Origin of the sequence: Collinsella sp. AM09-41 (genome assembly GCF_003473245.1) — a bacterium.
Taxonomy (GTDB): domain Bacteria; phylum Actinomycetota; class Coriobacteriia; order Coriobacteriales; family Coriobacteriaceae; genus Collinsella.
The window spans coordinates 136281-193951 of sequence record NZ_QRMJ01000002.1; the positions used below are offsets into that span (position 1 = coordinate 136281).

Annotated in this window: 42 protein-coding genes and 1 other RNA gene (1 of these 43 only partly in view); 4 read left to right on the top strand and 39 right to left on the bottom strand. The window is 59.9% G+C overall.

The window, feature by feature from the left end; genetic code table 11:
* Positions 1-63: 63 nt before the first annotated feature.
* The 6 genes from DW112_RS03655 to ssrA all read right to left on the bottom strand — a co-directional run bounded on the left by DW112_RS03655 (position 64) and on the right by ssrA (position 4990).
* Positions 64-531: a PTS glucose transporter subunit IIA gene (locus DW112_RS03655; RefSeq protein ID WP_369834923.1), complete on the bottom strand. Its 468-nt coding sequence runs from the start codon at positions 529-531 to the stop codon at positions 64-66.
* Between the two features lie 101 nt (positions 532-632).
* A complete protein-coding gene (gene glmM / locus DW112_RS03660) occupies positions 633-1970 on the bottom strand; it encodes a phosphoglucosamine mutase (protein WP_117628896.1) in 1338 nt (445 codons plus the stop codon).
* A 123-nt stretch (positions 1971-2093) separates the two neighbouring features.
* On the bottom strand, positions 2094-2489 hold the full coding sequence (gene rpsI / locus DW112_RS03665) for a 30S ribosomal protein S9 (protein WP_022094634.1): 396 nt from the start codon (positions 2487-2489) through the stop codon (positions 2094-2096).
* Between the two features lie 2 nt (positions 2490-2491).
* On the bottom strand, positions 2492-2935 hold the full coding sequence (gene rplM, locus DW112_RS03670) for a 50S ribosomal protein L13 (RefSeq protein WP_022094635.1): 444 nt from the start codon (positions 2933-2935) through the stop codon (positions 2492-2494).
* Positions 2936-3129: 194 nt separating this feature from the next.
* Positions 3130-4008 (bottom strand): patatin family protein, encoded by an 879-nt coding sequence (locus DW112_RS03675; RefSeq protein WP_118328348.1) that lies wholly within the window; start codon positions 4006-4008, stop codon positions 3130-3132.
* A gap of 618 nt (positions 4009-4626) precedes the next feature.
* Positions 4627-4990: a transfer-messenger RNA gene (gene ssrA, locus DW112_RS03680) on the bottom strand.
* A gap of 239 nt (positions 4991-5229) precedes the next feature.
* On the opposite strand from ssrA, the gene DW112_RS03685 reads away from it, so the two are divergent.
* Positions 5230-5664, top strand: a complete 435-nt coding sequence (locus DW112_RS03685) for a hypothetical protein (RefSeq protein ID WP_118328349.1) — start codon at positions 5230-5232, stop codon at positions 5662-5664.
* Between the two features lie 58 nt (positions 5665-5722).
* Here DW112_RS03685 and DW112_RS03690 read toward each other — a convergent pair whose 3' ends face one another.
* From DW112_RS03690 to DW112_RS03710, 5 genes are all read right to left on the bottom strand, one after another.
* On the bottom strand, positions 5723-6211 hold the full coding sequence (locus DW112_RS03690; protein ID WP_158571725.1) for a PIN domain-containing protein: 489 nt from the start codon (positions 6209-6211) through the stop codon (positions 5723-5725).
* A gap of 74 nt (positions 6212-6285) precedes the next feature.
* A complete protein-coding gene (locus tag DW112_RS03695) occupies positions 6286-8301 on the bottom strand; it encodes a heavy metal translocating P-type ATPase (RefSeq protein WP_233545855.1) in 2016 nt (671 codons plus the stop codon).
* Positions 8302-8379: 78 nt separating this feature from the next.
* Positions 8380-8625, bottom strand: coding sequence for a DUF6110 family protein (locus DW112_RS03700; protein ID WP_055250999.1), 246 nt, complete (start codon positions 8623-8625; stop codon positions 8380-8382).
* Between the two features lie 195 nt (positions 8626-8820).
* Positions 8821-10578, bottom strand: coding sequence for an ABC transporter ATP-binding protein (locus tag DW112_RS03705; protein WP_118328352.1), 1758 nt, complete (start codon positions 10576-10578; stop codon positions 8821-8823).
* Positions 10579-12405 carry an ABC transporter ATP-binding protein gene (locus tag DW112_RS03710; protein ID WP_199585316.1) on the bottom strand — a complete coding sequence of 609 codons (1827 nt, stop codon included), beginning with the start codon at positions 12403-12405 and terminating at the stop codon, positions 10579-10581. It abuts the gene before it with no gap.
* 120 nt (positions 12406-12525) lie between these two features.
* On the opposite strand from DW112_RS03710, the gene DW112_RS03715 reads away from it, so the two are divergent.
* Complete coding sequence (locus tag DW112_RS03715) at positions 12526-13524, top strand: AraC family transcriptional regulator (protein WP_118328353.1); 999 nt, start codon at positions 12526-12528, stop codon at positions 13522-13524.
* Positions 13525-13836: 312 nt separating this feature from the next.
* On the opposite strand, the gene gatB is transcribed toward DW112_RS03715, so the two are convergent.
* The 13 genes from gatB to DW112_RS03780 form a co-directional block, all read right to left on the bottom strand.
* A complete protein-coding gene (gene gatB, locus DW112_RS03720) occupies positions 13837-15513 on the bottom strand; it encodes an Asp-tRNA(Asn)/Glu-tRNA(Gln) amidotransferase subunit GatB (protein WP_118328354.1) in 1677 nt (558 codons plus the stop codon).
* Positions 15513-17006, bottom strand: coding sequence for an Asp-tRNA(Asn)/Glu-tRNA(Gln) amidotransferase subunit GatA (gatA, locus tag DW112_RS03725; protein WP_118328355.1), 1494 nt, complete (start codon positions 17004-17006; stop codon positions 15513-15515). Before gatA ends, gatB begins: the two co-directional genes overlap by 1 nt.
* Entirely contained in the window at positions 17006-17317 is a 312-nt protein-coding gene (gatC, locus tag DW112_RS03730; RefSeq protein WP_055250987.1) for an Asp-tRNA(Asn)/Glu-tRNA(Gln) amidotransferase subunit GatC, read from the bottom strand. The genes gatA and gatC overlap by 1 nt, the downstream gene beginning before the upstream one ends.
* A gap of 303 nt (positions 17318-17620) precedes the next feature.
* Positions 17621-18538 (bottom strand): class C sortase, encoded by a 918-nt coding sequence (locus DW112_RS03735; RefSeq protein ID WP_158571726.1) that lies wholly within the window; start codon positions 18536-18538, stop codon positions 17621-17623.
* Between the two features lie 566 nt (positions 18539-19104).
* Positions 19105-20805 (bottom strand): isopeptide-forming domain-containing fimbrial protein, encoded by a 1701-nt coding sequence (locus DW112_RS03740; protein WP_117637989.1) that lies wholly within the window; start codon positions 20803-20805, stop codon positions 19105-19107.
* Between the two features lie 121 nt (positions 20806-20926).
* A complete protein-coding gene (locus DW112_RS03745) occupies positions 20927-22582 on the bottom strand; it encodes a SpaA isopeptide-forming pilin-related protein (protein WP_117637988.1) in 1656 nt (551 codons plus the stop codon).
* Positions 22575-26024 carry a Spy0128 family protein gene (locus tag DW112_RS03750; RefSeq protein WP_118328357.1) on the bottom strand — a complete coding sequence of 1150 codons (3450 nt, stop codon included), beginning with the start codon at positions 26022-26024 and terminating at the stop codon, positions 22575-22577. Before DW112_RS03750 ends, DW112_RS03745 begins: the two co-directional genes overlap by 8 nt.
* Positions 26025-26562: 538 nt before the next feature.
* The gene (locus DW112_RS03755) at positions 26563-27384 is read right to left on the bottom strand and encodes an HAD family hydrolase (protein ID WP_118328358.1); all 822 of its coding nucleotides are present in this window, start codon (positions 27382-27384) and stop codon (positions 26563-26565) included.
* 220 nt (positions 27385-27604) lie between these two features.
* Positions 27605-28891, bottom strand: coding sequence for an MFS transporter (locus tag DW112_RS03760; RefSeq protein ID WP_158571727.1), 1287 nt, complete (start codon positions 28889-28891; stop codon positions 27605-27607).
* A gap of 265 nt (positions 28892-29156) precedes the next feature.
* Positions 29157-30458: a molybdopterin-guanine dinucleotide biosynthesis protein B gene (gene mobB / locus DW112_RS10145; protein ID WP_118328360.1), complete on the bottom strand. Its 1302-nt coding sequence runs from the start codon at positions 30456-30458 to the stop codon at positions 29157-29159.
* A gap of 4 nt (positions 30459-30462) precedes the next feature.
* The gene (moaA, locus tag DW112_RS03770; RefSeq protein WP_233545856.1) at positions 30463-31518 is read right to left on the bottom strand and encodes a GTP 3',8-cyclase MoaA; all 1056 of its coding nucleotides are present in this window, start codon (positions 31516-31518) and stop codon (positions 30463-30465) included.
* Positions 31519-31751: 233 nt separating this feature from the next.
* Positions 31752-31949, bottom strand: coding sequence for a hypothetical protein (locus DW112_RS03775; RefSeq protein WP_118328361.1), 198 nt, complete (start codon positions 31947-31949; stop codon positions 31752-31754).
* Positions 31950-32132: 183 nt separating this feature from the next.
* Positions 32133-32789, bottom strand: coding sequence for a hypothetical protein (locus tag DW112_RS03780; protein WP_118328362.1), 657 nt, complete (start codon positions 32787-32789; stop codon positions 32133-32135).
* A gap of 316 nt (positions 32790-33105) precedes the next feature.
* Between DW112_RS03780 and DW112_RS03785 the strand changes: the two genes are divergently transcribed.
* Positions 33106-34452, top strand: a complete 1347-nt coding sequence (locus tag DW112_RS03785) for an MATE family efflux transporter (RefSeq protein ID WP_117583356.1) — start codon at positions 33106-33108, stop codon at positions 34450-34452.
* Between the two features lie 155 nt (positions 34453-34607).
* Here DW112_RS03785 and ligA read toward each other — a convergent pair whose 3' ends face one another.
* The 15 genes from ligA to kdpA all read right to left on the bottom strand — a co-directional run bounded on the left by ligA (position 34608) and on the right by kdpA (position 54698).
* Positions 34608-36836, bottom strand: a complete 2229-nt coding sequence (ligA, locus tag DW112_RS03790; protein WP_117583357.1) for an NAD-dependent DNA ligase LigA — start codon at positions 36834-36836, stop codon at positions 34608-34610.
* Between the two features lie 246 nt (positions 36837-37082).
* Complete coding sequence (locus DW112_RS03795; protein WP_117628959.1) at positions 37083-38546, bottom strand: S1C family serine protease; 1464 nt, start codon at positions 38544-38546, stop codon at positions 37083-37085.
* A 172-nt stretch (positions 38547-38718) separates the two neighbouring features.
* The gene (locus DW112_RS03800; protein WP_117628960.1) at positions 38719-39303 is read right to left on the bottom strand and encodes a hypothetical protein; all 585 of its coding nucleotides are present in this window, start codon (positions 39301-39303) and stop codon (positions 38719-38721) included.
* 3 nt (positions 39304-39306) lie between these two features.
* On the bottom strand, positions 39307-39663 hold the full coding sequence (locus DW112_RS09870) for a hypothetical protein (protein WP_117648531.1): 357 nt from the start codon (positions 39661-39663) through the stop codon (positions 39307-39309).
* A gap of 8 nt (positions 39664-39671) precedes the next feature.
* Positions 39672-40799, bottom strand: a complete 1128-nt coding sequence (locus DW112_RS03805; protein ID WP_117583360.1) for a hypothetical protein — start codon at positions 40797-40799, stop codon at positions 39672-39674.
* Positions 40800-40983: 184 nt separating this feature from the next.
* Positions 40984-41646 carry a response regulator transcription factor gene (locus DW112_RS03810; protein ID WP_118328363.1) on the bottom strand — a complete coding sequence of 221 codons (663 nt, stop codon included), beginning with the start codon at positions 41644-41646 and terminating at the stop codon, positions 40984-40986.
* A gap of 50 nt (positions 41647-41696) precedes the next feature.
* Entirely contained in the window at positions 41697-43034 is a 1338-nt protein-coding gene (locus DW112_RS03815; protein WP_118328364.1) for a glutamine synthetase family protein, read from the bottom strand.
* A gap of 126 nt (positions 43035-43160) precedes the next feature.
* Positions 43161-43655, bottom strand: coding sequence for a type II toxin-antitoxin system RelB/DinJ family antitoxin (locus DW112_RS03820; protein WP_117797077.1), 495 nt, complete (start codon positions 43653-43655; stop codon positions 43161-43163).
* Between the two features lie 42 nt (positions 43656-43697).
* Positions 43698-44720, bottom strand: coding sequence for a LacI family DNA-binding transcriptional regulator (locus DW112_RS03825; RefSeq protein WP_158549297.1), 1023 nt, complete (start codon positions 44718-44720; stop codon positions 43698-43700).
* Positions 44721-44844: 124 nt separating this feature from the next.
* Positions 44845-45537, bottom strand: coding sequence for a GntR family transcriptional regulator (locus DW112_RS03830; protein WP_117583366.1), 693 nt, complete (start codon positions 45535-45537; stop codon positions 44845-44847).
* A gap of 542 nt (positions 45538-46079) precedes the next feature.
* Positions 46080-47333 (bottom strand): ATP-binding protein, encoded by a 1254-nt coding sequence (locus DW112_RS03835; RefSeq protein ID WP_117583367.1) that lies wholly within the window; start codon positions 47331-47333, stop codon positions 46080-46082.
* A gap of 663 nt (positions 47334-47996) precedes the next feature.
* On the bottom strand, positions 47997-49946 hold the full coding sequence (locus DW112_RS03840) for an NAD(P)/FAD-dependent oxidoreductase (RefSeq protein WP_117583368.1): 1950 nt from the start codon (positions 49944-49946) through the stop codon (positions 47997-47999).
* Positions 49947-50194: 248 nt separating this feature from the next.
* On the bottom strand, positions 50195-50785 hold the full coding sequence (gene kdpC, locus DW112_RS03845; RefSeq protein ID WP_117583369.1) for a potassium-transporting ATPase subunit KdpC: 591 nt from the start codon (positions 50783-50785) through the stop codon (positions 50195-50197).
* A 12-nt stretch (positions 50786-50797) separates the two neighbouring features.
* Positions 50798-52858 (bottom strand): potassium-transporting ATPase subunit KdpB, encoded by a 2061-nt coding sequence (gene kdpB, locus DW112_RS03850; protein WP_118328365.1) that lies wholly within the window; start codon positions 52856-52858, stop codon positions 50798-50800.
* Between the two features lie 16 nt (positions 52859-52874).
* On the bottom strand, positions 52875-54698 hold the full coding sequence (gene kdpA, locus DW112_RS03855) for a potassium-transporting ATPase subunit KdpA (RefSeq protein WP_118328366.1): 1824 nt from the start codon (positions 54696-54698) through the stop codon (positions 52875-52877).
* 333 nt (positions 54699-55031) lie between these two features.
* Here kdpA and DW112_RS03860 point away from each other — a divergent pair, with 333 nt between their 5' ends.
* On the top strand, positions 55032-57671 hold the 5' portion of the coding sequence (locus DW112_RS03860; RefSeq protein ID WP_118328367.1) for a sensor histidine kinase KdpD. 96 nt of this gene lie beyond the right edge of the window; the window shows 2640 of its 2736 coding nt (coding positions 1-2640); it begins with the start codon at positions 55032-55034; its stop codon lies off the right edge, out of view.

Genomic DNA, 57671 nt, shown 5'->3' on the forward strand with positions numbered 1-57671 from the left:
CCTCTTTCAAGGGCGCCCTCCATAAACGTGTTTGAATTGTAGGCTAATGGCCACGTGCACTTGCTAGCGTTCGCGAGCAACGATGAGCTGGTCCATCTCCTCGACATGCTCGCCAACGGAGCCTTTGATGCTCGAGAACTCAACGGAGTTGCACACCAAGATGGGAACCGTCACATCGTAGCCCTCGGCAGCAATTGCCTCGCGATCGAACTCGATGAGCACGTCACCCTTATGGACGACATCGCCCACCTGTGCATGCACGCTAAAATGCTTGCCCTCAAGCTGAACAGTGTCCAAACCAACGTGGATGAGCACGTCTAGGCCATCGACCGTGTTGAGCGCAACGGCGTGACCCGTGGGAAAAATGGCCTCGACCTTGGCGTCTGCCGGCGCAATCACACGCGTGCCGGTAGGCTGAATCGCCACGCCCTGGCCCAAAAGGCCGGTGGCAAATGTCTGGTCATTGACCTCGGACAACGGAATGACGTCGCCCGAGATGGGAGCATCCAGCGTAAGAACTCGTCCACGCATACCAAAAGACCTTAGGACTTTAGTGAACATGCTCCCCCTCGGACATACCAATCAATCAAAATAGCTTTAACAGTTTACCACTTGGCACCCGTTTTTGACCATTAGGGAAGTTCGCGCTTGACAACCTCGACGATGTCGTCGACAACACGCTGAGTGAGCTCGTGCGTCTCCGCCTCGGCCATAACACGGACCAGCGGCTCGGTACCGCTCGGGCGCACCAGAATGCGGCCGCGGCCGTCAAGCTCCTTCTCGGCGGCAGCGACGGCGTCCCAAATGGGCTGGCAATCGTCCAGGCCGGCCTTGTTGTCGGAATGCACGTTGACGAGTACCTGCGGGTACTTCTTCATGATGCCGGCAAGATCGGTGAGGGTACGACCGGTGCGCTTGAGCACGGCCAGCAGCTGCAGAGCCGTCACCAGGCCGTCACCGGTGGTGTTGTGCTCCAGGAAGATGATGTGGCCGGACTGTTCGCCGCCGATGACGGCGCCATCCGCGAGCATGCGCTCCAAAACGTAGCGGTCACCCACGGCGGTCTGAACCATCTCGAAGCCCTGCTCCTTCATAGCGATGGAGAAGCCAAGGTTGCACATGACGGTCGAGACGATCTCGGAGTTGGCGAGCTTGCCGCGGGCGGCGAGGTCAGAACCGCAGATAGCCAGGATGTAGTCACCGTCGATCTCATTGCCCTCGCCGTCGACGAACAGCACGCGGTCGGCGTCGCCGTCGTGGGCCAGGCCGATATCGGCGTGGGTGCGCAGCACGAGCTCGCGCAGGGGCTCAAGGTGAGTGGAGCCGCACTCAACGTTAATGTCAGTGCCGCAGTAATCGGTGTTGATGGCATGGACCGTGGCGCCCAGGCGCTGCAGCGCGGCAGGCGTGGTCTGGCAAGAAGCGCCATGACCGCAGTCGACGGCAACGACTAGGCCATCGAGCCTCAGGCCATCAAGTGTATCGATGGCGTGGTCGACGTATGCCTTGCGAGCGTCCTTCATCTTGATAATGTGGCCCACGCCGGCGCCAGTCGGCAGCGTATCGGCAGCCATGGCTTCCTCGGACATGACCCAGGCGCTGATCTCTTCCTCGACAGCATCGGGAAGCTTCATACCCTTGCGGCTAAAGAACTTGATGCCGTTGAACTCCGGCGGATTATGCGAAGCAGAGATGACGATGCCGCCGTCGAGCTCGTTTTGGACGGTGAGCAGCGCCACGGCCGGCGTAGGGATAACGCCGCAGCAATGCGGACGGCCGCCCTCTGCCATAATGCCAGCGGTCAGAGCACTCTCGAGCATGGTACCCGAAAGACGCGTGTCGCGGCCGATGCAGATGTCCGGGCCAAGGAACTTGGTCGCCGCGCGGCCCAGGCGAAACGCGAGGTCGCACGAGAGGTCGGCATTGGCGACGCCACGGACGCCGTCGGTACCGAAGATGTTCTGGGGCATAGGATCGCTCCTTCCCTAGCAGGCGATATACAACCGCCCACCCTAGTCGAAAAAGAAAAGCGGGACCCGCCGAGGAATCGGCAGGCCCCGCTTGTACATTGTATCTCGAAAGGAGATAAAACCTTAGCGCTTGGAGAACTGGGGAGCGCGGCGGGCCTTCTTGAGGCCGTACTTCTTGCGCTCGACCACGCGAGCATCGCGCGTAAGGAAACCGGCCTTCTTGAGGTCAGCACGGTAGTCGCCAGCGTTCAGAAGAGCGCGAGCGATGCCCAGACGCAGAGCGCCGGACTGACCGGAGATGCCGCCGCCATCGCACAGAGCGATAACGTCGAACTGACCGGCGGTGTCGGTCACCTTGAAGGGAGCAAGGGCGTTCTCAACGAGCTGATGACGGCCGAAATACTGCTCGGCGTCACGCTTGTTGATGGTCACCTTGCCGGTGCCGGGGACGAGACGGACGCGGGCGACGGCGTTCTTACGACGGCCGGTACCCTGGTAGACAACGGTGTTCTCAGCCATCTTTAAGCCTCCAGCTCAATCTTCGTGGGGTTCTGGGCAGCATGCGGATGCTCGGCACCAGCGTAGACCTTAAGCTTGGTCATCTGGGCACGGCCGAGGGTGGTCTTGGGCAGCATACCGCGAACGGCGCGCTCGATGACCTTCTCCGGGTGCTTCTCCATAGCCTGGCGGAAGCTCTCAGCCTTGAGGCCGCCGTTGTAGCCGCTGTGGCGATAATAGGTCTTCGTGTCGGCCTTGTTACCGGTAAGCTGGACCTTATCGGCGTTGATGACGACAACGAAGTCGCCGCAGTCGCTGTTGGGCGTGAACTGGGGCTTGTTCTTACCGCGCAGGATCATTGCGATCTGGGTGGCAAGACGGCCCAGGACAGCACCATCGGCGTCGACGAGAACCCAGTTGCGCTGGACCTCGCCCTGCTTGGCGTAGTGAGTCGATTTCGAAATCACTTAGACTCCTCCATGTACAGTACGTGTTGTTACAGAGATTCACGGGGCTCTGCAAGTAACCCGTCCATATTACCCCGCTCGCCGTACGAGTCAACAGGTATTTTGGCTCCGACCAGAGTTTCTGCACATGTCATCCACGAGCCGTGATTTTTCCAACTCTTTAGCTGTTGTCATTTTTTGAGGGTTCGCCGTCGCTAGCGCTCAACGAACTCTTGGATTTCCGCGAGCAGGCGCTTTGCCTCCTGACGGCCCTGGATATACAGGTCCAAAAGCTTTGCCGGATCGTGCTCGACATGGCCGACCTCGACCGGCTTTTGCGGAGCGATGACCAGCGCGCAGCCCTCGCGCTCATACTTCCACAGGTGCATGCGCTGGAGGTTATAGCGGTCGTGGCGCGTCTCGATAGCCTCGAGCAGGTAGGGGTAGTCGGCATAGCGGGCGCGCGCGGCAGGCATAAACTCGTAGGGCTTTTTCTCGTACGAGCGGTCCTGGGTGACGATGACGACCGCACGGTCGAAGCCCGCCTCCTCGAGCACATGCTCGATAGGAACCGAATCGGCCACGCCGCCGTCGACGTATTTGTGCCCGTCGATCTCGACCGGCGGCGTCACCAGCGGCAGCGAGGTGGAGGCGCGCACAGCATCGAGGTCGAGCACGGCGCTTTTGACCGGCAGGTAGGCAGCGGTTCCAAACAGCATGTCCGTCGCGACGGCGTACATCTCGATGGGGCTCGCGTCGAACGCCTCGTTGTCAAAGGGATCCAGGCGGTCCTGGATATCGTTGAAGATAAAGTCGTAACCCACGATGGAGCCCGTGGATGCGAAGGATGCGGCACCCATGTAGCGGTTGTCATTGCAGAAGGTCAGGTTGATGCGATTGACGCGACCGATCTGGTGTGACTTGTAGTTGACGCCGTTGAGCGCACCGGCCGATACGCCATATACCGCCGGAATTTCGACACCGGCCTCCATGAGAACGTCGAGCACGCCGGCGGTAAACTGCCCACGAAAACTGCCACCCTCCAAGACGAGCGCGACCTTGCCGGCGTTCTTTGCCTTATCTTCTGCAGTCATATTGACCTCCTGCGATTGCGTTTTGACTTTCTTCTACCCAGTTTTGGGATGGAGGGCGCATGGGTTTTGGAGTTGAGGGGGCGGCTGGCGGAAAGCACGTCCCGTTCTGAGGGGCGATTCCGGGATGCGCTTTCCGCCTGGGTTGCCATGGGGAAAGCATGTCCCACTCTACGGCTCGATTCCGGGTCGCAGCTTCCACTTGAGGCGTCATCCGGAAAATGTATCCCATTCCGAGCTTAGATTCCGGGATGCGGTTTCCGCCTGGGCAGTCATTGGGAAAACGCGTCCCACTCTGCGTCACTGAGGCGTTTTCTTTACGCCCGCGCCCTGCACAGAGTTCGATTCTCCGCGGTACGGGGGATCCGTTGATGCTGGGCGAGGCCAGCTGAAATTCGATAAACATCGCATCTATATTGGGCTGAGGCTTTGCGCGAAGAATCCGCGTATTTGCTTCGCAAATACGCACCGGCTTCGGCCGGCTGCCGCCGCCCTCGCCCGCGGGCTACAAACGCTTCGCGTTTGCTTAACGCCCGCGCCCTGCACAGAGTTCGATTCTCCGCGGTACGGACTAGAAATAAAAAGACAGGTAGATACGAATATCTACCTGCCTGTTACTTATGGTGGAGGCGCGGAGAATCGAACTCCGGTCCACGAAAGCCCCCTGATTGGCATCTCCAAGCTCAATCGCTGGTTTAGTCTCGGACGCTTTGCGCGCAGCGACACGCTCGCAGCATCCCAACCGGTTCGATCTTAGCCTGCGCCATACCGATTACGTGCGCAGAAGCATTCCCCTAACATGACGTCGCACCGGTGTCGGGGAAATCACCGGGTTGACGCGCCGCTATAAATTAAGCAGCGAGAGCCATAGGCTCAAAAGAAGAGTTGTTGTCAATTCAATTTGACGGTACCCCTGTTTAACGAGGCGAGGAGACCTCGGCTTGCTTCCTCTCTCAGAGCTATCGTGTCGAAACCAGTCGCCCCCGAATGTTGGGAAAGTCTGGATGGTATCGGGCCTGCAAACACCCGATAACCGTCGACTTTTCAAGGAACATACGGGGCGAGCCCCGCTTGTGGAGTGTTATCTTACCACGTTCTGAGAGCGGACAGCTGTTCTATGCACGAGCTGTGAAGACCCCAATGTGCGCCGCACTTCGCACTTTTGTTACCGATCGCGTCACGTATATTTTCGCCAAGCAAAATTGACCCGTCGAAAGGACCGTTATGGATACCAAGCAGCAACTCGTCAATGCCCTCGCAGGCCTGGGCTCAACCATTACCGAAGCTATGGATGTCATCGAGGGCTTTGTCCCCTGCGGACATCCCGCCCTCACGGTATCGAACGCACTCGTCGCGCTGGACGTTGACGATGATGCAGCTCTCGCCCAGCAGCTTGAGACCGTCGAGGGCTTTATCGACCACGTGAGTGAGAACCGCGGCGTGGCCGCCTACCACGGTATCGAGGTCGAGCTCGCGGGTCCCAAGGCCGATCTGTTCGCAGCAATCCGCGAGGTAGGCGCCCTTATGCAGACCGCAGGCGTCAAGAACACCCAGGTCAACGAGTGGGTCTACCGCAGTCTGGCAGCACTCGACAGCTCCAACGAAAAGGCAGCCGAGCAGCTCGCAGAAAGTCCCACCATCAAGGCCGAGCTTTTGTAAATAGCAGACGCGGGCCCCTTGGCGCATCGTCGTCCAAGGGGCCCGCGAACAGCTCGCGTCAACCGATAGCCGTGCCGCCGCGTTTGGCCAAAGCAAGAATCGGCATCATTTGACGAGGTGTCTTTGCTGCAAGATCGGCATGTTCGAGCAGTTTTCGATCGTTGGTCACCAAGTAATCAACCTGGGCGCGTTTGCATGCGGCGAGTACCAAGTTGTCCTCGTAATCGCGATGGAGCGCTAAGTATTTGTCGGCCAGCCAAAGGTCCGACGCATCTGCACCCACGGCCGTGGCGTTTTCGGTCATGTTCCGAACAAACGCCAACGCCGCATCGCCAATCGCGCGGGCAGATGCCTCATCGAGCGCTCCCCCGCTGGCAAGAACGCTATGCTTCAGTTCGTGCTGTACAACATACAGTACGTCCTTGGCGATATGCACCGGAAAGAGCAACGTTGCGCCCGATTCCGCCGCCTGCCCAATAAACGCACGCGCGGCAAGCGACTCGGCATGGTCGACGCAAAACGAATCAACCCATACGTTAGCATCCAAATGCAAAAGACCTGCGCCCAGACGACACCGATGCCGTCTGGGCGCAGGCCAGATAACGTGGGTGAACACGTCTGCTAACGCAGATATGCCTTGGCGTTGCTCAGACTGTAGGCAATCGTCGAGCCGTTGTGCAGCAGCGACGACGCCTGCGGGGTAATCGCGCCGGTAATGCCGAGCGCCAGGAGCGCCGAGTTGGTGAGCATCACCTTAGAGTAGGAGCTCGTCAGACGATCAATGAGGCCCTGGCTCATGCGGCGCAGGCGCACGATCGCGGCAAGATCCGTGTCGGTCAGGATGATGTCGGCGACCTCCTTGGCGATGTCGCTTCCGCCACCCATCGCCAAGCCCACGTCGGCCAAACCGAGCGCCGGCGAATCGTTGACGCCGTCGCCCACCATGGCAACGTGGCGCCCCTCGCGCTTAATCCGCTCCACATAGGCGTACTTGTCCTCGGGCAGCAGTTCGGCCTTAAACTCGTCGACGCCCGCCTCGCGCGCGATGCGCTCGGCCGTGCGCTCGGAGTCGCCCGTAAGCATAACGACATGCTTGACGCCCAGCGCATGCAGGTCGGCGATGGCCTCACGGACCCCGGGCTTGAGCGGATCCTCGATACCGAGCACGCCGACGACCTTGCCATCGACCGCCAGATACAGCGGTGACAGGCCCTGCATCTGAGACTCAATGCGCTCCTTAATGTCGGAATCGAGCTGCGCGCTCTCGTCCTCAAACACAAAGTGTGCCGAGCCGATAATCGCGCGACGCCCTTCAATGGACGAAGCGATGCCGTGCGCCACGATGTACTCGACGGCAGCATGGCGCTCGCGGTGCTCGAGCCCGCGCTCGCGTGCCGCATTGACCACGGCACGCGCCACCGGATGCGGAAAATGCTCCTCCAAGCAAGCGGAAAGGCGCAGGACCTCGTCCTCGCTCCAGCCATCGGTGGTGAGCACGCAGGCAAGACGCGGCTGCGCCTCGGTAAGCGTGCCGGTCTTGTCAAACACAATGGTGTCGGCCTTGGCAAACGACTCAAAGTACTTCGCGCCCTTGACCATGACGCCCATCTTGGCAGCATCGCTCATAGCGGTCATGACGGCAACGGAACCCGTGAGCTTGAGTGCGCACGAGTAGTCGACCATCAGTGCCGCCGAGGTCTTGATGAGGCTGCGGGTAGTAAGCGCAACCAGGCCCGCGAGCAGGAAGTTCCACGGGACGATCTTGTTGGCAAGGTCCTCCATATGCGACTGGCCCTCGGACTTGAGCGAGTCGGCCGTCTGCACGAGCGAGACGATTGAGCGCAGTTTGGTTTGCGCCGTATTGGCGCGCACGCGCACCAAGATGCTGCCGTCTTCCACGACGGTGCCGGCGAACACGTCGTCGCCTGCGCTACGCTCGACGGCCAGCGGCTCGCCGGTCAGGGTCGCTTGGTTGACCATAGCGCTCCCCTGCTCGACAACACCGTCGATGCAAATGGACATGCCAGTGCGCACGGCTACCAAGTCGCCGGGCTCGAGCTCGGTGGCGGCAACGCTTACCTCGGTGTCACCGACCACTTTTTGTGCCTTATCGGGCACGTCGAGCAGCGAGTTGATGAGCTCGTTTTCGCTCATGGCGCGCGTGTAGTCCTCGAGCAATTCGCCCACGTTGAGCAGGAACATCGTCTGGCCGGCGGTATCGACGTCGCGTTTGACAAACGAGATACCAATGGCCGAAGCATCGAGCACGGGAACGGTCAGGCGCGGCTGCGCGAGCTCACGGAGGGCGGCGCGCAAAAATGCCATGTAACCGGCCACGACAAACACAGCACGCAGAGGCGTCGGCAAGAACCAGCGGCGCGCGTAGTGGGCGCCGATAAGTGTGGCAAGATCCATGACGAGCTTGTGCTTGCGCGGCTCAAGCTGCATCACGTAACCCGTCTTTGCGTCGGCGATGGCCTGAGCGTCGAGCGCACCGACGGCGGCCAGCACGGCATCGCGGCGCGACTCGTCGTATTCGAGTGCCATCTGGCCGATGCGGCCGTAGACGCGCACCTTGTGCACGCCGTCGATGTCGCCGCCAAGCTTAAGAAGTGCATCGAGATCGCTCTCTGGCACAGGACCCGCCAATTGAAGACGGGTCCTGCCGGGGATCTCGCTAATAATCGAGAATCTCATAGTTTGTGCCTGGGAGCGTTACTCGGCTGCCTCGTCAGCAGCGGCCTCGCTCTGGGTGATGTAAGCAGCCTCGGCAACCATGTCGTCGACATTAGCCTTGGCCTGCTCGACCATGTCCTGGTAGCCGTTCTTGATGCGCATGCCGCACGCGATACCCTGCACGCAGGCGTTCTTTACCGGAGCGCTGGTAAGCAGCTTGATGCCGGCCGTGCCAAGCAGAAAACCGCCACCGACAAGCAGGGTATTGAACGTCGACTTCTTCATGTTGCTTCTCCTTTTTGCCGCATTGGACGCGGCATGGTGCTTCAGCACCCGAGTAAACAAGTTTGCTCGAGCACGCTTTTGAAATATCTCAATTTTATCTAACTATCTAGGTCAGCCATGGCTAACCTTTTGAAAATTAACGATGCGGAGTAACCGATTGTCAATGTGAGAAAGGGACTGTCCCTTTGCCCCTTCTTACAACTGCCAGGTAGCTGCTTCCTTTTGCAGCGCCACCATGCGGGCGAATTCTCCACCTGCCGCCTTGAGCTGCGCCGGAGTGCCCTGCTCGGCAACCACACCATCCTTGAGTACAACGATCTTATCGGCATTTTCCACCGTGCGCATACGGTGGGCAATAACGATAACCGTCTTACCTGCAAGCAGACGGGAGAGCGCCTGCTGAACCACGGTTTCGTTCTCCACATCCAAGCTCGCCGTCGCCTCGTCCAACAGCACGATAGGCGCGTCTTTGAGCAGCGCACGGGCGATAGAGATGCGCTGGCGCTCACCGCCGGACAGCTTGGAGCCGTTCTCGCCGATCATGGTGTCATAGCCCTGCGGCATGCGGCTCACAAACTCGTCGCAGTTGGCGGCACGCGCAGCCGCAAGCACTTGCTCATCGGTGGCGCCACGACGCCCGAGGCGGATGTTTCCCATCACCGTGTCGTCAAAGAGCAGCACGTCTTGGAACACAATGGCGTAGTCGCGCAGCAGCACCTCGGGATCCACGCTCGCAACATCCACGCCGCCCACGGTGACCGTGCCCGCGGTGGCATCCCAAAAGCGCGCGGCCAGGCGGCTCACCGTAGACTTACCGGAGCCCGAAGGACCGACCAGTGCCGTGACCTCGCCTTCCTTGGCGGTAAAGCTCACATCGGTAAGAACTTTCTCGCCGGCGCGGCCGTCCTCGCCCGCACCATAGCCAAATACCACGTGATTGAACACCACATCGTGGCCTACGGGCTCAAACTGCTCGCTGCCCCGCGCCACGGGCTCTTCCATGATGGAACGCATGCGCTTGGCCGACGACTCGGCGGCAAACAGCTCGGACATCAGCATCAGCGCCTGATCAAAGGGCGCATAGATGCGGCTCACCATAAGCAGGAAGGCAAACATCATCAAAAAGTCGACCTGGCCGGAGGCGACCATCGCAGCGCCCGTGACCAACGTGGTGGCAATCCCCAGGCGCAGGATGGCAAAGGCGGAGTTGACCAAAAGCCCATTGGCGAGCTCGCCCTTGGTGGTCTCGCGCTCCTCGGCATCGATCACGGCGTTGAGCCCCTCAAGATAATGAGCCTCCTGGTTGGTGGCGCGGATCTCGCGCACGCAGTCGAGCGTCTCCTGGATCGCCTCGGTAACCTTGACCTTCTCGGCACGCACATGGTCGAACACCGGGGTCATGGGGCCGCGTGTCAGATACAGCACGGCAAAGGCCACGGGCACGCTCCAAAACGCCGCGATCGCCAGCTGCCAGCAAAAGAACAGCGACGCCACGAACACAATGGCGCTTGCGATGATGGCACCCCAAAGCTCTCCCAGCACGTGGCTGTAGGCGTGCTCCATGGCCTGGACGTCGCCCATAATGGTCTCGGTTAAATCGGCCAGATCACGACGGCCAAAAAACGACAGCGGCAGCTTGCGTAAGCGCTCGGCAATCTCCATGCGCTGCTTGCCGCACTCCTCGTAAAAGATGCAGTAGGTGTAGTAATACTGCTGCCAGTTAGAGGCAAAGAGCAACACGAAAAAGACCAGGAGGCCGCCCACGATCGGTAGGGCATCCGGCAGGTCGGCGCCGGTGGCGAGATGTTCGACAAAGCCGGCCATGACCAGGAACAAAAAGCCCATGCCGGCCATGGTCACAAGATTGGTGAGCGTGGTCCAGAAAATGCCGCGTTTTACGCCGGCGACGCCTTTATCGGATAGGAAATACTTCTTTTGGAATGAGGCGAACATTTAGGCCTCGCCTCCCTTCGTGACGGCGGCATCCGCGGTCGCTGCAGTGATTTTCCAGCTCGCGGCCTGTTCGTATTCGGCCCACATCTTGGCGTACAGACCGTTTTGGGACAGCAGCTCGGCATGGGTGCCAGTCTCCTGCACGCTACCTTGGTTGAGCACCACGATCTTGTCGGCCCCCACTACAGTCGAGAGTCGGTGCGCAATCATAATGACCGTGCGACCCGCCGCCAGCTTGCTAAAGGCGCGCTGGATGAGTGCCTCGTTCTCGGGATCCGCAAACGCCGTGGCCTCATCGAGCACCACGATAGGCGCGTCTTTAAGGATCGCGCGGGCAAGTGCCACGCGCTGGACCTCGCCGCCCGAAAGGTACGCCCCGCCGGCGCCGAGCATGGTGTCGATGCCCTGCGGGAGCTTGGCCACGATATCGTCGCACTGGGCCGCGGAGAGGGCCGCGCGCACTTCGTCGTCAGTGGCTCCAGGCTTGGAGGCGCGCACGTTATCGGCAAGTGTTTGGCGGAACAGCTGGTTGGTCTGAAACACAAAGGCGACCTGGTCCATGAGCTCGTGCGGATCCATGTCGCGAACGTCTACGCCGCCCACGAGCACACGACCCAAGGAAACATCCCAAAAACGCGGGATCAGGCTTGCGCAGGTCGACTTACCGCCGCCCGAGGGACCAACCAACGCAAGGGTGCTACCTGCGGGAACGCTAAAGCTCACATGATCGACGGCAGGCGCCTCGGCGCCCTCGTAGGTAAAGCTCACGTCCTCAAAGCGCACATCGCTGCCAGCGGGGTGCTTGGGTTGAGCGGGCACGGAGAGCTGCTTGGAATCCATAACGCTTCGGATGCGAGCCAGCGAATCAGCACTCATCTGAGACGCCTCGCCCACAAACATAAGCTTGGTCATGGCCGTCGGCACCACGGCCGAAAAGATCGCGTAAAACGTGAAGTTGACCATAAAGTGCGCGAAGTCCGTCTCGCCCGGCGCCAACAGCAACGCCACGGGCAAAAGAAATGCCACGAGGCCATTGAGCGCGGTAAGGTTGAGCACCTGCGGGCCTCGGCAGAACGTGCCCGCATAGCTTTGCGCCATGTCGGCGTATTCGGCGATCGCATCGTGAAACGCCTTAAAGGAGTAGACCGTCTGCTGGAATACCTTGACCACGGGGATGCCGCGTACGTATTCGGTGCCGGTCTTGTTCATCTTGACCAGCGCGCCCATGTAAGCCTTCATAAACTCGGCGCCCTTGCCGCTCATCATGGTGGCCATGGCGCAAAACGAAACGACGACCGAGATTAAGCATGCCGCGCCCAAACGCCAATCGAGGGCAAATAGCAGCACAAGCAGGCCCACGACCATGGCGGTGGCACCGGCGATATCGGGCAGCATGTGCGCGAGCAGCGTCTCGGTGGAGGCGGCACAGCCGTCTACGATACGGCGCAGCTCACCGGTGGCGTGCGTGTCAAAGTAGCCGAGCGGCAGCTTAAGCAGATGCTCGCTCGTAGCCTTGCGGATATTGGATGCGCAGCGAAACGCGGACAGGTGCGTGCACATGAGCCCCACGAAATAGACCACGATGCTTGCCAGGGCAAAACCAACAGCCCACCAACCATACATCGCGATGTCGGCGGCCTCGCTCCAGTTGGGCGCCACGGCAATCAGGTCTCGCGCAACAAGCCAGATGCACACGTACGGGCCAAAGCTCAGCAGCTGCGAGAGCGCCGAGAAAGCCATGCCCAAATACGTTAGGAATTTACGGTCACCGGCATATGCAAGCAGCTCGCCGATGCCGCCGCCTTCCTTTTTTGATCCCTTTGCCATGAGATTCCTTTCTAACGGCTTGAGAGTTAACCGTAAGAAACTTATCATGGGCGTGTTAGCCAAGACACACAATCGAGGCAGGCGTGGACGTTTCTGCAAAGGAAGGGGACGCTTTTGAAAATGCGGCGGGCAGCAACCGATATAACCGAGCTCTACGCACCGCAGTTTGAGCAGTTTGGTCTGCAGCTTTCCGGCAAGGGCGCCGTCTTTACCGGTGAGGTGACAAACGATCGGGCGCACGGACGCGCATGGATCATGCCCCTCTCCCCCACCTGCATCGTCATGGAGCATTTCATTACCCCGACGCACAACATGCTCTTGGCCGAGTACACACCCGAACCGTACGCGTGTGTGAGCGAGGTCAGCGCCCCCACGCTCATGTGCATGCCCGAAGCCGGCATAACGCCTGCGAACCTCAAGCCGCTGCATGGACCGTGGCCAAACAGCGCGATCTGCAGCTTTGTCCAAGATAGCTGCGGTGAGGAGCTAAGCCCGCTGTTTGCAGGGCAGCTCTATCACTCGCGCTCGGTCCTCTTTTTGCCCGGTTATTTTGACGAGCTGGAGCATCGCTATCCCGCCGAGTTCGCGGGGGTCTTTGAGGCGTTTGCCGAGTCATGGCACGAGGAGGCAGCGTCTGCCATCTGCCACACGTTGCGCAGGGTTAACGAGGAACGCGCCCGCACCGTAGGCGGACACGTCTATATGCAGGGCATCGTGGAGACCATGGTCGCGGAGCTCGCCTGTTCGCGCGCGGCCCACAAGCAGGCGCGGCAGGCGGCAGACACACGCGCCAGCGTGACCATTGCCGAGGAAGCGGCGGCAATGATTGAGCGCGCGCTCGACAAAGGCAGGCGTGTGGGTATCAACGAGGTGGCCGAGAGGCTCTACACAAGCCGCTCCAAGCTATGCGCCACCTTTAAGGCCCAAACCGGCGAGTCCCTGGGCGCCTACATTCGCAGACGCCGTATGGAGCGAGCACAGGACCTTTTGGCCGATAGCACGCTCACGATAGCGCAGGTGGCAGAGCGTCTAGGCTACCCTCAGCAGGCCGCCTTCGCCCAAGCCTTCAAGCAACACACCGGCACCACCCCCACCACCTGGCGCTCCCAGCATCAATAAAGAGGCGACAAAAGGACGGCCCATAAGTCCCACAAGCAGGGAAGACCATTTGCAATGTGACAAAGGGACTGCCCCTTTGTCACCCGCACAAAAATGGGCGTGCCGACGGCACGCCCATTCACTCTATTCCATTCAGCCCACCTGACCCGAACGGCCGAGTCGTCGCAGAACCCGGGAGCCCCGGCAGGGCGGGTGCTTGCTCAAAATGAGTTCCGCACGCAAAGAAGGCCACTTAATGTGGCCTTCGTCTTGCGCAGGACTGTTTGAAATTTTGAGGAAGCACCCGCCCTGCCGGGGCTCCCGGGTTCCCGCTTACGAGAGCGACGTTCTCAGCAACTCGTTGAAGAGCTTCGGGTTGCCCTTGCCGCGGCTCGCCTTCATGCACTGGCCCACCAAAAAGCCGATAACCTTCTGGTTGCCGTCACGATACTGCTGCGCCTGATCGGCACAGTTAGCCAGCACCTCGTCCACGATCGGCTGCAGCGCGCCGGCATCGCTCACCTGACGCATACCGCGCTCGTCGACGATCTTGTTGGGGTCGTCGCCGGTCTGGGCCATAGCCTCAAAGACCTCGTGCGCCTGGTTGGAGCTGATGGCATCGGTCGCCAGCAGCTTGGCAAGGGCTGCCACCTGAGCCGGCGCGATGCCGGACTCGGCGAGCGACACACCCGCGCCCTTAAGGTAGGCGATCATCTCGTTCACCAGCAGGTTTGCGACCGTCTGGGCCTCCTTGCCAGCCATGCCGGCAGCGGCGGCCTCAAAGAACTCGGCAAACTCGGGGTCGCCGGCAATCTGCTCGGCGTCTGCCGCCTTAATGCCAAAGTCGGCCTCAAAACGGGCGCGCTTGGCATCGGGCAGCTCGGGAATCTCGCCACGGCAGCGGTCAATAAACTCGTCGTCCAGATCGAACGGCGCCAGGTCGGGATCGGGGAACAGGCGATAGTCGTCGGCCGTCTCCTTCACACGCATGACCACGGTGCGCTTGCGGCTGGGCTCCCAGTGGCGGGTCTCCTGATAGATGATGCCGCCCTCCTCAAGCACCTCGGCCTGGCGGCAGATCTCGTAGGCAAGGCCGTCATGTAGGCTCTTAAACGAGTTGAGGTTCTTGAGCTCGGTCTTGGTGCCCAGCTTGGTCTCGCCGCGGCGACGCAGCGACACGTTGCCGTCGCAGCGCATGGAGCCCTTCTCCATGGAGCAGTCCGAAATGCCCAGCGTCACAAAGATGCGACGGAGCTTTTCCATAAACAGGCGCGCTTCCTCGGGCGTGCGCAGATCGGGCTCAGTCACGAGCTCAATCAAAGGCGTGCCGCAGCGGTTGTAGTCGACGAGCGACTCGGCCGCGGCGGTAATGCGGCCCTCGGCGCCACCCACGTGGACCATCTTGGCGGCGTCCTCCTCCATGTGGATGCGCAGGATGCGGATGGGCACCGTGTAGGAACCGTCCTCGCGACGCTCAGACATCTGCAGGTTAGATGCATCGTAGCTGGCCAGGTGGCCGGCACGCTGGTTGCCCTCGCGCATGGTCGACGTCATGGACGTGGACAGGCCCTCGGCGTTGGCCGAGGCGCTTGCCAGGCTCTGGGCCTCGGCCTCGCCAAACGCGCAGTCGGGGCGCTCGGCGGCACCACGACCGGTCACGTCCAGGTCCAGGTGACCGTACATGGCAAAGGCGACCGGACCCTGCGTGGTCTGGAAGTTCTTGGCCATGTCGGGATAGAAGTAGTGCTTGCGGTAGAACATCGAGTGACGCTGGATCTCGCAGTTGGTGGCGAGACCGGCCTTGACGATACTCTCGATGGCGCGCTTGTTGGGCACCGGCAGGGCGCCGGGCAGGCCCAGGCACACCGGGCACACGTTGGCGTTGGGCTCGTCATCGTGGCTGAGCTTGCAGTTGCAGAACATCTTGGTATCGAGTGCGGTGAGCTCGGTATGGATCTCTAGGCCGATCACAGCCTCCCAATCCTGCAGGACCTCGGAAAGCTCCTTCATTACAGCTCGCCTCCCTTCCCGGCAAAATCGGGCGCGACGGATAGTGCGGGCGCACCCCGCTCCAGGGCGCGGGCAAACGTGAGCAGCTGACGGTCCTTAAAGGCAGGTCCCACCAGCTGGGCAGAAACGGGCAGCTGAGTGTCCTCGCCCAGGCCCAGCGGCACCGAGATGCCGCCGTTGCCGCAAATGTTGAGCGAGATGGTGTACAGGTCGGAGAGGTACATCTGCGTGGGGTCGCTGATCTCGCCAAACTTAAAGGCCGTGCGCGGCGAGGCGGGCATGAGGATGGTGTCCACCTTGGCATACGCGGCGTCGTAGTCCTGCGTGATGAGCGTGCGGGCCTTTTGCGCAGCGTAGTAGTACTTGTCGTACACGCCCGAGCTCAGCAGGTAGGCGCCGAGCATCTGACGGCGCTTGGCCTCGGCACCAAAGCCGTGGGCACGCGACAGCGAGCTCTGGTCGGACAGGTTGGCGCAGCCCTCCTCCTGATAGCCGTAGCGAATGCCGTCAAAGCGAGCCAGGTTGGAGAACGCCTCGGCCGGGCCGATGACGTAGTAGGCGGCGATGGCGGCGTCCAGGTGCGGCAGGTCGACCTCCACGAGCTCGGCACCCTGGTTCTGCAGCTCCTGGGCGGCGCGCTGAACAGCGGCCTTGACCTCGGGCGTCAGGCCCTCGGCCTCCATAAACGCGGGGATGATGCCCACGCGCTTGCCCTTGATGCTGTCGTTGAGATGCTCGGTAAAGTCGACGGCGCAATCCTGGCTCGTGCAGTCGTACGGATCGTGGCCCGCGCCGGTAAGCGCGTTCATGGCCAGCGCGACATCCTCGACCGTGCGGCCAAAGGGGCCCACCTGATCGAGCGACGAGCCAAAGGCAACCACGCCGTAACGGCTCACGGCGCCATACGTGGGCTTAAAGCCCACCACGCCGCAGAGCGCCGCCGGTTGGCGAATAGAGCCGCCGGTGTCCGAGCCCAGCGAGAGCGCGACCTCGCCCGCGGCGACGGCGGCAGCGGAGCCGCCCGAGGAGCCGCCGGGCACGCGCTCGGTATCCCAGGGGTTGTTGGTGCGGTGGAACGCCGAGCTCTCGGTGGAGCTGCCAAAGGCAAACTCGTCCATGTTGGCCTTGCCCATGGGCAGGCAGCCGGCATCGAGCATGCGCTGGACGCAGGTGGCGGTGTAGACACTCTGGTAGTCCCCGAGCATGCGGGAAGCGCAGGTAGTGCGCGTGCCCACGAGGTTCATGTTGTCCTTGATGGCCAGCGGCACGCCCGCAAGCGGGGGCAGCGGCTTGCCTGCGGCACGGTCGGCATCCACGCGCGCAGCAGCCTCGAACGCAAGCTCGGGCGCCACCTGCAGGAATGCCTGAACCCCGCCCTCGCGCGCCTCGATGGCGGCAAGGGAGGCCTGGGCCACCTCGGTAGCGGTAAAGTCGCCGGCGGCAACGCCCGCGGCGATCTGGGCGGCGGTAAGGGAATCGAAGCTTAGCGCCATTACTCGCTCTCCCCCTCTCCCAAAATGGACGGCACGCGGAAGTAGCGGTCGCGCGCGCTGCCGGCGTTTTCCAGCGCAACGTCGAGCGGCAGGTCGCGCTCGGGCTCGCGCAGGTCGTCGCCCATCACGTTGGACAGGCTTCCGATGGGATGGAACGTGGGCTCCACGTCGGGCAAGTCATATTGCAAGACGGGCTCGAGCATCTGGACGGCGTCGTTCATGTAGGACGTCATCTGGGTGAGCTCGTCATCGGTCAGTGCGATTTTTGCGTACTCGGCGATGCCGCGCACGTCTTTCTCGCTGAGTGCCATAGGCGCTCCCTTCCGCATAACAGATAAACCGCTCTAGTATACAGGGCAACGCCGCTTGGAGCAGGCGCTTTACCTAAATGCAGCGAAAACGTAACGAGAGCGGCGGTTGGCAGGCTGCGGGCTGGCGGTTCTGCAGCGAAACCGCACCGTCCATAGCGAAAACCGTCTCGCCCGCAACGAAAACCATCACAACATTCGACGCTTTTCGCCAAAATCGCGATTTTCATCGAATGTTGTGATGGTTTGGAAGTCCCGACCACCACAAAGGTGCCTGTCCCCATTGTGGTGGTTCTGAAGAATGTCCTATGCCGAGGCCTTGGCCTTGCGGCGCTTGCGGACCGCGTGGATCACGATGTCCAGCAGCAACAGCACAATGGCCACGACCACGATGAGCACGGCAAACTCGCGCTTGCCCCAGTGACGGCCGGCCAGCGACTTTTGCTTGTCGACGTCCTTCTTGTTGTACTTGGTGCGCACGCAATGCACCAGCAGGCGATGGTCGTTCACGCCGTAGGGCGTGCAGGTGACGAGCGTCACCTTGTCGGCGCCGGGTTCGATGGTCAGCGACTCCATCTCCTCGGGCAGCACCACCTCGGAGTCCACCATCTTGTAGGCGAGCGTCTTGTTCATGGTGTGCAGCAGCACCAGGTCGCCGGGTTCCAGCGAGTGAATGTCGTCGAACATGCTCAGGTTGCGCATGCCCGAGTGCGCGGTGAGCACGCAATGCGTCGAGGTGCCGCCCACCGGCAGGCTCGTGCCCTCCAGGTGGCCGACGCCCGCCATAAGGACTTCTTCGCTCGTGCCGTGGTAGATGGGCATGCTCACGTCGATGGAGGGGATTTCGACCCAGCTCATCATGGGGTCGCGGTCAAAGATGAGCTGCTGAGCGTAGGGCTCGATCTGGTCGGCGGGAAGCTCGGTGGCCTCGCCGGCAAGTTGCTCGTTATAGGAGCGCGCCTGGAGCAGGATGCGCTCGCGCTCCTCGGCAGATAGCGCGTCCACGGTGCTGGACACCGTGCTGATCTGGTTGAACACGCCCGAGGCCTCGAGCCGGTCCAAGATCCACGGCCAGGTCATAAGGCCCACGCCAATAAGGATGATAACGATGGTGATGAGCCGGTCGGCCCAGCGCGGCAGTCGCTTGCGACGGCGCTTGGGCTTTGGTTGAGGTTTGGGCTGAGGGTTTGAGCCGCCGTTGTCCGCGGCGTTATTGCTCTTCATATGTTTAGCGCCCTGCACCATCGCCGGTCACTCCTCTACAACTCAAGTTGTCTAAACAAATAATAGCCGATTAGCGAACTCATGCGCCAGACAACGCAGCTAAACAGCATTGCGCGGCGCGAGCATGGGTCTGCATTTGCGTTTTCAAAATATCCCGAATCGGCGGGGCGATTCGGGATACAATGTCAATAGAAAACGACGCACCCCGCGTAAATGTTTGGGAGCGCGGGCGGCCTAGTTTTCTGGTTTTGTTAAATGCCCGGGCCTCTAACCCCGGGCATTCTTATTTGCGCTTGTTGCGGCGCAAATGCCTTCTACCGTCCGCACCGCGCGTGCGCCTACGGACCTTAAACCGAACCTCATACGAGTCAAGAAACGCGATGACGAACGTGCCCGCATCGGACGATGGAGGCTGCCTGCGTTATCCAAAAAAAACAGGGCAAACTCCAGCGTGGAGTCCGCCCCGAAAAGAGGATGGCAAAGCAAGAACGTGGATGAACGAGAAAAGTGTCCGCAAGTCTCATGGCCATCACATCCCACCTGCCAAAGGGATGGGTGAGCGAGCGTTACTCCTGCTCGGACTCCTCAGCCTGCTTACGGCTGCGGATGAGGTGCGCCACGCCGATGCACAGCACCGCGCCACCAGCGATCCACGTGAAGGTCACGCCATTGAGACCGGTGAGCGGGAGGCCAACCTGCTTGGTATCGCCAACGGTGATGTTGAAGATGCCGTCCGTCTTCTCCGAGCCAGACTTCAACGTCAGCTTGTTATCGCCGGAGTCGCCATCGGTGAGGCCGGCGATAACCTTGTCGTTCTGGCCAGTCGTAAGTACTCCAGTGAGCTCAGTAAGACCAGCACCCGGATCATCGGCATTCATGCTCGGCTTGATCTCGAAGGTGAAGGGGTCGACCTTAGCGTAACCAGAGGGGGCAGAAACCTCCGTGACGGTATAGGTGCCGGCGTCGAGTCCGGTGACCTTGATGACACCGCCGTTGGCAGTCACGAATTTCCAGGGATCAGAACCAAGAGAACCATCCTTCTGGACATACAAACTCTTGGATGCGCCGTCGTCCGCTCCAGTGGCCTGAATGGTGAACTCGGCACCGTCGAGGGCTGCCTCGGTACCCAGGTCGACCTTATTGATCTTGAGGCCGTAGGTGTAATCCTTGACCGTGTCAGGCTTGGTCTCGCCGCGCTCGCTGGTCATGGGGTTATTGGAGTAGTTGAGCGTCACGGCGTTCTCGTTACCCTCGGTGCCCGCGACGACCGCATCCTTGTTGATTTGCGCCTTATAGGAGACGACGATGTAGGAGTCCTTAGTGACGTCACTGACCTTCTTCAGGTTATCGCAGGTCCACGTCGTCGTCTTGCTGCCGTCTTCGGCAGCCTCGGCGGGCGTTTCCTCCTTGAAATACGCAGTGATATCCGTGCCCTTCGCGCGGGTGAGATCACCCTTCGCATCAGACCTGTTCTTATACAGGTAGATCTTAGCGCCCGTCTGCAGCGTCAGACCCTTGGAGATCTGGTCGGAAAACTCGTAGAAATACGTGTCGTACTTGTCGAAGTTCTCGGCGACGGTGCCGTAGAGGTTGTACGTCACGTCCTGGCCGATCTGGGAATCGGCGGCATCGTGCTCTTTGTCATCAGCATCGCTCACGATTTTCTTCTCAACGGTAGGGATGCCCGTTTTCTCGTTGACGTTAACGGGCGTGCTTCCCACGACAGTGAAGATGGGAGACGTGCCCGCCTCGCCGTCTCCGATGGTGCCGGCATCGGTCACAAAGAGCCAGTAACCGTGCTCTAGACCGGAGGCAACACCAGCACTCGTTGTCTTTTTGTCAGTAAGATCGTCCACAGCAGCGGCAATCTTATAAGCAATGTTGTCGGGGCCAACGCAATATGCATCGTTGGTTCCCGTCACCTTACTCGTGATCCAGTCTGCAGCGTCCTGGGCGGTCTTGCCCTTGTAAGTCGGCTCCTCATTCTTAATGACACCCTCGACAGCCGCCTTCACGCTACCGTTTGCCCAGGTGATATTACTCACAACCGTCTTACCTTCGACTGTCGCAACATCAGCCTTAAAAATCTGATAGCCATCGAATTCGGTATGGTTGCCCTCAACGTTCGCAATGGTCACCGAGCCGTTCGCAGTCGTCGTGCCCTCGGCAAACGCCATCGTGACCGGTGCCATCACTCCGCCGAAGCTCAGGGCTGCGGTGAGGCCGGCGGTTACTGCCAGGCGTGCGATGTTCTTGGTTGTTTTCATGTTGGGACCTCTTTCTTGGAGGTTGCTTTAATTCTCGTCATCACCAAAAGTCAGCAGGCTCATTTCCCTGCGCTCTAATCGCTACGGAGGCAGTACGCCATTGAGCAGGGGGGGGGGACAATTATTTATCATGGCGACCTCCTCCCCGCTTGATGACGAGCGCGACGACAATAGCCACTACTCCGATGACGGCCAAAGCCGTTACCAACACCAACGTTCTATCTCCCGTCGAGGGCATAAAGCCTCGACTCACTTCGTTACTTGGGGTGTTAAGCACCGACAACTCGACTAAACCCTTCCCGGCATCGGCGGCATCAACTCGCAGAGGGCTTTCGGCCGATACGGTCACCTTAGGCTTGGCGGCCGCCACCTGGTCGACGTCCAGGCCCTCAGCCTTGACCGTCACGGAGCGCGTGCCCTCAAAGGCGGTGTAGCCCTTGGGCGCCTTGAGCTCGCGGACCTCCAGCTTGCCCGAGTCCACGCCCGAGACGGTCACACGGCCGTCCTCGCCCGTGGTGACGGTGGCCTTGCCCTCCGCATCCCACGTGCCGTCGGCCGCCAGCGCGCGACCGCGGTCGTCGGTGATGCTCAGGACCGCCCCGGGCAGCGGCTTGTCGCCGTCGCTGCCGCGCTTGGTGAGCGCGAGATCCCAGGCGTAGGCGCATGCATCGTCGCTCGGCGTGCTGGTGAAGCCGGCGTCGCCGGACTGGTCGGCAAAGGGAGAGCGCGGGTAGCGCAGGTAGGCCTCGTTGGGGTTGCCCTTCGCGATGCCGTGGTTGCATGCGCTGTTGAGCGGCGCGTTGTACACAGCGACCACGCGGGCGCCCGTGGCGAAGGCGTCGGCCCCGCCGAGCGCGGCGACCAGGTCGCCGGTGTGCACGATGAAGGTCCCGTCCGCGGCCACCTTGGTGGCGCACTGGGCCGTGATGTCGGTCCAGCCCTTCGCGGCCTTAGTGCCGGCGCGTCCGTCCTTGCCGGTGGCAACGGCGTCGAAGCCGCCGTCCGCTCCCGCCGCCACGTACACGTGTATGCTCGCGGCGACCTTGGAGAGGTCGAGCCCCGCGCTCATGGTGTCGACGAACTGCACCGTATAGGTGTCGTAGGCGGTGAGCCCGGCCGGGACCGTGGCAGAGAGGCGCCAGTACAGGTCGTCGGCGACCGTGGCGTCGGCGGCCTTCTGCCATGCGGCGGTGTTGTCCTCCAGCACGTGCTTGGCGACCTTGGGCGTCGCGGCCTTGGGCTTGACGGTGACGGCGTTGCCGCCCACCAGCGCCATGATCGGCGCGGTGCCGGCCTCGCCCTGGGCGATGGCGTCGTCTCTGGCGACGATGAGCCAGTAGCCGCAGGGCAGCTCGGCCGCCGTGCCCGCGTTAAGGGCCACGGGCACGGCGCCAGAGCTCTGGAGGGAACGAGCGAGCTGTGCGCTCAGCGCGCTCGTAAGGTGGGAATCGGTGTTGAGCCACTCGGCAGCTTCCTGCGCGGTGGTCTGGGAATCGGGCATGCCGGCGCTGTGCAGCACAGGCAGGACAGCGTCGCGCGCGGCGTCGCTTGCCCAAGCGAGGTCGGTAAAGGTCTTGGCGTCGCCGTCGCCGTCGACGACGTTGGCGCTAAAGATCTGGTAGGCGTCGTAGTTGCTCGCCACGGCGCCGCTCACCGTGATGGAACCGGTCGAGGTCGGCGCGGCCTGCGCGGATGCGGGGAACACAACCGCGCAGATGCCGATCAGGAGGGCAAGCAGCGCAAACAAGATCGGGAAGGAGCAAACTTTCTTATTCACGACGCTCACCTCCCCTCGCGCTCGCCTTGCGACGAACGTGCATCCAGGCCGCAGCGACGCAAAGCATCGCCGCGCCGGCAAGGTACGTCAGAGTGACGCCCGACATACCAGAAAGGGGCAAAGAGGTGGAGTAGGTGTTGGTGAAGGTGGGAGTGGACTTGCCGGTGAGGTCGTGGGGCGTGTCAGTGGTCACTTCATTGCCATCACGATCCTGAATCTGCTTGTAGGTCGCAGTGACGTCGATATGGTGGTTAGAGTCGTCAGTCGCGTTAACCGTAATCTGATAGACCGACTTGTCGTACGTATAGTGCGAGAACAGCGAACCGTCGTCTTTCTCGCGCACGTAGTACGTGAAGGTCTTGGAAGCACCACGGCCAGTGGGGCCAGACGCGAGCTGGTCGAGTTGATCGAGTTTGTAATCAATCTTGTCGAAGCTCAGGGTCTGGGACTTGTCGCCGTCGGCAGTGGTGGACTTGCTGCTAACGATATCCGTAAAATCTGTGTCGGTCGCAAGCTGGAGCGTGAACTCCTTCATCTCGCCACCCTCAACGACCTTAGTCGCCATAGGCATCCAGGAGCCCTTCGAGTCGTACGGAGTGAACTTGTTAGTGAAAGTCGTGGAGTCACCCTCACAGATAATTGGATAATAGTCTCCACTCTTCTGCACCTTGCTCCTCGCTTTTACGTTCTCCCACTTCCCAGACGACTCGCGGAATTCGTACTTGGTTACACCGACGTTTTTAATCGTGTAGTTATGGATGTAAAGATCCTTCAGTTGGCTTGAGTTTTCTTTACTCGGAACAGACATGAGCAAGGTCTTGGTATCTTCGGCCGTCACCACAATCTTATACACGCTGGAGTCGTACGTGATGCCAGAATCACCACCGGGATCTTCGACCAAGTAGTATGTGATTTCGTTACCCGCGCCACTCGATGCGAATTGTTCACCAAGGTCAAACGTAATGCTGCCTTCTGCATCATTTGCTGCTGTTCCAACCTCGGTGCAAACGTCGCGATTGAATGTCGTGCCAGCTGTCGTGCCAGCCAAAGGGTCGTCTGAATCCTTGCGATACACCGTAAAGGAGAACTCCCCATCATTGAGCTTGCGGCCTTCCAGCTTCTTGGTCGCCTTGAGCTTGAGGCTCGGATAGACATACGTGTCCTCAGGCGCGCCCATGTACAGGTCGCCGTTCGACATGATGCCGCCGCCATGGTTCCAGGAATAATTGCCCGTGATAAACGTCGCGCCCGCCTCTAGCGCAGCCTTTCGCGCATTGATCGCCTCGGGGTCTTGAGCCTTAACATCCGAACTCAGGCCGATGCTGTTATATACCTGCACGCCACCGTTAGCGGGGATAGTAATGGCTTTCTGAAGCTCTAAGCTTCCCCGATACTTAGCATCGCCGCCGCCAAGCATTTTGCCAATCACCGCCGCGATCGGAGTCGTATGACCCTCCGCCGCAAGGAAGAAGTCCGCGTGGCCGTTTTTGCGAAACACTTCGGCATTGTAGGCGTCGGAGTCCTGGTCCTTACCGTGACCACCGCCGGAAAGATGGGGGGTGCCGTTATTGCCTGTATTACTCACGGATTCGTAATCGTTCGCGTTTTGCTCATTTCCGGCAGAAGTATTACCGAAAATCGCCGTGCCGTCGGTGCCTGTCACCAAAGTCTTACCCGTCGGGCAAACCGCAACGCCGCCACCGTAGCCACCGGCCTCATTGCTGCTTATATAGGAGTTATAGACAAATAGCCTACCAGCATTAGACGCGACCTTAGAATCGCCCTGGACGAAGATGCCGCCTCCACCCCAGTCAAAGCGAGACATGCAGTGGTTATTAGTGATATAGACTGGATTTGAATTTGACGCTCCTTTTATCATCGCGTCAACCATCTGGCCCACGCGAATGCCGGCACCCTCAGAGCGAAAACTCACGTTAGAGGCAATAGTTCCCCCCGTAATGTTGAGCCATGCCATTGTCTTGCGCGAGCTCGCCCCTTGGTGTTCGATGTCGGTCACATAGACGCCGCCGCCGGCTTCCTCAGAATAGTTGCCCGTGATCTGGCCGCCCGAAATGGTGACATGAGTACCGTTTTTAGCGGCAAGTCCAGCACCGCCATGATCGCCATTACCATCGTTACCACAGTAATTGGCATATTTATTGTTAGTAATGTAGCCACCAGAAACAGTAACGCTGCCGCCTTCGGCCATGATGCCGCCGCCGAAACCAACACCAGTAGCAAGCGTGCTGTTGCCGGAGATTACGCCATTAGTTATGTTGACCGTGGAGTCTTTAGCATACACACCACCGCCACTAGGAGCACTGTTGCCGGCAATTACGCCACCGGAAACCTCGAGGGTCGAATTACCGTGTATTTCAATTCCGCCGCCCGCACCCGAGCCAGAAGCTCCACACACATAGCCGCCGCGCATGTTGACGGTAGAGCCGTTCTCGGCATAGACCAAGCTGCTAACGCTGCTGCCTTGTTTTTGCGTGATCACGCCGCTCACAAGGTTAAACGTGCCACCCTTGCCGTTGTTGTTATACAGATTGATGAGCTTTAGATTTGCGTTGCCGTCGCACGCCACGATGGCGCCCTTAATATCGACGTTATGTCTGACAAGCGTCTCGATTGTCCCTGTACCACTCGGAGTCGATTTGGTCACGTAGTAGGTAAGATTAGACGGAATGCCACCAACGTAATTTAGCTCGACTTTCTTGCCATAATTATTGGGATCCAGCTTCTGCCCCTGATCAGTCAGCTGTTGGACATCGTTGACCGTCTCAGTCACCGGCGCGGAGTCCTTAATTTCGTCCTTAATTGTAAGTGTTGCGCCGTTAGCAACATCAAATAACGGCTTGTCGGTGTTCAAGCACTTGATCTTATGACCGTTTAAGTTCAGCGTTATATTGCTGCCGCTCTTCTCAAGTTTGATTTCACCAGCATAGTCAATATCAGCTGTGAGCTCGAAGCGGGCAGTTTGGTTTTCCCCAACGCCTTGAAGCTTAGCTGACAAATCATCGGCGTTAGTAATGTTAGTAATAGCTGTGGTTGTCTCTTCGCTCTCTGCAGCCTCCTCGGCTGACGCGACAGCGTTAACATCCATCGCATCATTATCTTCCGCCTGCGACTCGTCCTTGGACTGCTCCTCCGGCCGAGCGTCGTCGTCGCTCGCAGCATCGTCGCTGTTCTGGTTTTCGGCGTCTGTGCCGGCATCCCCGTTAGTACTGTTGTCTATACCAGTAGACTCACTTGAGGAACCCCCCCCCATCACAGTTTCCTCGGTAGAAACCGTCTGGGCATCGTTGGCAATGGCCTGCGAGATCGGGGGCATGACGAGCGACAGTACCAGGCTCAAAACGGAGGCTCCGCACAAAACGCCTGCCAGTACACGGCGCGTCGCTTTATTACTCTGCTTAGATTTGTCCGAATTCGCTTTCATCGATGTCTCCTCCCCAAGAGACCGCGATCTTGCTCTTTCACCATCAAACTTGGGCGCGCAACCTATAATTGCTCGCGCTCGATATGCATATTATTACTCTTTGTTTAAACAACGCAAGCCTAACAATGTCAGTTTTGCTTTACGTTGCCTTAACTTCTTGACAATTATTCAAACTATGCATTGTTTTTCGAGGGTTAAATTTCGGAAAGACGCTGGTAAACTCGTTAGCAAATCTAGATAAATGACACTTTATCATTGTTTGTACAACACTTTGTTTTAACCCGCTCAATCTGTGAACGGTCAAAATTGCGCCGTGAATGGCAGTATATCTACCTGGAAATATTAGTTATGAGCTAATTGGTCAATTACTGCACAACTAGCGTGTGCCGATATGTTCATACATCGACACTTGAATGGCATCGCATGTTACCGGCCGCAAATCTCCTCGCTACAAAAAAGCGTCCCAACAATCGACTGTTGGGACGCTTGGAAAACCACCACAAAGGCGCTCTGCCCTCTTTGTGGCTGCCCCCAGGCGCTACAGCAGATGCTCCTGGATAAAGACCGCGATGCCGTCCTCGTCGTTGCTCGCGGTTACAAAGTCCGCGGCGGTACGGGTGGCGTCGCTGCCGTTTGCCATAGCCACGCCCACGCCGGCGTCGGCCACCATGCAGGTGTCGTTGTCCGCATCGCCAAACACGCAGATGTTCTGGAGCTCCATGTCGTTGAGCTCCGCCACGCGCCCAAGGCCGCGCGTCTTGGACACGCGCGGATCCATGAACTCGTAGAGCCGCTGCGTGGTCTGCAGGGCCGCCGCCTTAACAGTGTTATCTGCAAACGTCGACGCCCGTTCAATCACCCGCGGCATCACCTCGGGCGCCATGGTAAACATCACCTTGGGCTGCGGCTCGCGCAAGAACTCGGCAAAATCGACCACCTGGTAGGGCACGCCGTCGACGCGCGACAGGTGCTCGACGCACGCGTTGCTCTCGGGCACGTAGAACACGCCGTCTCGGGGGCAGACGGGTGTTGCCGGAAGGTCCGCCATGTGCTTGCAGATGCGCGCGATGGTCTCGCCCGGCAGCGGAAAGCTCAGCTCGTTGATGGCGTGCGCGCGATCGATGACCTCGGCGCCACCGCAGCCCACGAGCACGTCCACCAGGCCTTCGATGCCCCAGAGCTTGTACATGGCCTCGGTCGCGTGGGCGTCGCGCCCGGTGCACAGGCCAAAAAGCACGCCGCGCTCGCGCAGGGCGCGGATCGCCGCCACGGTGCGCGGGGACACCGTGTGCTCGCTCGTGAGCAGCGTGCCGTCGATATCGCAGAACACGGCTTTGATGTGGCTGAAGGTGGTGTCCATGGGGGCCTTTCTGGGTTGTGCGGCGGTGTGGGGTGTATTCGTGAACGGCGTACATGGTATACCAAGGCGCGGATGCTGCCTGTCAAAGCAAAACCACCACAAAGGTGCCTGGCCCCTTTGTGGTGGTAGGATGCAGGATGGCCTGGCCCAGGGCGCAAACCATCACAACATTCGACGTTTTTCGGCAAAATCGCAATTTTTATCGAATGTTGTGATGGTTTTACTGCCTTGCGGCACGATCCAAATGCCGGCGTCCAAACAGCAGCAGCGCCGCGGGAACCGCCGTCACGACCATGCCCGCCCCCACGAGTGTCCGTTGTACGCCAAATGTTGCCGCCAGCCACGGTGCAACCGCCAGCGGGGCTACGCCGGCAAACATGTTGCCAAAGCCCATGACCGAGTTGACGCGACCGAGCTGCTCGAGCGGGGCCGTCGTTTGCACAATGGTGTTGTGGAGCGGGTTGACGACACCCCAGGCTATGCCCAGGGCGATCTGGCCGACGAGGGCCACGCCCACGTACGGCGTCCCCACATAGAGCAGGCTTCCCAGGCCCACGGACATAAGCGCCACGAGCAGTGTTTTAAGGTTGACCAGGTGCGGCGGCATCCGAAGCGCAACCACGGCGCCCAGCACCGCGCCCACACCGCAGGCCGACGAAAGCCAGCCCATCCACTCAACGCCGACGTGCAGGACATCGCGATAGAAAAACGACTCGAGCGGATCGAAGGCCCCGTAGCCAAAGTTCGAGAGGAAGATAATGCAGAAAAGTAGCGCGAGGACGCTGTTGGTGAAGACTGTCTTGATGCTGGCTGCGAAGGTGACGCGGGGAGATGTGTTGGGGTCGGGACTTTGACTGGCCTTGTCTGATGTGATCTCACCGGTCGTGGGTTTGCCTTCGCGCGTGGTGGCCGAACCCGCCCGCGGCCTAAAGCCCCAGCCGGCGACGAACGCCAGCACGGTAAAGAGCATCATGAGCACGAACACCGCGCGCGACGACGCAGCCGCCGCGACAAAGCCACCCAACGTGGGTCCGACGATAATACTCACGTTTGAGAACATGGCGATGGCGGAGTTGATGTCTTTGAGCTCGACGGGGTCGTCGGTGAGATAGGCCGGATAGGATGTGGCAATGGGCTGGGCGAATCCCATCGTAAAGCCCAGAAACACCGCGCCGAGCAGGACGATGCCGGTCGCGCTACCAAAGGCGATGATTGCCGTGCCAGTTGCAAGAGCGCCGACGATGCTCAGCAAGAAATGGCGGCGCGGACCCCAGGCGTCGAGCGCCGCGCCACCCACAAAGGATCCCAGGATCACGAAAACGTTCATAAACAGGACAGCCAGCGATGTCGCAACGACCGAGGCGTCATCCGCATAGGTGAGCGTTCCGATGACGCCGATAAAATAACTGGTCTGAAAGCCGGTGTAGATGAGAAAGCGCATCGCCACCAGGCGCTTGGCCTGCACGGACAGCGATGATTGAGGCTTTGAGAAAAGAGAGGCGAGCATGGAGACTCCTTGTTTCATACGAATGCGGACGGTGGGCATTCGCCACCGTCTGTCAAATCAATCTATCCGCATGAAACATTAAGGACACATCGAGCCCCTTCTCTCCGTTTTTCGCCCAGCATAAACTACTTGGTAGATTTTAAGGCATGTCCCACACATCTACCAAAGCAAAAACCACCACAAAGGTGACTGGACCCTTTGTGGTGGAAGTGACGTTTGCCCAGATAAAACCTGCCAAAATAAACCTGTCCCTTTTTGGCAGGTTTTAGGCCAGGTGGTCTTGAATCAGATCGCAGATGGCTCGGGCGTCGTTGATGTTGATAGCTCGGGTCGCAAATCCGGCGTCGAAGGCCTGGCGTGCCAGGGCTTCATTGCAGGCAAGGGCCAGCGTGCGGCCGTCGACCAGGTCGAGCGAGCTCTTGCCGCGCAGACGGTCGACACCGGAGCGCGCGACCACGATGTTGTCGAAGCCCTCGGTCTTGTAGCCCTCGATGATCACCACGTCGACATCGTTGTAGCGCGACAGCAGCTCGCGCGCGGGCATCTCGTCCTCCTCGCGCGTGTCGGCGTACTCCGCCCAGCGCGTGGCGCAGATGAGCCCCACGTGCTTGGATCCGGCCTGGTGATGGCGCCAGGTATCCTTAGCGGGCACGTCGATATCAAAGCCATGATGCCCATGATGCTTGAGCGAACCCACGCGCAGGCCGCGGCGAGTGAGCTCGGCGATAACCTTCTCGACGAGCGTTGTCTTGCCCGAGTTCTGGTAGCCGATAAACGCGATCGCGGGGACGGCCGGTGTCGGAGCTGCGGGCGCGACGGCGACGGGTGCGCTCGCGAGAGCGTCGCCGTCGGCAGCGGCGGCCTCAGCAGCAACCTGACGTTCGGCACGATTCCACACGCCCGAGCGTCCGCCCTCCTTGTGCAGCAGGCGCACGTCGACGATCTCCATGCCGCGATCGACCGCCTTGCACATGTCATAGATGGTCAGACATGCAGCGCTCGCTCCGGTCAGGGCCTCCATCTCGATACCTGTCTTGCCCGTCACGCCCGCCGTGACCAGCACGTGAAAGCCAACCTGCCCGTCCGCGCGCGCCGGCGCCCAGCCCTCGGGCACGTCATCGACAGGCGTCCCCGCCGGAGCGATGGGCGCAATGTCGCACTTGCTCTTGGTAATGAGCAGCGGATGGCACATGGGGATGATGTCGCTCGTGCGTTTGATGGCCATAATGCCCGCCACGCGCGCGCAGGCAAGCACGTCGCCCTTTTTTGCGCGATCCTGTAGCACCATAGCCTGCGTCTCGGGGTGCATGAGGATGGTGCCCTCGGCGATGGCAATGCGATGGGTCTCGGCCTTGTCGGACACGTCGACCATGCGTACCTCGCCCTTGGCGTCCACGTGCGTCAGCTCGTCGCGACGGGCGTCGCGGGCGGGCTCGGCAACAGCGCTGGCAGACGGCTGCGCGGACGCGTCGGCGTTGTCAGCATTCGCCGCAGCCGTGACTTTGTGGGCAGACATCGCGGCCCTGCGAGCGGCCTTGGTGGCATCGGCGTACCTGCTCTTGGCCATATGATCATCCTCCGATTTGGGACATAAATCGTTGCGTGCCCTCAATTATCGCGTGTTCCTGCGGTTTGTGGGCCACGGCATCGCGCCAAATCGAAAGTACCTGCATATCATCACCACGGCGCAGCGCCTCACGCACCGAATACTCGGCATCGCTGAACAGGCACGGACGCACGTTGCCATCGGCCGTCAGGCGCAGACGGTTGCAATTCGCACAAAAATGATTGGACATGGCGCTGATGAAGCCGACCGTTCCCGCCGCGCCCGGAAAGTGCCAGTAGCGCGCAGGGCCCGCGCCGGCAGGAGCGTCGTTGATGTCGAGCGGCTCGAGCTCGCCCAGTCCCGCCGCCGCGGCCCCGGCATTGATGCGCGCCCGCAGCTCGTCGCTCGGAACGGTGTCACTCGCATCCCACAGCTCGGGATTGAGCGCGGGCGCATGCGGGTCCACAGCACAATGCGAGCTCGTGTGTTCGTCGCCGATGGGCATGTATTCGATAAAGCGCAGGTGGATGGGGCGGTCGAGCGTGAGCCGCGCGAGGGCCGCCACATCCTGGTTGAGCCGGCGCACCACAACGCAGTTGACCTTAACGGGCTCAAAGCCCCAAGCCAGCGCCGCGTCGATGCCAGCCATGGTCTGCTCGAGCCGGCCCAGGCGCGTGATCTTTCCAAACAGCGTAGGGTCGAGCGTATCGAGCGAAATGTTGACGCGGTTAAGCCCGGCATCTTTGAGCTGCGGCGCCAGCTTGGGCAGCAGGGCGCCATTGGTGGTAAGCGAGATGTCCTCGATCTGCGGAATCGCGCGGATGTCGCGAATGAGCGGAATGATACGGCGGCTGACCAGCGGCTCACCACCCGTCAGGCGCACGCGGCGAATGCCCTCCCCCGCCACCAGGCGCACAAAGCGGGCGATTTCCTCGGCACTGAGTAGCTCGTCGTGCGCGCGGGGCGCCACGCCATCGGCCGGCATGCAGTAAATGCAGCGGAAATTGCACTTGTCGGTAACGGCAATGCGCAGGTAGTTGATGTCGCGGCCAAAACCGTCATGTTGCACGCGGTCGCTCACGCAGCCCTCCCCTCGCGCGGCGTTTTATTCTTCGGAAAACATAATACCCCACGAGAGAATCATGCCGACACCCGTACGACAGGACAGGGCGCTTCGAACAAAACGGACTTTCCAAGCCCATCCTCAACACAGACCATCACAACATTCGATACTTTTCCCGTTTTTGACAAAAAACGTCGAATGTTGTGATGGTTTGCCTGCCCACGGCACCCCGTAGAAAGGCCGAAACGCCCCTAAAGGCCGCCGTCCCAGTGCCGAATCATGAATTCTCGCAGGTCATTCTGCCGTTTCTGGAACGCTTCGCTTCGGTCGCACTTGAGGCCCATAGCGAGCGCGATGGCATTCATCGCCCGGTGCAATTGCAGCTGGTGGGCAAACTGAATCCCGGTGAGGACGATCATCCTAAAGCCCAGCGCGCTCAGCACGGTCATACGCTCCGCATCCGACGCGCTGCGCTGTTTATCAAGATGGTCAGAGCCGTTGTATTCAATCCCCGTACCGCTCGCAGGCGCATATACATCGATCTCGAAATACCCGGCCTTTGCGAGATACTTGAACTCGCTGGGAACATCGACCCGATGGTTGAGCTCGATCTTGGCGTATCCCAGCCCTCCCTAGGAACGTTTTGCTACGACCATGATTGCGGTGGCCGTCTCCATGGGCGACCGCGCGCCATCGTGCACGCGCTTGAGCACAGCGGCCGCGCGTATGGCCCCCTGACGAGATCGATTCTCATTGCAATAAGCAATCGAGTCGGCGACGGTATACCTCTGCCCCATCTCGATATAGTCGCCTGTCGACAGATGATTCAAATGGTATCGGGCGCAGATTTCGTAGCCATATTCCAGCTGCTCGGGCTCACTCATCCACGAACCCGCTTGGACAAAGCACATGGCCTCATCAACCACCAGAAGGCCCTCTGCCACCTCGATAAGATGGCCTGGAGGCACCAGCGCTCCAAACACGTGGCACCTAAATCCAGCCGGCGTCGAACGCTCAAAATCGAAGTTGACGAGCGTGTCGATATGATCGAGCTCTTCTCGTGGAATACCGAGCGAAACTAGATAGTCGGTAACGATCCCAACTGCCGTTGAAGCCCTCAGCCCCTTGGCATCGAGTCCCAATTTGGGCAGGCTCGCGGTCGGCTCCGCCTCGTTAGCAAGCGAGTCCTCATCGTATAGGCTGCTTGCTCGCGAGAGCGGCTCGGACGGGCGCGCCACGTTGTGGCACAGCCAGGCAGTCTTATGGGACAGGACGATCGGCAGATCCATGAGCCCTCCAATGGAGTCGGATAACCAACCTTATTCCCCTGCCCACGGATCCGCACACCTTCGTGCGCAAGAAAGCGATTCCACCCGATCGAGTGGCAGAAAAACCATCACAACATTCGATGCTTTTCCCGATTTTGTCAAAAAACGTCGAATGTTGTGATGGTTTGAGGCGAGGTGAGGGGCACGAAGAGGTCAAAGCATTGTGCTCGGAGCGTGACTTTTTCACCCCGATGCCAGCACAAACCTTGACTCTACAATCGTTGTAGGGTTTTCACTACACTGGTACGTAAACAAACCCAGCCAGAAAGCCCCGCCCATGGAACACGACCTCACACGCGGCAATGTCCTCAAGACCATCGCGGTCTTTGCCCTGCCCTATATGCTCTCGTACTTTTTGCAGATGCTCTACGGCATGGCCGATCTGTACATGATGGGGCAGTTTAGCGGCGCTGCCGGCATCACCGCCGTGGGCAATGGCGCGCAGACGCTCTATATCATTACCGTGGCGCTTGTGGGCCTGGCCATGGGAACGACGGTCATCGTCGGCCACGCCGTGGGTTCGCGCCGCTTTGACCGCGCCGAGGCTGCCATCGGCAACACCATCACGCTCTTTATGGGCGTCTCGGTGGTGCTGGCCGCTGTCCTGCTCGCACTGTGCCCGCAGATCGTGGCACTCATTGGCACGCCAGTCGAAGCGGTCGAAGGCACTGCCGCCTACCTGCGCATCTGCTTTGTCGGCATTCCGTTTATCGCCGCATACAACATCCTCTCGGCCATCTTTCGCGGCCTGGGCGATTCGCGCTCGCCCATGTACGTGATCGGCGTGGCATGCATCATCAACATCGCACTCGATTTTCTGTTTATCGGCCACATGGGACTCGGTCCCGTAGGCGCGGCACTCGGCACGGTAACCGCCCAGACGGCAAGCGTTGCCCTTGCGCTCGTGTGGCTCAAGAGCCGCCGCACGAACATTCACGTTAAGCGCAGCGACCTGCGTCCCCAGCCCGAGGTGCTCGGCAGCATTCTTAAGATCGGCGTGCCCGTGGCCGTACAGGACGGCTGCATCCAGGTGGCGTTTATGTTTATCACCGTCATCGCCAACCACCGAGGGCTCGTCGACGCCGCCGCCGTGGGCCTGGTCGAGAAGATGATCAGCTTTTTATTCATTGTGCCGAGTTCCATGGGCGCCACCGTCAGCGCACTCACGGCGCAAAACGCCGGCGCGGGCAAGGGCGACCGCGCGCGTCAGGTGCTCAAGGACGCCATGACGATCTCGGTAGTGTACGGCTGCCTGATCACGGTGCTGATGTGGCTGGTGGCGCCGGCGTTTATCGGCTTTTTTGCCAAGGACGCTGCAGTAGTCGCCGCCGGCACCGGCTATATGCGCAGCTACATTTTCGACGCGATTTTTGCCGGCATCCACATTTGCTTTAGCGGCTTTTTCGCTGCATACGGCAAGAGCTACATCGGCTTTGCGCACAACGTGCTGGCGGTGGCGCTCATTCGCGTGCCGGGCGCGTGGCTGCTGTCGAACGCCTATTCCGATACGTTGTTTCCCATGGGCATCGCTTCGCCGTGCGGGTCCATTCTGTCGGCGGTCATTTGCGTGATTGCATTTACCGTACTCAACCGCCGCGGGGCTTTTGACAAGTTGGTGGCGTAGCGGGGCAACGCGAGATTGCCCTGATCGATGACATCATCAGCGACGACCCGGCAACCTACGTGACGCAGATCACGGTGCCGGTTGCCCCAGCAAAGTAAGAACCGCCCGGAAGGCATCGTGCTTCCGGGCGGTTCTTCAATTTGGTTATCGACGCCTTAAGCCTCCGGCACCTGACCAGTCGCCAGGATCTGCTCGAGGGCGTCCTCGTCCAGCACGGGTACGCCCAGCTGCTCGGCTTTGGTGAGCTTGGAGCCCGCTTTGGGGCCGGCAACCAGATAGCTCGTCTTCTTGGACACGCTGCCCGAGACCTTGGCGCCGAGCACCTTGAGCGCCGCGCCTGCCTCGTCGCGGGTGCGGTTGACGAGCGTGCCGGTGAGCACGAAGGTCAGACCCGCGAGCGGTTGTGCATCGGCGAGCTCGCCCGCCACGCCCGCGTCGGCTGCGGCTTGTGCATGCGCGGCGCCCAAGTCGACCTCGAGCGACAGACCCGCCTGGCGCAAACGCTCCAGCACGGCAAGGTTTTCGGGCACGGCCAGGAACTGCTTGACGCTCGCCGCAATCTTGGGACCGATGCCCTCGCACTCGGCGATGTCCTCTTCACTCGCCAAGATGAGCTTATCAATCGACAGGAATCGCTCGGCGATGACCTCGCCCACGCTCTTGCCCACGTGGCGGATGCCCAGGGCAAACAGCACGCGACCGAGCGGCTGGCTCTTGGACTTGTTGAGCTCGGCGATGATTTTCTCGGCCGTCTTGAGGCCCACCGGGATGGGGTCGCCCTTCTTGACGCCCTTTTTGCTGTTGGAGCTAGCGTACACGCGCCCTGTGTCCAGGCCTGCGATGTCGTCGACCGTGAGCTGGTAGAAGTCCGCGACATCGTGGATCAGGCCGGCAGCGATCATCTTGTCGACGATCTCGTCGCCCAGGCCGTCGACGTCCATGCAGCCGCGGCTTACCCAGTGAAGCAGGCGCTCCTTGAGCTGTGCGGGACAGTCGATGGACACGCAGCGGTAGGCAACCTCGCCATCCTCGTGGACCACGGGGCTACCGCACACGGGGCAGACCTCGGGCATGTGCCAGTCGACCGAATCGGCCGGGCGTTTATCGAGCACCGGACCTACGACCTCGGGAATCACGTCGCCCGCCTTGTGCACGATGATAGTGTCGCCCTCGCGCACGTTTTTGCGACGGATCTCGTCGATGTTGTGCAGCGTGGCGCGCGCGATGGTGGAGCCGGCAACCGTCACCGGATCGAACTCGGCGACCGGTGTGAGCACACCGGTGCGGCCCACCTGGATGCGAATCTCGCGCAGGACGGTCTGCTTTTCCTCGGGCGGGAACTTAAAGGCGATGGCCCAGCGCGGTGCGCGGGCGGTAAAGCCCAGGTCGAGCTGCTGCTGGAAGCTGTCGACCTTTACGACCACGCCGTCGATGTCGTAGTCCAGGTCACCGCGGTGTTCGAGCGCCTGGGCACAGAACTCGTGGACCTCGGCGGGTGTGGCACAGCGAGCCACGTTAGGGTTGACGCTAAAGCCGGCGCTACGCAGCCAATCGAGGAACTCGCGCTGGCTGTGGACGTGCAGCGGATCGGTATCGGCGATGGCATAGATAAAGGTAGCGAGATCGCGGCGCGCCGTGACCTTGGGGTCCTTTTGGCGCAGGCTGCCGGCGGCAGCGTTGCGCGGGTTGGCGAAGGGGTCGCGCCCCTCGGCATCGGCCTCGTCGTTCAGGCGCACAAAGCTGCCCTTGGGCATATAGACCTCGCCACGGACCTCGATGGTGCGCTCGCGGTCGGCGCCCATGTGGGCGAGCGCCGGCTCGGACAGGTGCATGGGCACATCCTTGATGGTACGGACGTTGAGCGACACGTCCTCGCCCGTGGTGCCATCGCCGCGTGTGGCTGCGCGTACGAAGGTGCCGTTTTGGTAGGTAAGCGCCACGCCCAGGCCGTCGATCTTAAGCTCGCAGGTATAGGTGACGCTGCCGGCACCGAGCGCATCCTCGGTGCGCTGGAGCCACGCGTCGAGTTCGTCCAGATCCATGGCATCGTCCATGGAATACATGCGCGCCATATGCGTGACCGGCGTAAACTGCTCGCTCACGTACCCGCCCACGCGCTGGGTATAGCTGTCGGGCGTCACCAGGTCGGGGTAGGTGGCCTCAATTTCCTGCAGCTCAACGAGCATCTTGTCAAAGGCGGCGTCCGTGATCTCGGGCGCATCGAGCATGTAGTAGCGATAGGCGTGGTAATCGAGCTCGTGGCGCAGCTCGGCCGCACGCGCTGCCGCCTGGGCACGGGCATCGGCCGGTACGGCGGTATCCGTGCTCGCGGGCGTTTCGGTATCGATGTCCACGCCGTCACCAAACAGGCTCGATTGCTCCATAGCGGCACTCCTTCGCTCGATTTCAAACGGATACTAGAGTACCACCGGTCGCAATGAGGCCGAATAGCGGTCTCGAACCGCACCGAATCGGCAGCCGCCAGACTGGGGTGGATCGCGCGATCAAACCATGCCCCTGTCAGTTCCAAATGATCCGTTTTCCTCCGTCCCCAACGGATCAATAAGAAAAAAGGGCTGTCCCACGTTGATGGGACAGCCCCCTGGCCTCGATATGTGCGAAACGGCTCGCTAGTAACCCTGACCGTAGCCTTGACCCTGGCCCTGCTGGCCCAGCAGCTCCTCCAGGTACTGGCGCAGCTGTTCGTCGGTAATACCGCCGTTGCCGGTGTCGGTCGCGCTGTCGTCCTGCTGCTGGTTCTGCAGCTCCTCGTCGGAGCCCAGCTCGACGGTAACCTTCTTCTCTTCCTTGCCGCGCATGAGCGTGATCTCGACCTTCTCGCCCACCTCGTGGCTGCGCAGCGCGATGATCAGGCCATCGGCGCTCGAAATCTCATCGTCGCCCAGCTTGGTAATGACATCGCCCTCTTGGATGCCGGCCTTGGCGGCAGGACCGTCCTCGACGACGCTTGCCACGTACGCGCCGCTATCGGTGCTCAGCTTGTTAGTGCGAGCATTGAGCGCGTTGACGCTCGAAAGCGTGGCGCCCAGGTACGGATGAACCGGCGTCTTGCCGTCGATGATCTGGTCGGCAATGTTCTTGGCATAGTTAACGGGAATGGCAAAGCCCACGCCCGAGCTGGAGCCCGAGTAGCTCTCGATGAGCGAGTTGATACCCACCAGCTCACCGTTGTCGTTAACGAGCGCGCCGCCGGAGTTGCCCGGGTTGATGGCGGCATCGGTCTGGATCATGTTGGCATAGATGGTGTTACCGTTGGTAGAGCTCATGGCCGTGGAGCGATACAGCGCCGACACGATACCCGTGGAGACAGACTGCTCGTTGCCGAACGGCGAGCCGATCGCCATGACCCACTCGCCCACGTTGAGCTTGGAAGAGTCGCCGATCTCGATCGGCGTGAGCTTAGAGGCGTCAGCATCCTTGAGCTTGATGACGGCTAGGTCGCTCGAAGCATCGTTGCCCACGAACTCGGCCTCGTAGGTGGTGCCGTCGTCCATGGTCACCACGTACTGGTCATAGCCATCGACCACGTGGTTGTTGGTGAGGATGTGGCCCTCGGTATCGAGCACAACGCCCGAACCGACGCTGCCCGAGCCGTCCGACTCGTCGGCAGACTGCGAAAGCGAGCCATTCTGGCCGCCGCTCGAAGTGGCGGTAATGGAAACCACGGAGGGCAGCGCCTTGGCAGAGACGGCCTCGGCCAGCGTGGTGTCCTCGGAGTCGATCGTAATCTTTTGCGTCGATGAACCCGAAGCACCCGCCGTCACGGCATTCTTTCCGCTGCCAATGTTGAGCGTGCCACTCATAATGAGCGCAATGACCAGCAGGGCGCCGCATGCACAGCCGGCGAGCGCCGTAATAAAGATCGGCAGCTTTTTGGTCTTAGTCTTGACCACGGTGTGCTTGTTTACAACCTGCTGGCTGCCCAGCGGCTTTCCGGTCTGCGTGTCGTAGGCCTGCACGTAAGGAATGTTACTGCCATCGGCAGGCGTCGACTCCACCTGCACGCGCGGCTGCTGCTGGGTCTCGCCGGCGTTGCCCGCATCCTGGGGACGCTGGGAATCGTACTCGCTCATAGCTGCGATCCTTTCGTCAAATAACCAAAGGCCCGCCAAACATGTGGCGGGCCATCATTGTTCACGTTGAGTTGTACCCCAAGCTGGGCAGTCCCGAGCACTAGATGCCAAGATTTCAGCTTTGCTTAAGTAATGACATGCTTATAGGCCAATTCGTTTTATGCCGTCATGTCTATTCGATATAACAGTCGATAGCAAAGCTATATGTTGAATCGTTAATGAAGTCCGTAATCGTCGCGCCCATGCCTGATCCGCACGTCCACTTATCCTTCTCCGCGTCGTATGGCGTTGGCCCCCACCCCGTTTCATATGATGCTTCGCCTTCTGCGAAGTAGTTCATCACATATTTATCTTTCTGCATGAGCGCATACCAAGCGTTTGCATACATCACAAGCGGATCGATTTGGACTATCGAGTACTTTCCGGAACGAATCTCAATTTCTGTTTTATCGTTATAATAAGCGACTGTGAGCTCAATCTTGGCAAGCAGCGGCAACGTTTCATCTGATTCCCTCTGGATTGTTATGACATCACCGGCCATAGCGTCGGCAGACACAGTTTTGCTCTCTGGCGTGAAAATAGTCTCTCTGCTTCTTGTTCGCGTTTTTTCATTGCCATTTTCATCTCTGACCACCGTGTCGACCACGAGCGTCAATCGCTTCTGAGCGTCCGGCAACTCCACGGCTTCTGCCATCCCGGCTCGCATCAAAATAGGAGCCCCCGCCATCAGACCTAAGAACTGCTTTCTATCAATCATTCTTCATTCCCCTTGTCTACTTGATTTGACTTTCTCAGCTGAATGGGGATACAGAACAGTCCCGTCAAGTTCCTTATCTTCCACAAAAACTAGAATCCATTTATCACCTGCTTTCAACCCTGAGACATATCCGGAACTTGACTTACGGCGCATATCGATTCTCTTACGGCAACCACTTGGCATAAGCGCCTCAAATTGCCCGTTATGAACATCCGATAGAGCGCGCACCTCGACTGCAACAACCGTGTCGTTTTCTCCCCCATTAGTCGCCCTTAACAGAAAGAAGCTCGCTGCGGTGAGCAAAGCAAAGGAAAGCACCAATAGGAGCATTGCCCTTCGAATGAACTTGTCGCCGTTCACGAGTACAATCAACCCTTGCAATATGTGCCATCGTGAGACGTGTAAATTGATACGTCATATGGAAGAAACTGTAGCTGGTTTGTCCATCCATTCCAAACAACAAGCAGGTACTTCTTGGCATTCGAGTATGTGTTATGCATTGCCACGTAGCCCACAACTGCCATTGCGTGCCCGCTGCCATTTGACCGGAGCCTTCCAGAGAAAATACTCAGATTCCCCGAGTCGGTATTCACCCTAAAGGAATCCCATGACGGATACCAAACGAATGACGTCTCAAGCTCCTTGCCTCGTCTTGCACAAAACTCCTTTAAGGCCGGAGCGGGTTTGTCAGGAGAAGTCTTGCCTTGAGTAAAGTACAGACCAGTCGCTTGATCATATTTCTTTTCTTCTTCTTCCCATGTCCCCGACAGCCTCCAAAGCTCCGAGTATAAATCGGACAATTTAAGGCGGTTCAAAGTCACATAGTGACTGCTAACTGCAAACATTGCCGAAACAGCGCAAGCATAAGTCCCCGTTTCTTTGATAACTTCTGTTTGCGTTGGCGTTATTATTCCCGAAACCGTTTTGCTCGCATCAACAACATATCCCTGTTTATACAAATCCTTGGCAGATACAAAAACGTCATCGAAATGTTCCGGCGATCCGCTGCGATTGCCTCCCGAGGACAATTTATTTGGTACTTTTTTTCCACTTGCGTCTAAAACAATGTTTTTATCTAAGTCGGCAACGCCAACAGTTAGCTCGTCAATCTTTAACGCAACGACGTTATCCGAGGATGCGAGGAGTGCAATTTCTTCGCTTGCACTCTCGATAGGTAAAAGAGCGTTCGGAGCCAAGCAGTATTCGCTGATCCACCAAGATCGCTCTGAATCAAATACGACGTAGCCATAGTTAACGTCATCCCGCTTCGCACGAACGATATACCCGATTGATTCCCCATCGGAATTCACCATTTTTACTGGGTCACAAGCGGTCACCGGCTCATCCGATACATCATCAAAGAAAGCCTGCGCTTGCTCCACAGCTATTTGCGGTGTGACACGGACCAAGTCGTCGTCTCCAAAAACTAACCTTGGAGACATCAGGGCGGCAAGCAACACTATGAATCCGACAATCACCTTTCTCGAATAACGCATTTCTTCCTCCATCCGTGTAGTAGGGAGATACGGTAACTAGATGATATTTGCTAGATAGTGTTATACGTTTGATATTGTTTTTACTGACACACTTTTAATCGGTGAAAGGTCTTCTTTTCGCCCTAAACGAGAAAAGGGTACTGGTGAAATCTCCGGTACCCTCACATTGCCCTCTATTTACTTGCTAGTCCTTAAACAGATAGCCCACGCCGCGGACGGTGGTGATGTGTGCCGCGATCTGCGGGCCCACCTTGGAGCGGATGCGTCGGATGTGCACGTCGACGGTGCGCGTGCCGCCGCAGTACTCAAAGCCCCACACGCGGTGCAGCAGCACCTCGCGGCTGTAGGCGCGATTGGGATGCGTCGCCAAAAAGCTCAGCAGCGAGTACTCCATCAGCGTCAGGTCGATGGGCTCGTTATCGAGTGTCACCTGGTAGGTAGCCAGATTAATCTCGAGGTTATCGATGTTGAGCACATCGTCGGCGGTGACGGTCTCCTCCTCGCCCATCAGGCGCTGCACGCGAGCCTTAAGCTCGTTGGGCGTCGCCGTGGGGCACACAAAGTCGGCATGCGCGTGATTCGGCAGGCGCAGGGTACCGAGCGCCTCATCGTCGACGATCACCAACATGGGGACACCGCCGCGATCGTCAAGCCACTTGGCAATCTGATCGATGCGGTCGCTGCGGATGCCGTCGGAATCGAGGATCAGCAGGTCAAAGTCGTGCGCCGCAGTTGGCGAATCAGGGGTTGCCAGGCTCACCTCGACACCCAGGGTAGTCGTCAAGCTGCGGGCAAACTCGTGGAAGCGCGTCGTGCGCGCCATGAACAGGGCACTCTTTTCGGACATATCGGCCTCCAAAGAAATGAGCTCAATCGTACTGGAACAAGCCAGCGCGATTAGGAGTTCGCCAGGTAGTGCTTGATCTCCCACTCGGTGATCGTAGACTCAAACTTATGCCACTCGTCGCGCTTCTTTTTGAGGAAGAAGCTGTGAATGTGCTCGCCGAGGGCATCCTTCATAAACTGCGAGTCCTCAAACACGTCGAGCGCCTCTTTGAGCGAGCGCGGCAGCGGCGTGTAGCCGGCGTCGACCATCTGACGGTCGGTAAGCTTGAGCGTCTCGGCCGTGGCCTCGGGCGGGAGCTCCAGCTTGCGCTCGATGCCGTCCAGACCAGCCGCCAGCGTGACGGCGTTGACCAGATACGGGTTGGCCATGGGGTCGGGGCTACGCAGCTCGATGCGCGTGGACAGCTGCTTGCCGGGCTTGTAGACCGGAATGCGGACCATACTCGCGCGGTTGCGCAGGCCCCACGTGGCGTACTGCGGCACGGAGTCGCCGCCCGTGGTGATGCGCTTGTACGAATTGACCGTGGGGTTGGTGATGGCGCTGATCTCGCGCGCGTGCGCCAGGATGCCGGCCATGTAGTGCTTGGCGATTTCGGAGAGGTGGTACTTCTCGTCGTCCTCGCCCCAAAAGACGTTGTTGCCGTCATGGTCGAACAGCGACTGACACAGGAACATAGCGCTGCCGTCCTCACCCGCCAACGGCTTGGGCATAAAGGAGGCGTGGCACCCGCTCTCGTAGGCCTGCTGCTTAATGATGAGCTTGGCCGTGGTGATGGCGTCGGACATGCTCAGGGCCTCGGCGTGACGCAGGCTCATACCGTGCTGCGAGCGGCCGGCGGCATGGAAGGTGTACTCCACGGGCACGGACATCTTCTCGAGCGTGAGGACCGTGTTGCGACGCAGGTCGCGGGCGGCATCGCTTACCGAAAGATCGAAGTAGCCCACGTTGTCGAGCGGCTCGGGGGTGTGCTCGTCGGGGAAGTAGTAATACTCCAGCTCGGCACCCACGTTAAGCAGATAGCCAGCCTTCTCGGCCTTGCGGAACATGCGGCGCAGGGCATCGCGCGGGTCGCCGGCAAACGGCTTGCGATCGGGAGTGCACACGTCGCAGAACACGCGGGCTACGCCGTTGTGGCTCGGGCGCCACGGCAGGATCTGGAAGGTCGAAGCATCGGGGAACGCCAGCATGTCGGCTTCCTCGGGCGTGGCAAAGCCCTCGATGGCGGAGCCGTCAAAGCCAATACCCTCCTCAAAAGCGACCTCGAGGTCCTCGGGGCTAATGGCAAAGTTCTTGAGGCGGCCGAGAATGTCGACAAACCACAGACGCACAAAGCGGATGTCACGCTGCTCTACAGAGCGGAGTACGTAATCGATGTTCTGCTGGTTCATGTCGCTCCCCTTTCTTTCGGGCGGGTTTCGACTGGTCTATATCGCAGATACTATCGCAGAAAAATGTTTCCGCAGGGTTAAAGCGTATCAAGCGCTCAAAAAACGTGTGCGAACAGGCTGTCTGACTTACGCGCGATCATAAAGGATCACTCCTTCGCGCTCGATTACCGCGGCAAGATCGTCATCAAGATGATCACTCGAGACGAGATCAACCTGCCTCCCGGTTTCCTTGCGCACTGCCTCGCCAAACGCCGACAACGCAAAAAGACCAAAGCCCTGCTCGCGATCGACTTCGAGGCGCAAGTCGATATCACTATCTGCACGCGCCTCGCCACGGGCATACGATCCAAATAGGATCACGGTTTTGATGGCGGGAATCGGGCTGGCTGCCTCGCGGACGGCGGACTCAATCTGAGCGGTATCCAAAATGCCCGCTGTGGCGCTTTCGCTCGCAGAGCTTTTACCGAGTGAAGGCACAAACGGCAGCGAGCGCTCGCGCAACATCTGCCTCATGAACATATTGACCGCAACGGACGAAGTCATGCCGAGTTCTTCGCACAGCTCGGCAAATGAATCTTTAATTGACGAGTCCACTCGAACACTCAGCACAGACGCAGCCATGGATACCTCCTGTATGACATTGTCTATATAATATCACACAGACTAGCGCGAGGTCGAAGCGCGGTGTTCGATGTGACCGGGGATCTCGATGCGCTTGGGGGCGAGCTTTGCGGCGTCGCCCACCGTAGTGGTAACGACGTCGATGCGCTCGGACAGACGCTCGATTACGCGCTCGGCGATGGTGTGGGTGTCTTGCGCGGCCGTGGTCACACCGCCAAAGAGCACGTGGTTCCAGGGGTAATCGTCAAACGTTGCGATCTTAAGGCCCGCCGGCAGCGAGGGACCCAGCTGCGCCAGTGCCTCGGTCAGGCGCAGGAAGACCAGGCCGTTGACGGCAATGAGGCCGAGCTTTTTACCCGCATAGCCGCGGATGGTCTCGTCCAGGCGACTGACACCCTCGGCACCACCGTCCGCCAAGGTGACGACCTCGCCGGCCAGGCCGCGGCGCGAGAGCTCGTCGGCAAACGCCTCAGCGCGCTCACGACGCACGGGGCTGTCATCGCTTGCCTCGGTAAGCAGGCACAGACGCTCGCTGCCCGCAGCAGCCAAGGCGTCTACCAGGCCGGCGACCAGCTCACGGTTGTTAGATGTCACCAGATCGATGCCGCCATCGGCAACATCGCGGTCGAGCAGCACAACGGGTAGGCGTCCCGCTGCCGCGGCGATCGCCTCGTCATTGCCTCCGCAGGTGTTGACGACCAGGCCGTCCACGCCGGCATCGATAAGTCTGGTGAGCGACTCCGCTTCCTTGGCGGGGTCGTTGCCGCTAATGGCCGTCATGAGCGAGCAGCCGCGCGCGGCGGCGCTGGCGGAAAGCCCTTCGAGCATGGCGCTGGAGAACGGGTTGGCGATGTCGGCCAAGATTACGCCGATGAGGTTGGCGCGCGAGCTGCGCAGATTGCGTGCGGCGGCACGTGGGCGATAGCCGGTGCGCTCGATAACCGCCGCGATGCGGGCGCGGGTCTCCTCGGTCATCTGCCCGGGGCGGTTATTGAGATAGCGCGAGACCGTGGCCGGGCTCACGCCCGCCTCGGCGGCAATGTCCTTAATCCTCATCTGCGCCATAGCGCACCCCGTTTCCCAATTGTCAGCAATCTGAGCCATTTTAGGCATTTTTTAAAAATCTCGGTTGCAAAACGCTGTAGGTGAGCAGCATCGTTTTTGTGTCTCGAGCAGATGCGGCGATGGGCTAGATTGACGAGTCTTTCGACAGCTCAAAGTAGTCGGGATGCAAGGCGATAACCGGGCCCTGTTCCTCGGGCATCAGATGCAGGTGCGTCTCTGCCAGGTAGCTCGCCGCGTCGGTATCGCCCTTCTTAATGGCCTCGAGAATTCGGCGATGCTGCCGACGAATCGGCTCCCAATCCAGATCCTGCGACACCATACGCAACCAGTTGTATCGCTCAAAATGTGTGTTGACGCTCTTCATCCAATCCCACAACATGTGGCGGCCGGCAATCTCAAAACACGTCTCATGGAACAGGTTGTCCAGATCGAAAAAGCGACGCGTTTCGCTATGGTCGAGCGACTCGGACTCGGCAAGAATCCGCTCGAGCCGCTGCTTTTGCTCGGGCGTGACGGCAGAGCAGCATTTAATGAGCACGCTTCTCTCGAGTTTCTCGCGCAAGAAACAGGCGTTCTCGGCGCGCTCCATGCTGATTTTTGAGACATAGGTGCCGCTTTTGGGACGCGTTTCCACCAGCTCCTGCTCACGCAAGCGCACAAAAGACTCGCGAATGGGCGTGCGCCCGATTCCCGTCTCCTTTTCCAGACCAATCGCCGAAAGGCGCGTGCCGGGCTTGAGCTCGGCATAGATGATCTTGGAGCGCAATGCGTTGTATGCCTGATCTTGCAGGCTCTGATTATGCTGGTGTTGTTCCATAAAGCCCTCGGATGAAGCTCACGGTTTGTCGAATTTCACCACGTAATACTATCGCATCGACACGCCCCAGCTCCCAATCAGTCTTTTTGGGACGGGGCTCTTTTAGCTACCCTGGCCCGCAGATCGGCCCCCCCTTGCCACAAAAGTGGCCCATCTATTACGTTAACACGGATAGCCTCGGCCATACCGAAAACCGTGAAAACAAAACCGCAGGTAGACAGCTTGTCGATTTTCGAAAAAACCGACTATGGTTGACCCCTGCGGCTTAAACGTAGTAGATAGGCCCTTTTCGTGGCGCAGCACTACTGCACCCCAAATTGGCACCCCGAGCCTGTTATAAGTTGCTGTGAAATACGGACGGTTGATAATCAAGGGTTGAAAATCAAGGCGCGCTATACGGCTTGCTATATCTCACTATACTTTGCTGTACGTCGCTGTACTTTGCTATAACTTGACAATAATCGGCCCATTACCATCCGGGATATAACGGACCCCAAGCCAACGCTGGCTTGGGGTCCGTCTTGTACCATGGCTCTTTTGGACTATGAGCGCTCGTATTTCGTGGCCCGCCCGGTTCCCTGCCTTACGATTGCATTCCGTTCAAGCAGAGATTCGAGTGCCGCCAACGTCCGCATGCGGCTCAGCCCCGTCTGTTTTTCAATCTCGCTTCGCGACATAATTCGCCCGCCCGACAAGGCCTTGAGAACCTGGACCTCTTCCTCGGACCCTTCAAAGGCATCGGTAACGGGCAATGTGACGGCCACCATGCCGCCGCGAACATCAAAAATTGGTTGATTGATCGAATCGCGATAGGCACGTCTAATGCGCGCAATTCCCGTACCAAATTTCTCGATGTAATCCAGCTTTAAGAAGGCCTCTGCAACGATGGGGTTTCTGAGCACGGATATCTGCCCATACAGGTATTGTTCCGTCGTCAAACCGGCGGGCAGCGATCCGGGGGAGGTCACAACGACGCGATCATCGTACAGGGCAATTTGAACGTTCGCTCGAACGTCCCACGTCCGATGCACTAAAGCGTTTGCAACAGCTTCGCGGAATGCCTCAAGAGGAATTCGATCGGTTTGGACGCGCTCCATCCCTTCGATACGCTCATAACGGTAGTAGCGTGCAAACATAGCCACCGCCCTGTCCGCCTGCTCAATTGCGGATACATTTGTCGCCGCCTCGCGATCCAAGATCACATCCTCGGTATCGCCAAAACGGACGCAGTCGATGCCTGGAAAATCATTCTTATCCGCTAAAATCGCCGCGGCATTGGTATAGCCATCCTTGCCGAGCAAGCGGAGCGTACGCAAGATATCCGACGTTAGCTCGGAAATGCCGAGGTGTTCAACACACTTATGCTCGAGCGTATGAAAGCTCAAGTCCTGGCGAGCCGACGTGAGCGCGTCGAACGTTACGTTGCTGCCTTCGAGCGTCAGCCTGCCATACTCAAACCGGTCGACCTCCACCGTTGCCGAATCGTTTCGCCTGTAGGCCTTTCCCTTGCTTCGATAGGGTTTGTCCTGTCCCTCATAAACCGTAAGGATTACGGTCCCGTGTTTCTCATCGGGCTCGAGCGTGTAACGGGGAGCGGGGTCCAAGCTGTCATTAATCATGTTCTCGATGCGGAGACACTCTGCGACCGGATCTGCAAGGCCGACAACCACGCCCTCGTCATCAACGCCAAACTCAATCTTGCCCGTCCCATAGTTTGCATAGGCGCTCACCGTTTTAAGAAACGTCGGCGTAACGCTTTCCTTGTATTCGACTGTAGGGCTCTCTCTAACAACCATATGCACAACCCCCTCGTTTCGTACCATTCATAACCGTATTATAAGACGAAAACCGTTTGCGTACTGATTTATATAAGACGCAAACTGTTTTCGTCTTGATTTGCGTACGGAATTAAGACGCATAATTTCGCTTTCGTATGGCTCAATACCGGACGCAGACTGTTTTCGTCTGTCAATACGTCTGAAATCCAAACGAAAAGAGCCCCGAGCTCGTATGAACTCGGGGCTCTTTGTGCCGCACATCTATGAGAGGAAAAATTCGATGCGTACGGGCGCTACCCCATGAAGCCGCCCTGGGATGGCGGCAACCTCGCCGTTACCCGTCTGATGGGTGTGCTCAAGGCATCCGTTCCCCTCTTTATCGACGTAACGGGCAAAAAAGTTCGTCGAGGAGACCATCCGCACGCACCACGGTGTGGCCGACGCCATTGAGACGCGCAACCCCACCGCCGCTCACGATGCGATGTATCTGCACCTGGTCTACAACCGCAATATGATTGCGGAAAGCACACAAACAAAAGGCATTTAAGGCTCGACAATAATCTTTCTTTGATAAAACGCAGGCAGCGAGCGCTTGCGTTTTATCAAATGGTGCAATGGGGTCAGGTTTACATGCATCAACTTAGCGCAAAGTAACCTGGCCCCCACGCAACAAAGGGTTAACTAGAGCTCGCAGGCAACCTTGTAGCCATCGCCGATGGCGTCGCGAATGTTACCGCACTTGTTGGCATCGCCCAGCACGTGGGTGGCAACACCGGCTGCAGCCAGGTCGTCTGCCAGCTTGGTATTGGGACGATAGCCCATGGCAAGCACCAGCGTATCGGCACCGGTGATGGTGTGGACCTCGCCGTCCTTCTCGTAGCTGATAGCATCCTCGGTAATCTCGGTCACCTTGGCCTCAGTCAGCACGTGGACACCCTTGGAGAGCATGCGCGTGATGAGCACCGCGCGGCCGGCACCGCCCTCGTTGGCGGCGAGCGTCTTGGTCATCTCGATGACGGTGACATCGCGATTGGCCGGCGACAGGTCGTTGACCAACGGGGCCAGGTAATCGGCCGTCTCGCAGCCGACGGTGCCGCCGCCCACGATGACGATCTTCTTGCCCGGAAAAGCCTTGCCGCCCAACAGGTCGTCAGCCGTCATAACCTGCTTAAAGCCCTGCATGAAGGCCGGAGCGATGGGCTCGGCGCCATAAGCTAGGACGACCTCGTAGCCGGCGTAGTCACGCTGAATGTCCTCGGCAGTAAGCTCAGTGCCAAATACGCACGTGACGCCGGCCTCGGCCAGGCGACGGTACTGGTACTTGATCACACGAGTGAGCTCCTGCTTTGCCGGCGGAACGGCCGCGATGCGCATCTCGCCGCCCGGTTCGTCCTGCTTATCCACGAGCACCACGTTATGGCCGCGCTTGGCGGCAATGTAGGCCGCCTCCATGCCAGCGGGACCGGCGCCCACGACGAGCACGTTCTTGGCCTCGGCGGCAGGCTCGTAGCCGGCCTCGTCGCGCTCGACGTCCGGGTTGACGGTGCAGGAGATGCGCTTGCCAAACATGATGCCGTTCAGGCAGCGCAGGCAGCCGATGCAGGGACGGATCTCGTCGGCGTTGCCGGCAGCCGCCTTATTGCAGAACTCGGCATCGCACAGATTGGCGCGGCCCATCATGCAGATGTCGGCGGCGCCGTCCTCGATCAGCTCCTCGGCGATCCAGGCCTCGTTGATGCGGCCGACCGTGGCAACGGGAATGTTGACGTGCTTCTTAATCTCGCGCGAGCAGGCGGCATGCGAGGCCTGCTGCGTACCGGCGGCGGGAATTGCGGAGCCACGCTTGATGGTGGTGCCGCCCGACACATGAATCATGTCGACGCCGGCCTTCTCCAGGCGACGCGAGACGTAGATCATGTCGTTGAGGGTCAGGCCGCCATCGGTGTACTCGTCGCCCGAGATACGGACGTCGATAATGAAGTCCTTGCCGCAGCGCTCGCGAATCTCGGCGATGACCTCGAGCAGGAAGCGCATGCGGGCGTCGAGCGAGCCGCCGTACTCGTCGGTACGCTTGTTGTAGAGCGGAGTCAAAAAGCCGCCGAGCATACCGTGGGCGTGCGCCGCATGGACCTCGACGCCATCGACGCCGGCCTTCTGCATACGCACGGCAGCGTCGCCGAACTGATGCGTGAGCTCGTGGATCTCGTCAACCGTGATGGGACGCGGTGCCTCGCGGGCATAGGACGGGCCCACAAAGGACGGGGCGATCAGGCGCGGCGTGCCTGGAATGTTAAAGGCCATGTAGGCGGGGTGGAAGAGCTGCGGCATGATCTTGCAGCCGTACTCGTGGACGGCCGCGGCGAGCTTTTCCCAGCCGGGGATAAACGTGTCGTCGTAGCAGCACATGTCACCCGGCAGATAGGTATAGGTGGGCTCGACCGTCACGACCTCGGTGATGATGAGGCCCACGCCGCCCTTGGCGCGGGCGCGGTAATGATCGACCAAGTCGTCGGTCACATAGCCATGATCGGCCAGGTTGGTTGACACTGGCGGCATAAAGACGCGGTTCTTGACCTCGGTCGTACCGACCTTGATCGGGCTAAAGAGCATTGGATAGGCAGAAGACTCCATGCAGGCTTCCTTTCGTTTGAGCCGCTCGGCGGCAGTTACTAACGTACTTATCGTATCAGTATCCGCCGCATTCGCACTCGCTCGCACTCCCCACCTTCAATCCCGACCCTCACAAAAAAGTTGCGGTGGAATACGGAGTAGATGAGACTTTTGACAGCCAAAACAGTCCGTATTTCACCGCAACCGATGGGCGGGGTGGAATTGAGGGCTCAGATAGTCAGTCATGCCCTCATCCGCCACTCCCTCACTTACAGCGCGCCGTCCAGCATAAGGTTCACCTTGAGCACGTTAACCGTGGGCTCGCCGAACACGCCGAGGAAACGGCCCTTGGTGCACTGGGCGATGATCTCGCGCACCTCGTCTTCGCTCTTGCCCGTGGCCTTGGCAAGGCGCGGGACCTGGTACTCGGCGGCATCCGGAGAGATCTCCGGGTCGAGGCCGGACCCCGAACACGTCACCAGGTCGACGGGCACAGCGTCCATATCGGCATCGGAGTTGGCGGCGCGAATCTTCTTCACGCGCGCATCCACAAGCTGCCGATACTTCTCACTCGCCGGGGACAGGTTGGACGGGGCACCATACGCCATGAGCTCGCCGTCTTCGCCTTCGACAATTGACACGTTCTGGATACGACCCCACATGTGGGCTTCGTCATCGAAGTTCTGGCCGATGAGCTCGGAACCCACAACCTTGCCGTCGACCGTAATAAGCGATCCGTTCGCCTGGTACGGAAACGCAAGCTGCACGACGCCGGTCACCACGAGCGTGTATCCCAGGCCGCAGACGATGGTAAACAGCGCGAACACGCCAAGTGCGCGCGATGCGATACCTTTGAACATACAAACCTCCGTCTACATCATGCCAATGCCGAACAAGGCCAGCAGCATGTCGATAATCTTGATGAATACGAACGGCGCCACGATGCCGCCCAGACCCCACACCAGCAGGTTATGGGTCAACAGCTGGCCGGATGGAACCTCGCGGTACTTGACGCCCTTGAGAGCCGCCGGAATTAGCGCGACGATGACCAGCGCGTTGTAGATGATGGCGGACAGCACGGCCGTCAACGGGTTGGTGAGGCTCAGGATGTTGAGGGCGCCCAGTCCCGAATAGATCGGCGAGAACAGGGCCGGGATGATAGCGAAGTACTTCGCCACGTCGTTGGCCACCGAGAAGGTCGTGAGCGAGCCGCGGGTCATGAGCAGCTGCTTGCCAATACGCACGACCTCGATGAGCTTGGTGGGGCTGGAGTCGAGGTCGACCATGTTGCCGGCCTCCTTGGCAGCCTGGGTGCCCGTGTTCATGGCCACGGCGACGTCGGCCTGGGCCAGAGCGGGCGCGTCGTTGGTGCCGTCGCCGGTCATGGCGACCAGGTGACCCTCACGCTGGAACTCGCGGATCTTCTCGAGTTTGCCTTCAGGGGTGGCCTCGGCCAGGAAGTCGTCAACGCCGGCCTCGGCGGCGATTGCCGCGGCGGTGAGCGGATTGTCGCCCGTCACCATGATGGTCTTGATGCCCATCTTGCGCAGGTCGGCGAACTTCTCCTTAACGCCGGACTTGATGATGTCCTTGAGGTACACAACGCCCAGCACGCGGCAGTTCTTGGTCACGACCAGCGGGGTGCCGCCGGCCTTGGCGATGCGTTCGACGGCCTCTTCGCACTCCTGGGAGAACACGCCGCCGGCTGCCTCCAGATAGGTGCGCACGGAATCGGCAGCGCCCTTGCGGATCTCATTGCCCTCGTAGTTCACGCCGGACATACGCGTTGCCGCGGTGAACGGGATGAACTCCATACCCTTATCCTCGAGCGTGCGGCCGCGCAGACCGAACTGCTCCTTGGCGAGCACGACGATGGAACGGCCCTCGGGGGTCTCGTCGGCCAGCGAGGAAAGCTGGGCGGCATCGGCCAGCTCCGCGGGATCGACGCCGTCGACCGGGATGAACTCAGCGGCTTGGCGGTTACCCAGGGTGATGGTGCCGGTCTTGTCGAGCATGAGGATGTCGACGTCGCCGGCGGCCTCGATGGCGCGGCCGGACATGGCCAGCACGTTGGCCTCGTTCAGACGGCTCATGCCGGCGATGCCGATGGCGGACAGAAGGGCGCCGATGGTAGTGGGAGCCAGGCACACGAGCAGCGCCACGAGCGTGGTCACGGCCGTGGGGTTGACCATGTCGTTAAGACCGACCGAGAAGCAGGAGTAACAATACAGGGCCAGCGTGACCAGGATAAAGACGATGGAGAGGGCCACCAGGAAGATCTCCAGACCGATCTCGTTAGGGGTCTTCTTGCGCGCGGCACCCTCGACCATCGCGATCATCTTGTCCAGGAAGCTCTGGCCGGGCTCACTGGAGATCTTGACGATAATCCAGTCGGACAGCACCGTGGTACCGCCGGTAACGGCAGAGCGGTCGCCGCCGGCCTCGCGGACCACGGGGGCGGACTCGCCGGTGATGGCGGACTCGTCAACGGAGGCAGCGCCCTCGATGACGTCGCCGTCGCCGGGAATCTGCTCGCCGGCGCGTACGATCACCAGGTCGCCGCGCGTGAGCTCGGTGCCGGGAACGACGGTGAAGTGCTCCTTGTCCTCAACGGACTCGATGCGATGGGCCTCGACATCCTTCTTGGCCGCACGCAGGGAATCGGCCTGAGCCTTACCGCGGCCCTCGGCAAGCGCCTCGGCGAAGTTCGAGAACAGGTCGGTGAGCCACAGGATGACCGCGATGGCGACCACATAGTAGGTGGGCACACCCGCGTCCTGCACACCGAAGATGGAAGCGACGGCCAGGACGGAGGTCATGACGGCTGAAAGCCACACCAGGAACATGACCGGGTTTTGAATCTGGACGCGAGGGTCCAGCTTGGCAAACGAGTCGCGGACCGCGCGGCCCATCATGTCTTTTTGCATAGTCATAAATCTGCGCCCTCCTTTACGCAATCATCTGGAAGAACTCGGCAACGGGGCCAAGCGCCAGGGCCGGGAAGAAGCTCAGGGCACCGATCAGCAGAACGATGAACACGAGCAGGAATACGAACATGCCGTTGGTGGTAGACAGGGTACCGGCGCTCTCGGCGACCTTACCCTTCTTGGCCAGCGAGCCGGCGATAGCCAGCGTACCGATGATGGGCATGAAGCGGGCGAACAGCATCTCGAGGCCGAGCATGACGTTGATCCAGGGAATGTTGCAGTTCATACCTGCAAACGCCGAGCCGTTGTTGCCGCCGCATGAGGTGAAGGCATACAGCACCTCGGAGAAGCCATGCGCCCCGCCGTTGGAGAGCTGGTCGGCAAGACCGGGCACCATGCAGGCGATGGCCGAGCACACCAGAATGGCAAACGGAGTTGCCAGGCACAGGACAACTGCCCAGCGCATCTCGCCCGGCTCGATCTTCTTGCCCAGGAACTCGGGCGTGCGGCCGACCATAAGGCCGGCGATGAACACTGTGAGGATGGCGAAGCCGATCATGCCGTACAGGCCGCAGCCCACGCCGCCGAAGACGACCTCGCCCAGAGCCATCTGGAGCATCTGGACAAAACCGCCCAGCGGGGTGTAGGAGTCGTGCATGGAGTTAACCGAGCCGTTGGAAGCGGCGGTGGTGTAAGCCGACCACGTGGAGGAGGTGGCGATACCGAAGCGGCTCTCCTTGCCCTCCATGTTGCCGCCGGCCTGGCCGTCGGTCATCTCGATATTGACCGCTCCGCCATCGGCCAGCTGCGGGGTGCCCGCATGCTCGTTAACGGCGATGATGCCGGTAAAGACCACGAGCAGGATAAGCATCGCCGCGAAGATGGCCTTGCCCTGCTTGGTGTTCTTGACGCCGATACCGGAGGTGAAGCAGCAGGCGGCCGGGATCAGCAGCAGGCTGGTCATCTCGATGATGTTGGTGAAGGCACTGGGGTTCTCATACGGATGGGCTGAGTTCACGCCGAAGAAGCCGCCGCCGTTGGTGCCGGACTGCTTGATGGCGACCTGAGGAGCCGCGGGACCCTGGGGCAGGAACTGCTCGGTGACCACGCGCGCACCCTCGACAACCTTGCCGTCGACCTTGACCGTATCGCCCTCGATCTGGGCGCCGTCGATGACGCTCCAGCCGCCGTCTGCATTAGGCTGGACAGCGACGGGCTCTACGAGCTCAGCCTTCTGAGCCGGCTGGAAGTTGGAGATGACGCCACCGGCAGCCAGGCAGATGCCGAACACGAGGTTCAGCGGGATGAGCACATACAGGACGGTGCGGGTGAGGTCGACCCAGAAGGAACCCAGACCCTGCTCCTTGACCTGACGGAAGCCGCGGATCAGCGCGAACATGACCGCAATACCGGTGCCGGCGGACAAGAAGTTCTGCACGGTGAGGCCCATGAACTGCACAAGGTAGGACAGGGTGGTCTCACCGGAATAGGATTGCCAATTGGTGTTGGTTATGAAGGAAGCGGCCGTATTGAACGACAGGTCCCATGACACACCCGGCAGGTGCTGGGGATTGCCTGGCAAGAAGGGCTGAAGCGCTTGGAGTGCCACAAGGGCCACGAGGCCGATCCCCGAAAAGACCAGCACGCTCGCCAGATAGCGCCTACACCCCATCGGCTCTGCCGCGTCGATGCGAAGCAGACGATAGACGCCACGCTCCACAGGAGCAATCACAGGCGACAGGAACGTATGCTCGCCATCCATGATATGGGCCATGAACCGACCGAGCGGAACGGCCAGGACGACGAGCACGGCAAAGTACAAGATGTACTGAATCGCAGCGTCCATAGTTTACGAATCACTCCTCATCAGAATGTAGATGTAATAGATAAGGAGTCCGATGCAGACGACTCCGATAATGGGAATGAGGATGTCCATTACCGCCCCTTTCACGCGCGGTCCGATGTCTCGGACGCCTGCTCTCGCAAGCGCCTGGGGACAGTAAACGCTTCTAGAGATTAAAGAGGCGTGAGGGCCGGGGCTCACGACCTTAAGATGCCGTAAAGATGCAGGTAGAAAGCACTATTGCGGCTGCAGTGCGCCTATACTCGACCTCGCGAGCATACAGTGGCGTCCTCACCGCGTATGCACGCATGGACAACGTTTCAGAAAGGCTACGCTATGCAGCGCGACGCATCGGACACTCGCGTCAATCCAGACCTCATCCTCAAGGCAATTGAGAAAGACGAGGTCGCCGATGACGCTCGAACCAGCCGGGGACACCTCAAGATTTTCTTTGGCTACGCTGCTGGTGCAGGCAAAACCTATGCGATGCTTCAAGCCGCCCACGCCGCCAAGCGGCGAGGTGTCGACGTCGTCGCGGGATACATCGAGCCGCACGAACGTCCGGCAACTGCCCATCTTGCACAAGGGCTTGAGAACGTGCCCTGTAAACTCATCGAGCACAACGGCATTGCGCTCAGCGAGTTCGATCTAGATGCGGCTATCGAACGCGCCCCTCAGCTCATCCTTGTCGACGAGCTCGCCCATACGAATGCGCCGGGGTCTCGCCACGACAAACGCTATCAAGACGTCGAGGAACTTCTACATGCAGGCATCGACGTCTATACGACCGTGAACGTTCAGCATATCGAGAGCCTAAACGACATGGTTGCATCCATCACCGGCGTTGTCGTGAGCGAACGAATCCCCGACCGCATCTTCGATGATGCCGACCAGGTCGAGCTCGTTGACATAGAGCCCGAAGACCTACTTGAGCGCCTTCGCGCCGGCCTCGTCTACCGTCCCGCACAAGCCGAGCGAGCGCAACAGCATTTTTTTACCGTCGAGAACCTCACCGCACTCCGAGAAATCGCGCTGCGCCGCTGCGCCGATCGCACCGGCCACCTCACAGACGCCGCACGCGTGCTGGGAAACCGTGACTACTACACCAGGGAGCGTATCTTAGTCTGTGTCTCCCCGGCGCCGACCAATCCCCGCATCGTCCGTGCCGCCGCACGCATGGCGAAAGCGTTTCGCAGCGAGCTCGTCGCCCTGTTCGTAGAGAGCCCGCGCACGCAAGCCATGAGCGATGATGAGCGCGCCAAGCTTGCAGACAATATCGCCCTAGCCGAGCAGCTCGGAGCACATATGGAAACCGTCTATGGCGACGACGTCGCGTTTCAGATCTCCGAGTTCGCGCGCCTGTCGGGTATTTCGAAGATCGTCATGGGGCGCACGGGCGAGCACAGCAGCGTCCGTCAGGCCCTCTTTGGCCGCAAATCTCTCGTAGAACAGCTCATAACATTCGCCCCGAACCTCGACATTTACATCATTCCAGACCAGTCGACTCCGCCCTCCCGACCCAAAGGACGCCGCCATGCGCTCGCCCTGCAGCCGCCCAGCAGCCGAAACGTGCTTCGCACGCTGGCCCTCTCTCTTGTCGCCACGGCGATCGGCACGGCTTTCCGCCATCTGGGATTTGCCGATTCCAGCATCATATCCCTCTATATCCTCACGGCCCTGCTGACCGCCGTCACCACGACGGGGCGTATCTGCACGATCGTATCGAGCGTGCTCTCTGTAGTGCTTTACAACTTCTGCTTCGTAACGCCTCTGTTTTCGCTCGCCAGCTACGACCGAAGCTATCTGGTCACGTTCGGCATCATGTTCGCTACCGCTATGGTCGCCGGCGAGTTAACTGCGCGCATCGCCGACAACGCCCGTACCTCCGCCGAGAACGCATTCAAAACGCGCGTACTCCTCGAAACGAACCAGCTCTTGCAGCAAGCCCATAGCGCGGAGGAGTGCGCCCACGTCACCATGAACCAACTCATCAAACTGCTAAAACTCGACGTGGTCTTCTACTCCGCCGAACACGGCACGCTCGGCAAGGCGCTCCATGAGTCCGCTGGCACCGAAAACCGATCCGCGTCGCTGCTCACCGACTACGAGCGCGCCGTTGCAACCTGGACCTACACCAACAACAAGCGCGCGGGCGCAAGCACGCGGACCCTGCCCGAGGCGCGCTGCCTCTACCTCGCGGTTCGCACCGGCGACAAGGTATTCGGTGTCATCGGCATCGACCTGGAGGGGCGCGAGATCGAAGCCTTCGAGCATTCGATCGTCCTATCTATCGTAGGCGAATGCGCCTTGGCGCTCGAAAGCGACCGGGCGGCGCAAGAGCGCGAAGAGGCTGCGGTCTTGGCGAAAAACGAGCAGCTGCGCGCCAACCTTTTGCGCTCCATCGGCCACGATTTGAGGACACCCCTCACGGCTATATCCGGATCTGCGGCAATCCTTCGGAAGAGCGACGAGAAGCTCAGCCTCGAACAACGCTGCGATCTTGCGGATGCCATCTACGACGACTCCCTCTGGCTTATCGATACCGTGGAGAACCTCCTCGCCATCACACGCGTCGAGGATGGCACCATTCGCCTCAACTTCACATCCGAGCTCATCGACGAGGTCATCGAGGCCGCCCTCAGCCATGTCGCCCAAGCATCGCATGGACGTACCGTCACCATCGAGCACACTGACGACATCCTGCTGGTACGCATCGACGTCCATCTCATCATGCAGGTGCTTACGAATCTCATCATGAACGCCTTCAAATACACGCCCGAGGACTCGACTGTCACCATCAGCGCACGTCGCGAGGGCGCGTTCGTCGTGGTGGACGTCGCAGACGATGGGCCGGGTGTGGCAGACTGCGACAAGCCTCATATCTTTGAGCGCTTCTTCACCTCAAGCAATACGCGGCCCGTGGATTCGCGTCGAAGCATCGGCCTTGGGCTGTCGCTCTGCCGCTCCATCGTGGAG

Bases quoted from the DNA above. Each gene is read 5' to 3' on its own strand.
- kdpC (WP_117583369.1), bottom strand. From the start codon at position 50,785: ATGTTCAAAGGTATCGCATCGCGCGCACTTGGCGTGTTCGCGCTGTTT.
- gatA (WP_118328355.1), bottom strand. From the start codon at position 17,006: ATGGCGCTAAGCTTCGATTCCCTTACCGCCGCCCAGATCGCCGCGGGC.
- DW112_RS03825 (WP_158549297.1), bottom strand. From the start codon at position 44,720: ATGGCGCAGATGAGGATTAAGGACATTGCCGCCGAGGCGGGCGTGAGC.
- DW112_RS03715 (WP_118328353.1), top strand. From the start codon at position 12,526: ATGCGGCGGGCAGCAACCGATATAACCGAGCTCTACGCACCGCAGTTT.
- DW112_RS03685 (WP_118328349.1), top strand. From the start codon at position 5,230: ATGGATACCAAGCAGCAACTCGTCAATGCCCTCGCAGGCCTGGGCTCA.
- DW112_RS03760 (WP_158571727.1), bottom strand. From the start codon at position 28,891: ATGCTCGCCTCTCTTTTCTCAAAGCCTCAATCATCGCTGTCCGTGCAG.
- ligA (WP_117583357.1), bottom strand. From the start codon at position 36,836: ATGGAGCAATCGAGCCTGTTTGGTGACGGCGTGGACATCGATACCGAA.
- DW112_RS03835 (WP_117583367.1), bottom strand. From the start codon at position 47,333: ATGGTTGTTAGAGAGAGCCCTACAGTCGAATACAAGGAAAGCGTTACG.
- DW112_RS03675 (WP_118328348.1), bottom strand. From the start codon at position 4,008: ATGACTGCAGAAGATAAGGCAAAGAACGCCGGCAAGGTCGCGCTCGTC.
- DW112_RS03780 (WP_118328362.1), bottom strand. From the start codon at position 32,789: ATGGATCTGCCGATCGTCCTGTCCCATAAGACTGCCTGGCTGTGCCAC.
- DW112_RS03700 (WP_055250999.1), bottom strand. From the start codon at position 8,625: ATGAAGAAGTCGACGTTCAATACCCTGCTTGTCGGTGGCGGTTTTCTG.
- DW112_RS03830 (WP_117583366.1), bottom strand. From the start codon at position 45,537: ATGGAACAACACCAGCATAATCAGAGCCTGCAAGATCAGGCATACAAC.
- DW112_RS03815 (WP_118328364.1), bottom strand. From the start codon at position 43,034: ATGAACCAGCAGAACATCGATTACGTACTCCGCTCTGTAGAGCAGCGT.
- DW112_RS03740 (WP_117637989.1), bottom strand. From the start codon at position 20,805: ATGAAAACAACCAAGAACATCGCACGCCTGGCAGTAACCGCCGGCCTC.
- gatC (WP_055250987.1), bottom strand. From the start codon at position 17,317: ATGGCACTCAGCGAGAAAGACGTGCGCGGCATCGCCGAGTACGCAAAA.
- DW112_RS03750 (WP_118328357.1), bottom strand. From the start codon at position 26,024: ATGAAAGCGAATTCGGACAAATCTAAGCAGAGTAATAAAGCGACGCGC.
- DW112_RS03655 (WP_369834923.1), bottom strand. From the start codon at position 531: ATGCGTGGACGAGTTCTTACGCTGGATGCTCCCATCTCGGGCGACGTC.
- DW112_RS03800 (WP_117628960.1), bottom strand. From the start codon at position 39,303: ATGATTGATAGAAAGCAGTTCTTAGGTCTGATGGCGGGGGCTCCTATT.
- DW112_RS03820 (WP_117797077.1), bottom strand. From the start codon at position 43,655: ATGGCTGCGTCTGTGCTGAGTGTTCGAGTGGACTCGTCAATTAAAGAT.
- DW112_RS03775 (WP_118328361.1), bottom strand. From the start codon at position 31,949: ATGACCGTGCTGAGCGCGCTGGGCTTTAGGATGATCGTCCTCACCGGG.
- DW112_RS03735 (WP_158571726.1), bottom strand. From the start codon at position 18,538: ATGAAGAGCAATAACGCCGCGGACAACGGCGGCTCAAACCCTCAGCCC.
- DW112_RS03810 (WP_118328363.1), bottom strand. From the start codon at position 41,646: ATGTCCGAAAAGAGTGCCCTGTTCATGGCGCGCACGACGCGCTTCCAC.
- rpsI (WP_022094634.1), bottom strand. From the start codon at position 2,489: ATGGCTGAGAACACCGTTGTCTACCAGGGTACCGGCCGTCGTAAGAAC.
- DW112_RS03840 (WP_117583368.1), bottom strand. From the start codon at position 49,946: ATGGAGTCTTCTGCCTATCCAATGCTCTTTAGCCCGATCAAGGTCGGT.
- DW112_RS03795 (WP_117628959.1), bottom strand. From the start codon at position 38,546: ATGAGCGAGTACGATTCCCAGCGTCCCCAGGATGCGGGCAACGCCGGC.
- mobB (WP_118328360.1), bottom strand. From the start codon at position 30,458: ATGGCCAAGAGCAGGTACGCCGATGCCACCAAGGCCGCTCGCAGGGCC.
- glmM (WP_117628896.1), bottom strand. From the start codon at position 1,970: ATGCCCCAGAACATCTTCGGTACCGACGGCGTCCGTGGCGTCGCCAAT.
- gatB (WP_118328354.1), bottom strand. From the start codon at position 15,513: ATGAAGGAGCTTTCCGAGGTCCTGCAGGATTGGGAGGCTGTGATCGGC.
- DW112_RS03805 (WP_117583360.1), bottom strand. From the start codon at position 40,799: ATGCGTTATTCGAGAAAGGTGATTGTCGGATTCATAGTGTTGCTTGCC.
- kdpA (WP_118328366.1), bottom strand. From the start codon at position 54,698: ATGGACGCTGCGATTCAGTACATCTTGTACTTTGCCGTGCTCGTCGTC.
- DW112_RS03705 (WP_118328352.1), bottom strand. From the start codon at position 10,578: ATGTTCGCCTCATTCCAAAAGAAGTATTTCCTATCCGATAAAGGCGTC.
- DW112_RS03710 (WP_199585316.1), bottom strand. From the start codon at position 12,405: ATGGCAAAGGGATCAAAAAAGGAAGGCGGCGGCATCGGCGAGCTGCTT.
- DW112_RS03755 (WP_118328358.1), bottom strand. From the start codon at position 27,384: ATGGACACCACCTTCAGCCACATCAAAGCCGTGTTCTGCGATATCGAC.
- kdpB (WP_118328365.1), bottom strand. From the start codon at position 52,858: ATGACTATGCAAAAAGACATGATGGGCCGCGCGGTCCGCGACTCGTTT.
- DW112_RS03785 (WP_117583356.1), top strand. From the start codon at position 33,106: ATGGAACACGACCTCACACGCGGCAATGTCCTCAAGACCATCGCGGTC.